At 70.2% G+C, this 54,913-nt stretch carries 56 protein-coding genes (2 of these 56 only partly in view); 28 read left to right on the plus strand and 28 right to left on the minus strand.

The window, feature by feature from the left end:
* Positions 1-1,110: the 3' portion of a class I SAM-dependent RNA methyltransferase gene (locus BLP73_RS08115; protein WP_090742338.1), read on the plus strand. 114 nt of this gene lie to the left of the window's left edge; only the last 1,110 of its 1,224 coding nucleotides appear in the window; its start codon lies beyond the left edge, outside the window; its stop codon occupies positions 1,108-1,110.
* A 60-nt stretch (positions 1,111-1,170) separates the two neighbouring features.
* Entirely contained in the window at positions 1,171-1,695 is a 525-nt protein-coding gene (locus BLP73_RS08120) for a L,D-transpeptidase family protein (RefSeq protein WP_090742340.1), read from the plus strand.
* Between the two features lie 75 nt (positions 1,696-1,770).
* Here BLP73_RS08120 and dalA read toward each other — a convergent pair whose 3' ends face one another.
* Complete coding sequence (gene dalA / locus BLP73_RS08125) at positions 1,771-2,307, minus strand: divisome-associated lipoprotein DalA (RefSeq protein WP_245686600.1); 537 nt, start codon at positions 2,305-2,307, stop codon at positions 1,771-1,773.
* 217 nt (positions 2,308-2,524) lie between these two features.
* Here dalA and BLP73_RS08130 point away from each other — a divergent pair, with 217 nt between their 5' ends.
* Positions 2,525-3,136, plus strand: a complete 612-nt coding sequence (locus tag BLP73_RS08130; RefSeq protein WP_090742343.1) for a L,D-transpeptidase — start codon at positions 2,525-2,527, stop codon at positions 3,134-3,136.
* 71 nt (positions 3,137-3,207) lie between these two features.
* Here BLP73_RS08130 and hemH read toward each other — a convergent pair whose 3' ends face one another.
* Complete coding sequence (gene hemH / locus BLP73_RS08135) at positions 3,208-4,239, minus strand: ferrochelatase (RefSeq protein ID WP_090742346.1); 1,032 nt, start codon at positions 4,237-4,239, stop codon at positions 3,208-3,210.
* A complete protein-coding gene (locus BLP73_RS08140) occupies positions 4,236-5,069 on the minus strand; it encodes a methyltransferase domain-containing protein (RefSeq protein ID WP_090742349.1) in 834 nt (277 codons plus the stop codon). Before BLP73_RS08140 ends, hemH begins: the two co-directional genes overlap by 4 nt.
* A 43-nt stretch (positions 5,070-5,112) precedes the next feature.
* Here BLP73_RS08140 and BLP73_RS08145 point away from each other — a divergent pair, with 43 nt between their 5' ends.
* The 4 genes from BLP73_RS08145 to BLP73_RS08160 are packed head-to-tail and all read left to right on the plus strand — an operon-like array spanning position 5,113 to position 7,452.
* Positions 5,113-5,829, plus strand: coding sequence for a double zinc ribbon domain-containing protein (locus BLP73_RS08145; protein WP_090742352.1), 717 nt, complete (start codon positions 5,113-5,115; stop codon positions 5,827-5,829).
* Between the two features lie 33 nt (positions 5,830-5,862).
* Positions 5,863-6,126, plus strand: coding sequence for a glutaredoxin 3 (grxC, locus tag BLP73_RS08150; protein ID WP_090742355.1), 264 nt, complete (start codon positions 5,863-5,865; stop codon positions 6,124-6,126).
* Between the two features lie 11 nt (positions 6,127-6,137).
* Positions 6,138-7,007, plus strand: coding sequence for a carbon-nitrogen hydrolase family protein (locus tag BLP73_RS08155; protein ID WP_090743058.1), 870 nt, complete (start codon positions 6,138-6,140; stop codon positions 7,005-7,007).
* Positions 6,982-7,452: a MarR family winged helix-turn-helix transcriptional regulator gene (locus tag BLP73_RS08160; RefSeq protein ID WP_090742358.1), complete on the plus strand. Its 471-nt coding sequence runs from the start codon at positions 6,982-6,984 to the stop codon at positions 7,450-7,452. The genes BLP73_RS08155 and BLP73_RS08160 overlap by 26 nt, the downstream gene beginning before the upstream one ends.
* 27 nt (positions 7,453-7,479) lie before the next feature.
* Here BLP73_RS08160 and ubiG read toward each other — a convergent pair whose 3' ends face one another.
* Positions 7,480-8,220 (minus strand): bifunctional 2-polyprenyl-6-hydroxyphenol methylase/3-demethylubiquinol 3-O-methyltransferase UbiG, encoded by a 741-nt coding sequence (gene ubiG / locus BLP73_RS08165; protein WP_090742361.1) that lies wholly within the window; start codon positions 8,218-8,220, stop codon positions 7,480-7,482.
* 50 nt (positions 8,221-8,270) lie between these two features.
* Here ubiG and pip point away from each other — a divergent pair, with 50 nt between their 5' ends.
* The 6 genes from pip (at position 8,271) to infB (ending at position 15,371) form a co-directional block, all read left to right on the plus strand.
* The gene (pip, locus tag BLP73_RS08170) at positions 8,271-9,260 is read left to right on the plus strand and encodes a prolyl aminopeptidase (protein WP_090742364.1); all 990 of its coding nucleotides are present in this window, start codon (positions 8,271-8,273) and stop codon (positions 9,258-9,260) included.
* The gene (gene tspO / locus BLP73_RS08175) at positions 9,260-9,718 is read left to right on the plus strand and encodes a tryptophan-rich sensory protein TspO (protein ID WP_090742367.1); all 459 of its coding nucleotides are present in this window, start codon (positions 9,260-9,262) and stop codon (positions 9,716-9,718) included. The genes pip and tspO overlap by 1 nt, the downstream gene beginning before the upstream one ends.
* Positions 9,719-9,851: 133 nt before the next feature.
* Positions 9,852-10,469, plus strand: a complete 618-nt coding sequence (gene rimP / locus BLP73_RS08180; RefSeq protein WP_090742370.1) for a ribosome maturation factor RimP — start codon at positions 9,852-9,854, stop codon at positions 10,467-10,469.
* A 6-nt stretch (positions 10,470-10,475) separates the two neighbouring features.
* On the plus strand, positions 10,476-12,161 hold the full coding sequence (nusA, locus tag BLP73_RS08185) for a transcription termination factor NusA (RefSeq protein ID WP_090742372.1): 1,686 nt from the start codon (positions 10,476-10,478) through the stop codon (positions 12,159-12,161).
* A gap of 22 nt (positions 12,162-12,183) precedes the next feature.
* On the plus strand, positions 12,184-12,804 hold the full coding sequence (locus BLP73_RS08190; protein WP_090742376.1) for an RNA-binding protein: 621 nt from the start codon (positions 12,184-12,186) through the stop codon (positions 12,802-12,804).
* 8 nt (positions 12,805-12,812) lie between these two features.
* The gene (gene infB / locus BLP73_RS08195) at positions 12,813-15,371 is read left to right on the plus strand and encodes a translation initiation factor IF-2 (protein ID WP_090742379.1); all 2,559 of its coding nucleotides are present in this window, start codon (positions 12,813-12,815) and stop codon (positions 15,369-15,371) included.
* A 403-nt stretch (positions 15,372-15,774) separates the two neighbouring features.
* On the opposite strand, the gene BLP73_RS19920 is transcribed toward infB, so the two are convergent.
* From BLP73_RS19920 to BLP73_RS08215, 4 genes are all read right to left on the minus strand, one after another.
* A complete protein-coding gene (locus tag BLP73_RS19920) occupies positions 15,775-15,903 on the minus strand; it encodes a hypothetical protein (RefSeq protein WP_090742382.1) in 129 nt (42 codons plus the stop codon).
* A gap of 121 nt (positions 15,904-16,024) precedes the next feature.
* A complete protein-coding gene (locus BLP73_RS08205; RefSeq protein ID WP_090742385.1) occupies positions 16,025-16,423 on the minus strand; it encodes a (deoxy)nucleoside triphosphate pyrophosphohydrolase in 399 nt (132 codons plus the stop codon).
* Positions 16,420-17,673, minus strand: a complete 1,254-nt coding sequence (argJ, locus tag BLP73_RS08210) for a bifunctional glutamate N-acetyltransferase/amino-acid acetyltransferase ArgJ (protein ID WP_090742388.1) — start codon at positions 17,671-17,673, stop codon at positions 16,420-16,422. Before argJ ends, BLP73_RS08205 begins: the two co-directional genes overlap by 4 nt.
* A complete protein-coding gene (locus tag BLP73_RS08215; protein ID WP_090742391.1) occupies positions 17,673-18,515 on the minus strand; it encodes a peptidylprolyl isomerase in 843 nt (280 codons plus the stop codon). The genes argJ and BLP73_RS08215 overlap by 1 nt, the downstream gene beginning before the upstream one ends.
* A 210-nt stretch (positions 18,516-18,725) precedes the next feature.
* Between BLP73_RS08215 and secA the strand changes: the two genes are divergently transcribed.
* Positions 18,726-21,443, plus strand: a complete 2,718-nt coding sequence (gene secA / locus BLP73_RS08220; protein ID WP_090742394.1) for a preprotein translocase subunit SecA — start codon at positions 18,726-18,728, stop codon at positions 21,441-21,443.
* A 184-nt stretch (positions 21,444-21,627) separates the two neighbouring features.
* Here secA and fmt read toward each other — a convergent pair whose 3' ends face one another.
* The 4 genes from fmt to def (BLP73_RS08240) all read right to left on the minus strand — a co-directional run bounded on the left by fmt (position 21,628) and on the right by def (BLP73_RS08240) (position 24,105).
* Entirely contained in the window at positions 21,628-22,521 is an 894-nt protein-coding gene (gene fmt, locus BLP73_RS08225) for a methionyl-tRNA formyltransferase (protein ID WP_090742397.1), read from the minus strand.
* An 82-nt stretch (positions 22,522-22,603) separates the two neighbouring features.
* A complete protein-coding gene (gene def, locus BLP73_RS08230) occupies positions 22,604-23,104 on the minus strand; it encodes a peptide deformylase (RefSeq protein ID WP_090742400.1) in 501 nt (166 codons plus the stop codon).
* 1 nt (position 23,105) lies between these two features.
* A complete protein-coding gene (locus tag BLP73_RS08235) occupies positions 23,106-23,543 on the minus strand; it encodes a peptide deformylase (protein ID WP_175453282.1) in 438 nt (145 codons plus the stop codon).
* 40 nt (positions 23,544-23,583) lie between these two features.
* Positions 23,584-24,105, minus strand: a complete 522-nt coding sequence (gene def, locus BLP73_RS08240; RefSeq protein WP_090742406.1) for a peptide deformylase — start codon at positions 24,103-24,105, stop codon at positions 23,584-23,586.
* Positions 24,106-24,177: 72 nt separating this feature from the next.
* On the opposite strand from def (BLP73_RS08240), the gene BLP73_RS08245 reads away from it, so the two are divergent.
* From BLP73_RS08245 to BLP73_RS08260, 3 genes are all read left to right on the plus strand, one after another.
* The gene (locus BLP73_RS08245; protein ID WP_090742408.1) at positions 24,178-25,359 is read left to right on the plus strand and encodes a MalY/PatB family protein; all 1,182 of its coding nucleotides are present in this window, start codon (positions 24,178-24,180) and stop codon (positions 25,357-25,359) included.
* Positions 25,360-25,534: 175 nt separating this feature from the next.
* On the plus strand, positions 25,535-26,497 hold the full coding sequence (locus tag BLP73_RS08250; RefSeq protein WP_090742411.1) for an acetyl-CoA carboxylase carboxyltransferase subunit alpha: 963 nt from the start codon (positions 25,535-25,537) through the stop codon (positions 26,495-26,497).
* A gap of 358 nt (positions 26,498-26,855) precedes the next feature.
* Positions 26,856-27,086: a hypothetical protein gene (locus tag BLP73_RS08260; protein ID WP_139165918.1), complete on the plus strand. Its 231-nt coding sequence runs from the start codon at positions 26,856-26,858 to the stop codon at positions 27,084-27,086.
* A gap of 76 nt (positions 27,087-27,162) precedes the next feature.
* Here BLP73_RS08260 and BLP73_RS08265 read toward each other — a convergent pair whose 3' ends face one another.
* The 3 genes from BLP73_RS08265 to BLP73_RS08275 are packed head-to-tail and all read right to left on the minus strand — an operon-like array spanning position 27,163 to position 29,554.
* On the minus strand, positions 27,163-27,957 hold the full coding sequence (locus BLP73_RS08265) for a lysophospholipid acyltransferase family protein (RefSeq protein ID WP_090742420.1): 795 nt from the start codon (positions 27,955-27,957) through the stop codon (positions 27,163-27,165).
* Positions 27,954-28,835: a cell division protein FtsX gene (locus BLP73_RS08270; protein ID WP_175453294.1), complete on the minus strand. Its 882-nt coding sequence runs from the start codon at positions 28,833-28,835 to the stop codon at positions 27,954-27,956. Before BLP73_RS08270 ends, BLP73_RS08265 begins: the two co-directional genes overlap by 4 nt.
* A gap of 44 nt (positions 28,836-28,879) precedes the next feature.
* Positions 28,880-29,554, minus strand: coding sequence for a cell division ATP-binding protein FtsE (locus BLP73_RS08275; protein WP_090742423.1), 675 nt, complete (start codon positions 29,552-29,554; stop codon positions 28,880-28,882).
* Between the two features lie 108 nt (positions 29,555-29,662).
* Here BLP73_RS08275 and BLP73_RS08280 point away from each other — a divergent pair, with 108 nt between their 5' ends.
* Entirely contained in the window at positions 29,663-30,508 is an 846-nt protein-coding gene (locus BLP73_RS08280) for a zinc-ribbon domain-containing protein (RefSeq protein WP_090742426.1), read from the plus strand.
* A 4-nt stretch (positions 30,509-30,512) separates the two neighbouring features.
* Here the strand turns inward: BLP73_RS08280 and BLP73_RS08285 are convergent, their stop codons facing one another.
* From BLP73_RS08285 to argH, 4 genes are all read right to left on the minus strand, one after another.
* Positions 30,513-32,975, minus strand: a complete 2,463-nt coding sequence (locus BLP73_RS08285) for a DUF4175 domain-containing protein (protein WP_245686601.1) — start codon at positions 32,973-32,975, stop codon at positions 30,513-30,515.
* A gap of 77 nt (positions 32,976-33,052) precedes the next feature.
* The gene (gene lysA / locus BLP73_RS08290) at positions 33,053-34,318 is read right to left on the minus strand and encodes a diaminopimelate decarboxylase (RefSeq protein ID WP_090742432.1); all 1,266 of its coding nucleotides are present in this window, start codon (positions 34,316-34,318) and stop codon (positions 33,053-33,055) included.
* Positions 34,318-34,473 carry a hypothetical protein gene (locus BLP73_RS19355; RefSeq protein WP_175453279.1) on the minus strand — a complete coding sequence of 52 codons (156 nt, stop codon included), beginning with the start codon at positions 34,471-34,473 and terminating at the stop codon, positions 34,318-34,320. Before BLP73_RS19355 ends, lysA begins: the two co-directional genes overlap by 1 nt.
* On the minus strand, positions 34,470-35,870 hold the full coding sequence (gene argH, locus BLP73_RS08295) for an argininosuccinate lyase (RefSeq protein WP_090742436.1): 1,401 nt from the start codon (positions 35,868-35,870) through the stop codon (positions 34,470-34,472). Before argH ends, BLP73_RS19355 begins: the two co-directional genes overlap by 4 nt.
* A gap of 24 nt (positions 35,871-35,894) precedes the next feature.
* Between argH and BLP73_RS08300 the strand changes: the two genes are divergently transcribed.
* Positions 35,895-36,449, plus strand: a complete 555-nt coding sequence (locus BLP73_RS08300; protein WP_090742439.1) for a TlpA disulfide reductase family protein — start codon at positions 35,895-35,897, stop codon at positions 36,447-36,449.
* Positions 36,450-36,540: 91 nt separating this feature from the next.
* On the opposite strand, the gene BLP73_RS08305 is transcribed toward BLP73_RS08300, so the two are convergent.
* Positions 36,541-38,829: a transglycosylase domain-containing protein gene (locus BLP73_RS08305; RefSeq protein WP_090742443.1), complete on the minus strand. Its 2,289-nt coding sequence runs from the start codon at positions 38,827-38,829 to the stop codon at positions 36,541-36,543.
* 267 nt (positions 38,830-39,096) lie between these two features.
* Between BLP73_RS08305 and BLP73_RS08310 the strand changes: the two genes are divergently transcribed.
* Positions 39,097-40,446 carry an ammonium transporter gene (locus BLP73_RS08310; RefSeq protein WP_090742445.1) on the plus strand — a complete coding sequence of 450 codons (1,350 nt, stop codon included), beginning with the start codon at positions 39,097-39,099 and terminating at the stop codon, positions 40,444-40,446.
* 117 nt (positions 40,447-40,563) lie between these two features.
* Here the strand turns inward: BLP73_RS08310 and BLP73_RS08315 are convergent, their stop codons facing one another.
* Positions 40,564-41,565, minus strand: coding sequence for a polyprenyl synthetase family protein (locus BLP73_RS08315; RefSeq protein WP_090742448.1), 1,002 nt, complete (start codon positions 41,563-41,565; stop codon positions 40,564-40,566).
* Between the two features lie 75 nt (positions 41,566-41,640).
* On the opposite strand from BLP73_RS08315, the gene BLP73_RS08320 reads away from it, so the two are divergent.
* From BLP73_RS08320 to BLP73_RS08330, 3 genes are read left to right on the plus strand one after another with little or no spacing between them, the layout of a single operon-like run.
* Positions 41,641-41,850, plus strand: a complete 210-nt coding sequence (locus tag BLP73_RS08320) for a putative signal transducing protein (protein ID WP_090743063.1) — start codon at positions 41,641-41,643, stop codon at positions 41,848-41,850.
* Positions 41,840-42,601 (plus strand): tRNA1(Val) (adenine(37)-N6)-methyltransferase, encoded by a 762-nt coding sequence (locus tag BLP73_RS08325; RefSeq protein ID WP_245686602.1) that lies wholly within the window; start codon positions 41,840-41,842, stop codon positions 42,599-42,601. Before BLP73_RS08320 ends, BLP73_RS08325 begins: the two co-directional genes overlap by 11 nt.
* 60 nt (positions 42,602-42,661) lie before the next feature.
* A complete protein-coding gene (locus BLP73_RS08330; RefSeq protein WP_090742451.1) occupies positions 42,662-42,826 on the plus strand; it encodes a YdcH family protein in 165 nt (54 codons plus the stop codon).
* A gap of 70 nt (positions 42,827-42,896) precedes the next feature.
* Here the strand turns inward: BLP73_RS08330 and BLP73_RS08335 are convergent, their stop codons facing one another.
* Entirely contained in the window at positions 42,897-44,069 is a 1,173-nt protein-coding gene (locus BLP73_RS08335; RefSeq protein WP_090742453.1) for an aspartate aminotransferase family protein, read from the minus strand.
* A gap of 197 nt (positions 44,070-44,266) precedes the next feature.
* Here BLP73_RS08335 and BLP73_RS08340 point away from each other — a divergent pair, with 197 nt between their 5' ends.
* Complete coding sequence (locus BLP73_RS08340) at positions 44,267-45,169, plus strand: DMT family transporter (protein WP_090742456.1); 903 nt, start codon at positions 44,267-44,269, stop codon at positions 45,167-45,169.
* A 9-nt stretch (positions 45,170-45,178) separates the two neighbouring features.
* Here the strand turns inward: BLP73_RS08340 and BLP73_RS08345 are convergent, their stop codons facing one another.
* Entirely contained in the window at positions 45,179-46,024 is an 846-nt protein-coding gene (locus BLP73_RS08345) for an ABC transporter permease (RefSeq protein WP_245686603.1), read from the minus strand.
* Positions 46,025-46,157: 133 nt separating this feature from the next.
* Here BLP73_RS08345 and BLP73_RS08350 point away from each other — a divergent pair, with 133 nt between their 5' ends.
* On the plus strand, positions 46,158-46,766 hold the full coding sequence (locus tag BLP73_RS08350) for a GcrA family cell cycle regulator (protein WP_090742459.1): 609 nt from the start codon (positions 46,158-46,160) through the stop codon (positions 46,764-46,766).
* A gap of 44 nt (positions 46,767-46,810) precedes the next feature.
* Here BLP73_RS08350 and BLP73_RS08355 read toward each other — a convergent pair whose 3' ends face one another.
* The 4 genes from BLP73_RS08355 to BLP73_RS08370 form a co-directional block, all read right to left on the minus strand.
* Entirely contained in the window at positions 46,811-47,251 is a 441-nt protein-coding gene (locus BLP73_RS08355; RefSeq protein ID WP_090742461.1) for a BLUF domain-containing protein, read from the minus strand.
* Between the two features lie 83 nt (positions 47,252-47,334).
* Positions 47,335-48,150 (minus strand): EAL domain-containing protein, encoded by an 816-nt coding sequence (locus tag BLP73_RS08360; protein WP_090742465.1) that lies wholly within the window; start codon positions 48,148-48,150, stop codon positions 47,335-47,337.
* Positions 48,151-48,253: 103 nt separating this feature from the next.
* Positions 48,254-48,901: an MlaC/ttg2D family ABC transporter substrate-binding protein gene (locus tag BLP73_RS08365; protein WP_090742468.1), complete on the minus strand. Its 648-nt coding sequence runs from the start codon at positions 48,899-48,901 to the stop codon at positions 48,254-48,256.
* A complete protein-coding gene (locus BLP73_RS08370) occupies positions 48,846-49,622 on the minus strand; it encodes an MlaA family lipoprotein (protein WP_245686605.1) in 777 nt (258 codons plus the stop codon). Before BLP73_RS08370 ends, BLP73_RS08365 begins: the two co-directional genes overlap by 56 nt.
* Before the next feature lie 147 nt (positions 49,623-49,769).
* On the opposite strand from BLP73_RS08370, the gene BLP73_RS08375 reads away from it, so the two are divergent.
* The 3 genes from BLP73_RS08375 to BLP73_RS08385 all read left to right on the plus strand — a co-directional run bounded on the left by BLP73_RS08375 (position 49,770) and on the right by BLP73_RS08385 (position 54,283).
* Positions 49,770-51,527, plus strand: a complete 1,758-nt coding sequence (locus BLP73_RS08375) for a type I secretion system permease/ATPase (RefSeq protein WP_425415687.1) — start codon at positions 49,770-49,772, stop codon at positions 51,525-51,527.
* Entirely contained in the window at positions 51,524-52,894 is a 1,371-nt protein-coding gene (locus BLP73_RS08380) for an HlyD family type I secretion periplasmic adaptor subunit (RefSeq protein WP_090742472.1), read from the plus strand. The genes BLP73_RS08375 and BLP73_RS08380 overlap by 4 nt, the downstream gene beginning before the upstream one ends.
* A 78-nt stretch (positions 52,895-52,972) precedes the next feature.
* Positions 52,973-54,283, plus strand: coding sequence for a short-chain fatty acid transporter (locus BLP73_RS08385; protein ID WP_090742475.1), 1,311 nt, complete (start codon positions 52,973-52,975; stop codon positions 54,281-54,283).
* 111 nt (positions 54,284-54,394) lie between these two features.
* Here BLP73_RS08385 and rnr read toward each other — a convergent pair whose 3' ends face one another.
* Positions 54,395-54,913, minus strand: partial view of a ribonuclease R gene (rnr, locus tag BLP73_RS08390; RefSeq protein ID WP_090742478.1) — the 3' end only. 1,728 nt of this gene lie beyond the right edge of the window; only the last 519 of its 2,247 coding nucleotides appear in the window; its start codon lies beyond the right edge, outside the window; its stop codon occupies positions 54,395-54,397.

Raw genomic sequence — 54,913 nt, forward strand, 5'->3', positions numbered from 1 at the left:
GCGGCGGACGGCCGCGTTCCCGCCCCGCGCATCGTCACGCCTTCGCCCGATCGGGTGCAGGCCCCCTGCCCGCATTACCGCGCCTGCGGCGGCTGCACGCTGATGCACGCGTCGGAGAGCTTCACCGCAGGGTGGAAGCGGCAGGTGGTGATGACGGCGCTGGCGGCGCAGGGCGTGGCCGCGCCCGAGGCGCGGCTGCATGTCTCGCCGCTGAACTCGCGCCGCCGCGCGGTGCTGTCGGGGCGGCGCACGAAGAAGGGCGCGCTGCTGGGGTTTCACGCGCGCGCCTCGGACGTGGTGATCGACGTGACAGCCTGCCTGGTGCTGCGCCCGCAGATCCTTGCCGCCCTGCCGCTGCTGCGGCGCGTGGTGATCGCCGGCGCCTCGCGCAGCGCGGAGCTGTCGCTGACGGTGATCCACGGTCCCTCCGGCCTCGATGTGGCGGTGCGGGGCGGCAAGCCGATGACGCCCGATCTGTTCGCCGCCTTGGCCGCGCTGGCGGATGAGGGCGATCTCGCCCGGCTGGACTGGGACGGCGAGGCGATCACGCGCCGCCCGCCTTTGCTGCCGATGGGCCGCGCCCGGCTGATCCCGCCGCCCGGCGCCTTCCTGCAGGCCACGTCCGAAGGCGAGGCCGCGCTGCTGGCGGCCGTGCGCGAGGGCACGCGGGGGGCGGGCCGGGTGCTGGACCTCTTCGCCGGCGCCGGCACCTTCACGCTGCCTCTGGCCGAGACCTCTGCCGTCCACGCGGTCGAGGGGCTGGCCGCGCCGCTCAGGGCGCTTGATTCGGCATGGCGGCAGACAGGCGGGCTTCAGCAGGTGACGACCGAGGTCCGCGACCTGTCGGCCCGCCCGCTCCTGCCGCCCGAACTGAATGATTATGACGCGATCGTGATCGATCCGCCACGCAGCGGGGCGGCGGCGCAGATGGCCGAGATCGCCCGATCCGCAGCACACCGCGTCGTCTCGATCGCCTGCGATCCGGTCACTTTCTCAAGGGATGCGCGGATTCTGGCCGATGCCGGTTTCGGGATCGCGCGGCTCGAGGTGGTGGACCAGTTCCGCTTCTCGCCACATGTGGAAGTTGTGGCTGCGTTCATACGTCGCTAGCAACTGCCGTGGTAGCTGTGGTATTCCGAGGCCATAACAAAAAACGCGTCAGAGGCAGTGATGAGCGCTACCACCCGTCGGACATTCACGTTTTCGATGCTGGCGATGCTGGCCGCCTGCGGCGCGCCGCAGCAGCAGCCGAGCAAGTTCCAGCGCTACTCCGGTCCCCCCGTGACCCAAGTCTCGATCAACAAGGGCCAGCGGCGGATGCACCTGCTGAGCGGCAAGACGGTCGTGCGGTCCTATGACGTCAGCCTCGGCAACCAGCCGCTCGGGCACAAGCAGTTCGAAGGGGACGGCAAGACGCCCGAGGGCATCTATTTCGTCGACCGCTTCAACCCCCGCAGCCGCTACCACCTCTCGGTCGGCGTCTCCTACCCGAACCCGCAGGACAAGGCCTTCGCCGAGGCGCATGGCCGCAAGCCTGGCGGCGACATCTTCATCCACGGCCGCGGCCCCGAGGGCAACAACCTCTTCCCGCGCCAGCGCGACTGGACGGCCGGCTGCATCGCCGTCACCGACGAGGAGATCGAGGAGATCTACGCGATGCTCCAGCCCGGCACGCCCATCGTCATCTATCCCTGATCCCCGCGGCGCGTCGCCCTTTGGAAAAGCCCCGACCGCAGCGGGGCTTTTGCATTTTCGCGCGCGGGCGGCGCCTCAGCTGCCGGTCAGCAGCGTCCACCAGATCTTGCCCGACGGCTCCTGATACCAGGCAAAGCCCAGCTGCGTCGCCGCCGGGTCCATGATGACGTCGCGCGTCGCCCGCGTGCTCATCCAGGCTGCCAGCGTCTGCATGTCGTTCTCGTAGGATTCCGAGATGTTCTCGCCCATCAGCGCGCCGGTGAAGCCCTGCCGCCGCGCGCGGTCCACCGGCGAGGAGCCGTCCGAACCCCAGTGCCAGGCCCGGTTCTGCGCGGACATGTCGCGCGAATGGGCCATGGCCGCCGCCGAGAGCTGCGCGTTCAGCATCAGCGGCGGCTGCGAGAGGTTGCCGCGCAGGGTGTTGATCTGCTGCAACACCCTTTGCGGAATCGCGGCGGCCTCCATCTCGGTGATCTGGCCCGGATTGGCCGGCTCGGCCGCGACGGGGGCGATCGGCGCGGCCTGCATGGGCAGGCTGCGCGGCGCGCAGGCGGTCAGCGCCAGAGTCGCAGCCAGCGCAAGCGCCCGGCCAAGCACCTTGTAATTGGGCATTTTTCTGCGTCCCTCATGCTCGTTTTGCCAAAGATGTATCGGCTTCGGGGGCTGGCTACAAATCCAACTCTGCGTGAGGCGGCCCGATTGCCGCGACCGGCGGCTTTGACGGCGGCGTGAGTTGTCGCGCGGCCCGCGGCTCGGTATCCTCGGCGCGTTCCGAGATTGCAGGAATCGGCAACCCGCCGGCAGAGCGGGCCGAACGAAGGACATGAGCATGAGCAAGCACACCCACTTGAACCGCCGCGCCTTCCTTGGCTCGGCCGCCGCGCTCGGCGCCGCGGGCCTGGCCGCGCCGGCGCTGGCGCAATTCGTCGATCCCGCCGCCCAGGCGATGCCAGCGGCGGCCCCGGTCAACAGCGGGCCGCAGCACAACATCTCGAGCTTCCGGATGCAGGACTGGCGGCCGCATTTCGAGAACCTGACGAACGGCGCGATCCTGTGCGACCTGACCTCGCGCGCGGTGCATTACTGGTCCGAGGACCAGTCGGTCTATCGGCTCTACCCGTCCTCGATCCCGGTCAGCGAGGACCTGACCCGCAAGGGCCGGACCGAGATCATCCGCAAGGTCGAGGGTCCGTCCTGGGCGCCGACGCCCGAGATGAAGCAGCGCAACCCGGAATGGCCGGACTTCGTGCCGCCCGGGCCGGACAATCCGCTCGGCACCCACGCGCTGTGGCTGAGCTGGCAGTATTACCGCATCCACGGCACCCACGACACGCGCAAGATCGGGCGCATGTCCTCGAACGGCTGCATCGGGCTCTACAACGAGCACATCGCCGAGCTGTTCGGCCTGGCCAAGATCGGCACGCAGGTGCTGCTGATCTGAGACAGCCGGGGGGCTTTGCGCCCCCCGGACCCCCCGCAGGATATTTTCGTGAAGAAGAATGGCGTGCGCAGTCAGCGCACCCAGCCCGCGATGTTGTCGCGCACGACGTTCAGCATCACCTCGATATGCGCCGGGTCCTCGTTGAGACAGGGGATGTAGGTGAACTCGTGCCCGCCGGCCTCCTCGAAGCTTTCGCGGATCTCGCCGTTGATCTCCTCCAGCGTCTCGATGCAGTCCGAGGCGAAGGCGGGCGAGATGACGGCGATCTCGGTATGGCCCTGCCTGGCCAGTTCGGCCACATGCTCGACCGTGTAGGGGCGCAGCCATTCCTCGCGGCCGAAGACCGACTGGAACGTCGTGTCGATGATCCCGTCAGGCCAGCCCAGCTCCTCCTTCAGGAGGCGCGAGGTCTTCTGGCACTGGCAGTGATAGGGATCGCCCTGCATCAGGTAGCGCTTGGGCATCCCGTGATATGATGCGACCAGCTTCTTGGGCACCTCGCCGTTCAGCGCCCGCCGGACGCTTCCCGCGAGCGCCTTGATGTAGTCCGGGCGGTTCACGTAGGGCTCGACCGTGCGGACCGCGGGCTGCCAGGTCTGCTTCATCAGCGCGCGGAACAGCTCGTCATTGGCCGTGGCCGAGGTCGCGCCGGCATATTGCGGGTAAAGCGGCAGGAACACGATGCGCCGGCAGCCCGCTGCCACCATCCGCTCCAGCACCTCCTGCGTCGAGGGGTTGCCGTAGCGCATGCAGAACTCGACCATGACCTGATCGCCCCATTCGGCATGGGCGCGGGCGCGCAGCGCCTCGGTCTGGGCCTTGGTGATGGTCAGCAGCGGGCTCTCGTTCAGCTCCTCGTTCCAGATCAGCTTGTAGTTCTTGCCCGAGCTGAAGGGCCGCTTGGTCAGGATGATCCCCTGAAGCAACGGCTGCCACTTCCAGTTCGGGATGTCGATCACGCGCTTGTCGGACAGGAACTGGTTCAGGTAGCGCCGCATCGACCAGTAGTCATAGCCGTCCGGCGTGCCGAGATTGGCGATGAGGATGCCGGTTTTGGCCGGCGGGATGCTGGGATGGCCGGCAGGCGCGTGTGTCGGTGTCATTCTTCTTGTTTCCTGGCTGCGTTCAGTGCATCGGCCAGCCGCGCCTGCGCCGAACCGGGGCGCAGCGGCTTCGGCTGGCTGTCGGACGGGGCCCATCCGGTGAGAAAGACCAGATCGAAGCCGACCGAGATACGGGACGGATCGTCGCGGTCGGGGCAGTCTTGCGCGAGGAGGGCGCCGGCGCGGGCCAGCACCGCGCGCCGCGTCGGCTGGCGCAGGCGGGCGGCCATGGCGTTTCCCTCGCCCATCGCGCGCAGGTCGCGGGCAAGGTGGAAGATGTCCCTGTAGCTCGCGCGCTGGCTCAGCAGATCGGCGACGGGCAGCGCGAGGCCCGCGCGCGCCAGAAGCCCGCCGAGGTCGCGGATCTCGCCCATCGGCAGGACGCGCGGCGAGAGGCCGCCGGTCACCTCGGCCTCGGCCCGCGCCAGCGCGGCGCGCAGCTCGGACAGCGTCTGGCCGCCGAAGAGGACGCCGATGAAGAGGCCGTCCTCGCGCAGCGCCCGCGCCGCCTGGACGATCTGGCCGACCGGGTCCTCGGCCCAGTGCAGCGCGAGGGCGTGGATCACCAGGTCATGCGCGCCGGGGCGCAGCGCCACGATCTCGTCGTCCGGGACCACGGTGGCGCCGGGAAACCGGGCTGACCAGAGGTCCGGGAAGCCCGTGACGACGGCTGGGGCCGTAAACGTCCTGTTAACCTCGGCGAGCCTATCCGCGATCTCGTCCGCGGCGATCTGGTGGAAAAGGTCCGCATGTCCCTGCCGCAGGGCGCGGGCGCGCTGGCGCAGCAGCGCGGGGCGGTCGATCAGCTGCGGACGGGGGGCGTGGCTCATGGGGCTGGAACATAGGGTGCTTTCGGGGGCGGTGAAAGCCGCCTTGGCGCTGATCTATCCGCCGCAATGCCTCGCCTGCGGCGAGGCGGTGGCGGGGGGCGAGGGCGTGGTGTCGCTCTGCCCCGCCTGCTGGCCGGATGCGGCCTTCGCCGGCGCGTCCTGCTGCGGCAGCTGCGGCGTCCCGCTGCCGGCCGGGCTGGACGGTGAGGACGGGCTGATCTGCGACGACTGCCTGGGGCAGCCGCGGCCATGGGCGCAGGCGCGGGCGGCGCTGGTCTATGCGGGCACGGGCAAGAAGCTGGTGCTGGCGCTGAAACACGCCGACCGCCCGGACCTGGCGCCGGCGCTCGGTGCCTGGCTCGCGCGCGCGGCCGGACCGCTGGTGACGCCGGAGACGGTGGTGGTGCCGGTGCCGCTGCACCTGCGGCGGCTCATGCGGCGCAAGTACAACCAGGCCGAGCTGCTGGCGGGCCATGTCGCCAAGGCGCACGGCCTGACGCTGGCGCCGCGCCTTCTGCGCCGGGTGCGGCATACCGAGGGACAGGACCATCGCGGCGTCCTCGACCGCGTCGCCAATGTGGCGGGGGCGCTGGCGGTGGACGCGGCGCGGGCGGCGCCCCTCGCGAGGCGGCCGGTGCTGCTGGTGGACGACGTCATGGCCTCGGGCGCGACCATGGCCGAGGCGGCGGGGGCGCTGGCGGCGGCGGGTCTCGGCCCGATCCACGTCGCGGTGCTGGCGAGGGCGGTGAAGGATGCCTAGATAGGGCTCAGCAACCATCACGGACAGGACAATATGACCCAGCCCCGGATCGAGATCTACACCACCCGCAGCTGCCCCTTCTGCCACCGCGCCAAGGCGCTGCTGGGCGAGAAGGGCGTCTCGTACGAGGAGACCGACGTTGCCGACCCTGACCTCCGCGCCGCGATGACGCAGCGTGCGGGCAAGCGCTCGGTGCCGCAGATCTTCATCGGCGGCACCCATGTCGGCGGCTGCGACGACCTCTATGCGCTGGACCGGGCCGGCAAGCTGGACCCGATGCTTCAGGGCGCGGCATGAGTCCCGCGTCGCTGACGGTCGCGCTGGTGCAGCTGACCGTCGGCGACGATCCGGCGGCGAACCTGCCGCGGACGCTGGACCTTGTCCGGCAGGCGGCGGCGGGCGGCGCGCGGCTGGTGCTGACGCCCGAGGCGACGAACCTCCTCTCGCCCGACCGCGACCACCAGCGCCGCGTCCTGCGCCCCGAGGGCGAGGACCCGACGCTGGCCGCGCTTCGGGCCGAGGCCGAGGCGCTTGGCATCTGGCTGCTGGTCGGCTCGCTGGCCTTCGCGACGGACGATCCGGACGGGCGCTTCGCCAATCGCAGCCTGCTGATCGACCCGCAGGGGCGCATCACGGCGCGCTACGACAAGATGCACATGTTCGACGTCACGATCAGCGAGACCGAGAGCTTTCGTGAAAGCGCCGCCTACCGCCCGGGCGACAGGGCCGTGCTGGCCGGGGTGGACGGCATCCCGCTTGGCCTGACGATCTGCTACGACCTCCGCTTCCCGCAGCTCTATCGCCGGCTGGCGCAGGCGGGGGCGCGGATCCTGACGGTGCCCTCGGCCTTTCACCCGACCACCGGCAAGGCGCATTGGGAGGTGCTGCTGCGCGCCCGCGCGATCGAGACCGGCTGCTTCGTCCTAGCTCCGGCGCAATGCGGCACGCATCCCGCCTCCGCCAGTCCGGGCAAGCCGCCCCGGCGCAGCCACGGGCACAGCCTCGCGGTCGCGCCCTGGGGCGAGGTGCTGGCCGACGCGGGGTCACAACCGGGGATAACGTTGGTTTCACTTGACCTTGAGGCCGTGGAAAGGGCACGCTCGCGCATTCCCTCGCTGACCCATGACCGCCCGTTCTCGGGCCCGGACCCTGATGACCAAGCACGCCCCGCCCACTGATCCGCAGCAAGCGACCGACGCCCTGGCGGCCGGCCTCTTTGCCGAGCTGCTGATCGCCGAGCAGCTCTCGCGCGAGCTGATCGGCAAGGCGCTGCCGCGCGGCATGCAGATCTCGCATTTCTCCGTGCTGAACCTCCTGGCTCATGTGAACGAGGAACGCACGCCCGCCCAGCTGGCCGAGGCGTTCCACGTCACGCGCGGGGCGATGACCAACACGCTGTCGCGGCTGGAATGGGCGGGCCATGTCCACATCCGCCCCGATTGGGACGATGCCCGGCGCAAGTTCGTCTCGATCAGCCCGGCGGGGCGCGCGGCGCGGGACGCGGCGCTTGCCGCCTTCATGCCGGTGATCGGCAGCGTCGTGCGCGACATCGGCGGCGAGCGCGTGCGCGGCATCCTGCCGGTCCTGCGCGAGCTGCGCCGGCGCCTCGCGCGCGAGGCCTGAGGCAGAAGAAGCCTGGGGCGGCCGGGCCTAGCGCCTCGCCGCCAGCAGGTAGTTCACCGACAGGTCCCGGTCCGACAGGCGCCAGGCGAAGGTCACCGGGTTGAAGACCATCCCCTTGCGGTCGATGACCGACATGCCGCCACCCTTCACCAGCCCCGCCAGCTCGTCCGGGGTGATGAATCGGCGCCAGTCATGGGTGCCGCGCGGCAGCCAGCGCAGCACCCACTCGGCCCCGACGATGGCCGCGGCGAAGCTGCGGGCGGTGCGGTTCAGCGTGGACAGGATCAGCAGCCCGCCCGGCTTCAGCAGCTGCCGGCAGGTGGCGACGAAGGCGGCCGGTCCCTCGACATGCTCGACGATCTCGAGCGCGAGGACCACGTCGTATAGCTCGCCCTGCTTTGCCAGCGCCTCGGCCGTGCTCGCGCGGTAGTCGATGGCAAGCCCCTGCGCCTCGGCATGGACCTTCGCCACCGCGATGTTGCCGGCGGCCGCGTCCGCGCCGGTGACCGCCGCGCCAAGCCGCGCCATCGGCTCGGCCACGAGGCCGCCGCCGCAGCCGATGTCGAGGATGCGCAGCCCCTCCAGCGGCCGGCGCGCGCTGCGGTCGCGGCCGAACTCGGCGGCAATCTGCGCCGTGATGTAGTCCAGCCGCAGCGGGTTCATCAGGTGCAGCGGGCGGAACTTGCCGTTCGGGTCCCACCATTCGGCGGCCATCGCCTCGAACTTCGCGATCTCGGCCGGGTCGATGCTGGTGGCGCTGTCGGTCATGCGGCGGTCCTTGGCTGGCGGGCGGTTGCGTCTGCGCTTATAGTGGCAGCATGGACCGATTGGCAGGACAAATCTCCGCGGCACATGGCCGCCTGCATCCGGCGACCGACCCCTTCGCCCGGCACATGCTGGACGTGGGCGACGGCCACCGGATCTATGTCGAGCAGTGCGGCAACCCGAAGGGCCGGCCGGTCCTGGTTCTGCACGGCGGCCCCGGCGGCGGGTGCAGCCCGTTCATGCGGCGCTTCTTCGACCCGGCGCATTACCACGTCATCCTGTTCGACCAGCGCGGCTGCGGCCGCTCGACGCCCTCGGCCTCGGTCACGGCGAACACGACGCAGCACCTCATCGCCGACATCGCGCTGATCCGCGAGAGGATGGGCATCGGGCGTTGGCTTCTCTTCGGCGGCAGCTGGGGCGCGACCCTGGCGATGGCCTATGCCGAGGCTCATCCCGACCACGTCACCGGGCTGATCCTGCGCGGCGTCTTCCTGGGCACCACGGCCGAGCTGGACTGGTTCTATGGCGGCGGCGCGGCGCGCTTTTTCCCAGAGCTGTGGGCGCAGTTCCAGGAGCCGATCCCGACCGCCGAGCGCGACGACATGATCGCGGCCTATCACCGCCGCCTCTTTGACGCCGATCTTGGCCGGCAGGGCCGCTTCGCCCTGCCCTGGCTCATGTGGGAGAACGCGCTGGCTGGGCTGCAATCGGCGCCGGTCAGCCACGCCCCCGCCGATTACGCCCGCGCCTTCGCCCGGCTCGAGAACCACTATTTCCTCAACCGCTGCTTTCTGGACGAGGGCCAGCTGCTGCGCGACCGCGCCCGGATCGAGCATCTGCCGGTCGTCATCGTGCAGGGCCGCTACGACATGGTCTGTCCGCCCGCAACGGCCGCCGCGCTGGCGCAGGGCTGGCCGGGCGCGGACCTGCGGATCGTGCCGGCCTCGGGCCATGCCCTCAGCGAGCCGCGTATCTCGGCCGAACTGGTGCGCGTGATGGACACGATCCGTGACGAGGACCGCGAGGCGAAGGGCGCGTGATGACGGCGCAGCTGTTCCTGATCTTCCTTCTGGCCAATGCCGCGGCGGCCACCACCGGCATCGTCTTCCGCCCCGGCGCCTGGTATGCGGGGCTGCGCAAGCCCGGCTTCACGCCGCCGAACTGGGCCTTCCCCGTCGCCTGGAGCCTGATCTACCTGCTTTCGGCCTGGGCGGCGGCGCGGGTGGCGATGCTGCCCGGCGCGGGCCTTCCGCTGGCGCTCTGGGCGGCGCAGGTGGCGCTGAACACGCTCTGGACGCCGCTCTTCTTCGGGGCGCGGCAAATGGGGCTGGCGCTGGTGGCGATCCTGGTGCTGCTGGTGACGGTCGGGGTGGCCACCGTGCAGTTCTGGCGGCTGGACACGGCGGCCGGGCTGATGCTGCTGCCCTATCTCGCCTGGCTCTGCGTCGCGCTGGCGCTCAACTGGCGCATCTGGCGCGACAACCCCGCCGCAGGTTGAGCGCGGGCTTGCATCGGCGGGCACATGAGGCTATATGGCCTTCAACAGCGGTGCAGGGGTCCAAACCCTGCCCACCGGAACTTCCGCTTGGGGCCTCCGCTGAAGGCCCCTTTTTCTTGTCCGAAAGGATCCCATGTCGAACGACCTCATCGCCAAGACCGCCATCGACCGGCGCCTGGCCGAGATCATCATTCCGGTGATCGAGGATCTGGGCTTCGAGCTGGTGCGCGTCCGGCTGCAGGGCGGCAAGACCGCCACGCTGCAGATCATGGCCGACCGGCCCGAGGGCGGCATCAACGTGGACGACTGCGCCGACATCTCGACCGCGGTCAGCGCGACGCTGGATGTCGAGGACCCTATCGCGGACAACTACTACCTGGAAGTCAGCAGCCCCGGCATCGACCGGCCGCTGACCCGGATGAAGGACTTCGCGAACTTCGAGGGCTACGAGGCGCGGCTGGACACGAACCAGCCCATCGACGGGCGCAAGCGCTGGAAGGGCGTCCTGGCCGGGACCGAGGGCGACGAGGTGCTGCTGAACATCACCGAGAACGGCGAAACCACCACAATCGGCCTGCATTTCGACCTGCTGGCCGACGCGAAGCTGGTCCTGACGGACGAGCTGATCCGAGAAATGCTGCGTCAGAAGAAGGAAGCCGGGGTCGAGATCGACAATCTCGACGAATCGGCCTTCGACGCGATCGAAACAGATGACACCGACGGCGCCGAACCCGCCGAACCCAAGGAGTAAGTGGCGATGGCGATCACCTCTGCCAACCAGCTGGAACTGCTTCAGACGGCCGAGGCCGTCGCCCGCGAGAAGATGATCGAGCCCGAGCTGGTCATCGAGGCGATGGAGGACAGCCTCGCCCGCGCCGCCAAGTCTCGCTACGGCTCCGAGATGGACATCCGCGTCCGCATCGACCGCAAGACGGGCAACGCCACCTTTACCCGCGCCCGCACCGTGGTCGAGGAGGAGGCGCTGGAGAACTACCAGGCCGAATTCACCGCCGCGCAGGCGAAGACCTACTTCGAGCCCTCCAAGGACGGCCGCTCGATCTGGCTGCGCGATGGCCAGGTGGTCAGCGACTTCGCCGGCGGCCCGCAGGTCGGCGACGTCTTCCAAGAGCAGGTGCCGCCGGTCGATCTGGGCCGCATCGCCGCGCAGTCGGCCAAGCAGGTCATCCTGCAGCGCGTCCGCGAGGCCGAGCGCGACCGCCAGTACGAAGAGTTCCGCGACCGCGCCGGCACGATCATCAACGGCGTCGTCAAGCGCGAGGAATACGGCAACATCATCGTGGACGTGGGCCGCGGCGAGGCGATCCTGCGCCGCAACGAGAAGATCGGCCGCGAGAGCTATCGCCCGAACGACCGCATTCGCGCCTATGTCAAGGACGTGCGCCGCGAGAACCGCGGCCCGCAGATCTTCCTGTCGCGCACCGACCCGCAGTTCATGGCCGAGCTTTTCAAGATGGAGGTGCCGGAAATCTATGACGGCGTCATCGAGATCAAGGCCGTGGCCCGCGATCCGGGCAGCCGCGCCAAGATCGCCGTGATCAGCTACGACAACTCGATCGACCCGGTCGGCGCCTGCGTCGGCATGCGCGGCAGCCGCGTGCAGGCCGTCGTGGGCGAACTGCAGGGCGAGAAGATCGACATCATCCCGTGGAACGAGGATCACGCAACCTTCCTCGTGAACGCGCTGCAGCCGGCCGAGGTCAGCAAGGTGGTTTTCGACGAGGAGGCGAACAAGATCGAGGTGGTCGTCCCCGACGAGCAGCTCAGCCTCGCCATCGGCCGCCGCGGGCAGAACGTGCGCCTGGCCAGCCAGCTGACCGGCCTCGACATCGACATCCTGACCGAGGAAGAGGAATCCAAGCGCCGCCAGGCCGAGTTCAACAGCCGCACCGCCCTCTTCATGGAGGCGCTGGATCTGGACGAGTTCTTCGCCCAGCTGCTGGTCGCGGAAGGCTTCACGAACCTCGAGGAAGTGGCCTATGTCGACCAGGACGAGCTGCTCAGCATCGACGGCGTCGACGAGGGCACCGCGGCCGAACTGCAGGCCCGCGCCCGCGACGTGCTGGAGGCCAAGACCCGTGCCGCGCTGGAAAGCGCCCGCGCCTTGGGCGCCGAGGACAGCCTCATTGAATTCGAGGGGCTGACGCCCCAGATGGTGGAGGCGCTGGCCAAGGACGGCATCAAGACGCTGGAAGATTTCGCGACCTGCGCGGACTGGGAGCTGGCCGGCGGCTGGACCACGGTCAACGGCCAGCGCCAGAAAGACGAGGGTCTCCTCGAGCCCTTCGAGGTCTCGCTGGAAGAGGCGCAGACGCTGGTCATGACCGCGCGCGTGATGCTGGGCTGGGTCGATCCGGCCGAGCTTGGTGGCGCGACCGAAGACGAGGCCGAGACGGACGGCGACGACGAGGAGGCCGGGGCCTGATCGCCCGCGGAGGACCACGATCTTGAGCCGAGGTGGACGCGAGAAGGACCGGGACGACCCCGAACGGCGCTGCATCGCCACCGGAGAGGTTCAGCCCAAGCGCGGGCTGATCCGCTTCGTCGTCGGACCCGAGGGCGAGGTCTTCCCAGATCTCGCCGAGAAGCTGCCGGGGCGCGGGATCTGGGTCGCGGCCGACCGGGCCGCGCTTCGGAAGGCGGCGGGCAAGGGACTCTTTGCCCGCGCCGCAAAGGCGCCGGTGAAGGTGCCGGACGGGCTGGAAGATTTGGTCGAGGCCGGACTGGCGCGACGGGTGGTCGATCTGGTATCATTGGCGCGTAAATCGGGCCGCGCGGTCGCCGGCTTCGAGAAGGTCAAGGGCTGGCTGGCCGAGGGTCGCGCGAAGGTGCTGCTGCAGGCGTCGGACGGCTCGGACCGCGGCAAGGGGAAGCTCTGGACGCCGACCGGCGGACGCTGGTTCGGCTGCCTGACCGCATCAGAATTGGGTTTGTCCTTCGGGCGTGATCATGTCATACACGGCGCGCTTGCGAAGGGTGGCTTGACGGACAAGGTAATCGTGGAAGCTGCCAGACTAACGGGTCTGCGCGGGCATGACGACGGCAATGCGGCCGTCGGGAAGGAATGAAGACTCAGATGAGCGACAACGACAGCAAGAAGACTTTGGGACTCGGTGGCGCCGGCCGCTCGGGCCAGGTCAAGCAGAGCTTCAGCCACGGCCGCACCAAGAGTGTTGTCGTCGAGACCAAGCGCAAGCGGGTCGTGGTGCCGAAGGCCGGCGCCACGACGATGACGGATGCCCAGAAGGAAAAGAACCCGCTGACCGCCCGGATGGCCGGCGATCCCTCCAAGCGCCCCGCCGGCATCTCGGATGCCGAGATGGAGCGCCGCCTGAAGGCGCTGGCCGCCGCCAAGGCCCGCGAGGCCGAGGATGCCGCCCGCCGCGCCGCCGAGGAGAAGGCCCGCGAGGAAGAGCGCGAGCGTCGCCGCGCCGAGATCGAGGCCAAGGCCCAGGAAGAGCGCGACCGCGAGGAAGCCAAGAAGGCCAAGGCCGAGGAAGAGGCCCGCCTCGCGCGCGAGGCCGAGGAAGAGGCCCGTCGCAAGGAAGAGCCGAAGCCCGCGGCCCGCGCCAAGCCCGGCGCCCCGGCGGCTCGTCCCGCCGCGCCCGACCAGGCCGCCATCGAGGCCGCCGCCGCGCGTGCCGAGACCAAGGGTGTCGCCGCTGGCGTGGCCCGCAAGCCCGAGCGCCGCGAGACGGCCGACCGCGACAAGGCGGCCAAGACCGCGCGCGACGATGCCCGCCGCGGCGGCAAGCTGTCGCTGAACCAGGCGCTGAACGGCGAGGCCGGCCGGCCCCGCAGCATGGCGGCGATGAAGCGCAAGCAGGAGCGCACGCGGCAGAAGGCCATGGGCCAGACCCCGCGCCCCGAGAAGCAGTTCCGCGAGGTGCGCCTGCCCGAGACCATCGTCGTGCAGGAGCTGGCCAACCGCATGGCCGAGCGCGCCGCCGACGTGGTCAAGTCGCTGATGAAGATGGGCATGATGGTCACCATCAACCAGCCCATCGACGCCGACACGGCCGAGCTGGTGATCGAGGAATTCGGCCACAAGGTGGTCCGCGTCAGCGACCGCGACGTGGAGCAGGTGATCGACTCGGTCGATGACCGCGACGAGGACCTGATGACCCGCCCGCCGATCATCACGATCATGGGCCATGTCGACCACGGCAAGACCTCGCTTCTGGACGCGATCCGCAAGGCCAACGTCGTCTCGGGCGAGGCTGGCGGGATCACCCAGCATATCGGCGCCTATCAGGTGACCACCGATTCGGGGGCCGTGCTGTCCTTCCTCGACACGCCGGGCCACGCGGCCTTCACCTCGATGCGCGCCCGGGGCGCGCAGGTGACGGACATCGTGGTGCTGGTCGTGGCGGCGGACGACGCGGTGATGCCGCAGACGGTCGAGGCGATCAACCACGCCAAGGCCGCGGGCGTCCCGATGATCGTGGCGATCAACAAGATCGACAAGCCGTCCGCCGACGTGAACAAGGTCCGCACCTCGCTTCTGCAGCACGAGGTCGTCGTCGAGGCGATGTCGGGCGACGTGCAGGACGTGGAGGTCTCGGCCAAGACCGGCCAGGGTCTCGACAACCTGCTGGAGGCCATCGCGCTTCAGGCCGAGATCCTCGAGCTGCGCGCTAACCCGCACCGCGCCGCCCAGGGCGCCGTGATCGAGGCGCAGCTGGACGTGGGCCGCGGCCCGGTCGCGACGGTCCTCGTGCAGCACGGCACGCTGAAGCGCGGCGACATCTTCGTCGTGGGCGAGCAGTGGGGCAAGGTCCGCGCGCTCATCAACGACAAGGGCGAACGCGTCGACGAGGCCGGCCCCTCGGTGCCGGTCGAGGTTCTCGGCCTCAACGGCACGCCCGAGGCGGGCGACGTTCTGAACGTCGTCGAGACCGAGGCGCAGGCCCGCGAGATCGCCGAGTTCCGCATCGCGCAGGCGAAGGACAAGCGCGCCGCCGCAGGTGCCGCCACCACGCTGGAACAGCTGATGGCGAAAGCCAAGGCCGACGTGAACGTGGCCGAGCTGGCGGTGGTCGTGAAGGCCGACGTGCAGGGTTCGGCCGAGGCCATCGTGCAGGCGCTCGAGAAGGTCGGCAACGACGAGGTCCGCGTCCGGGTGCTGCATTACGGCGTCGGCGCGATCACCGAGTCTGACATCGGCCTGGCCGAGGCATCGGGCGCGCCGGTCATCGGCTTCAACGTCCGCGCCAACGCGCCGGCCCGCAATGCCGCCAACCAGAAGGGGGTCGAGATCCGCTACTACTCGATCATCTACGACCTGGTGGACGACATCAAGGCGGCTGCCTCGGGCATGCTCTCGAACGAGATCCGCGAGAACTTCATCGGCTACGCGTCGATCAAGGAGGTCTTCAAGGTCACCGGCGTCGGCAAGGTCGCGGGCTGTCTCGTCACCGAGGGTGTCGCGCGTCGTTCGGCCGGGGTTCGCCTGCTGCGCGACAACGTGGTGATCCACGAGGGCACGCTGAAGACGCTCAAGCGCTTCAAGGACGAGGTCAAGGAAGTCCAGTCCGGCCAGGAATGCGGGATGGCGTTCGAGAACTACGACGACGTGCGCCCCGGCGATGTCATCGAGATCTTCGAGCGCGAAGAGGTCGAACGCTCGCTTTGAGCCGAGGCCATCAGGATTGACAGAAGGGCGGCTGCGGCCGCCCTTTTTCATGCGCCAGGGCAGGAGCAGGGAACGCATGCCCCCGCTACGGAAGTCATCCGCGGCTCTGGCGGTCGAACTGGAGCAGGGGAAAAGCTTCGGATGCCTTCAAGCGGCGACGCGACGCACAACTCGCGGCGACTGTCAGGTGCACATGTCTTGAAACTGGCATCCCGCGCGGCTGTCACGCCTGCGGATGGGGGATGACGATGCCGAGACGGCACGCCGAAGCGGCATCGTCGTTCGTTGTTCTGGACGATCCTGACCTTTTAGGGATGTCCCGCCCCTCACGTCACGATCGCATTGCCATCGGCCCCGGCGTCGAAGCGCCGTTCTCGCTTATGGCCGGCCGCCGACCAGCCGCTCAGCGGCCGATGGGCTTGCCTTCGTAGGTGCGGCTGCCCACGCGCACCAAGATGTTGCCGTTTGCGGCCAGGCCTTCGAAAAAGCCCTGTATCGAGATGTAGCTTCCGATCGAGATCGTGCGGATCATGTCAACCCTCCTTCGCGCCTGTTCCCGAGGCTGTCACGAGATGATTAAAAAATCACTTCGTCAGCCATGAAATAGTTCCGAAAGAGGCAACCTGCCAAGAGCTATCGCCAAAAGTGCGACCTTATAGCCACATTTGCAGGACAGGAATGAGTGGAAGGTCCGCCGGCGGCATCGGGTAGCGTCGCAAATCCGTCGCACGGACCCAAGCCAGGCGCTGCCCCTCGCGCGGGGTGACGATTCCCTGCCACTTGCGGCAGGCGAAGAGCGGCATCAGCAGGTGGAAGCTCTCATAGGCATGGCTGGCGAAGGACAGGGGCGCGAGGCAGCTGTTCCAGGTCTGGATGCCCAGCTCCTCGTGCAGCTCGCGGATGAGCGCGGCCTCGGGCGTCTCGCCCGGCTCGACCTTGCCGCCCGGAAACTCCCACAGGCCGGCCATCGACTTGCCCTCGGGGCGCTCGGCCAGCAGGACGCGTCCATCGGGGTCGATGAGCGCGACTGCAGACACGAGGACGATCTTCACGAACGATAGTCCGCGTTGATGTCGATGTAGCCGTGGGTCAGATCGCAGGTCCAGACCGTGCGGGCGCCCGTCCCGAGGCCCAGATCGACGGCGATCCGCAGCTCGGGGTTCTTCATGTAGGCGCTGGCGGCGGCCTCGTCATAGCCGGGGGCGCGCCAGCCGTTCTCGGCCACGACCAGATCGCCGAAGGCGATCCGTAGCCGGTCGCGATCCGCCGCGGCCCCGGACTTGCCGACGGCGGCGACGATGCGGCCCCAGTTGGCGTCCTCGCCGGCGATGGCCGTCTTGACCAGCGGCGAGTTCGCGATGGACATGGCCACCCGCTGTGCGTCCTCGGTCGAGGCTGCGCCCGTCACCGCGATCTCGACGAACTTGCTCGCCCCCTCGCCGTCGCGGACGACCTGATGGGCCAGATCGCGCATGACGCCGTGCAGGGCCGCCACGAAGGCCTGCCCCGCCGCACCGTCCAGATCGGTGATCGGCGCGGCCGGGCTCTGCCCCGTCGCCGCCAGGATCAGCGCGTCCGAGGTCGAGGTGTCGCTGTCCACCGTGATGGCGTTGAAGGTCGTGTCGAGCCCCGAGGCGAGCGCCTGCTGGAGCAGGGGCGCCGGGATGGCGGCGTCGGTGAACAGGTAGACCAGCATCGTCGCCATGTCGGGCGCGATCATGCCCGAGCCCTTGGCGATGCCGGCGATGCGGATCTCGCCGCCCTCGCCCGCGACGCGCGCGGCCGCGCCCTTGGGGAAGGTGTCGGTCGTCATGATCGCCCGGGCGGCATCCGCCGCGCCCGCCGCGTCCAGCCGCCCCGCCAGATCGTCCACGACGGCTAGGATGCGCTCATGCGGCAGGGGCTCGCCGATGACGCCGGTGGAGGAGGAGAAGACCCGCCGGCGCGGCAGGCCAAGCGCCTCGGCCACGGCCCCGGTCACGGCATCGACGGATGCCTGCCCGCGCGCGCCGGTGAAGGCGTTCGCGTTGCCCGAGTTGATGATGATCGCCGCGCCCTCCGGCGCATCCCCGCCCTCGGCCAGCTTGGCCTGGTTGTCGAGGATGTTGGCCGCGCGGGTCGAGGATCGGGTGAAGGCGCCGGCCAGCGTGCTGCCCGCCGCGATGCGGATCAGCGTCACGTCGGTGCGGCCCTGGTACTTGATCCCCGCCGCCGCGCTGGAGAAGGTCACGCCCTCGATCACCGGCAGCGCCGGAAAGGCGGCCGGCGCGAGGGGCGAGACGGGAAGCCCCGACTTGCCCATCACTCGGCCTCCAGCAGGTCCACGGCGTTCATCCGCGCAGGATCGACACCCTCGGTCTTCTGGATGTCGGCGCCAGTCACGAGGCGCTCGATCTCGCCCTCGACGCGCTCGCGCAGCACCATCTGCGAGATCTGCTCGCGCACCTCCTCGAGGCCGGGCGCCTCGCGCAGGCGCGTCTCGTTCAGGCGGATGACGTGCCAGCCGAACTGCGTCTGCACCGGCTCGGAGATGCCGCCCGGCTCCAGTCCCGTCACGGCCGCGGCGAAGGGCTCGACCATCTGGTCGGGCGTGAACCAGCCCAGGTCGCCGCGATTGGGCCCCGACGGCCCGGTGGAGAGCTGCTCGGCCACGTCGCCAAATTCCTCGCCCGCGTCCAGACGCTCCTTGGCCGAGGTCGCCTGCTCCTCGGTCTCGACGAGGATATGGGCGGCGTTGTACTCGGTCACCGGCTCGGTCGTGGCGAACATGCGGTCATAGGTGGCGCGGATCTCCTCGTCGGTCGGCTCGGCCTCGGCCATCTGCGTGACGGCGGCGCTGGCCAGCGTGTTGCGGCGCTGAAGCTCCAGCTGGGCGCGCACGCCCGCGTTCTCCTCGCCGGCGGCGGCGACGGCGGTCTGGCGGATCAGCTGGTCCAGCATCATGTCCCAGAGCGCGCGGTCGGGCAGGTTCGCCATGTTCGGATCGGCCATCGACTGGCGCATCACGATCATCTGCCCAAGTGTGATCGGCTGGCCGTTCACCGTCGCGACGACGCTGTCGGCCTCGCTGTCCTGCGCGAGAACCGGCGCGGAGAGGAGCGGCACCGCGATCACGGCGGTGACCAGAAGGAACGGTCGAAGCATCAGGGAACCCCTTGCAGATCAGGGCCGGGACGCCACGTGGGTCCGGGCCAACATTGACAGTCAGGCAGCTGGGGCCTACATCCCGATCCAGCTCCGTGGAAGGCGCCGCCGCCGCGTTCGTTCAGGCCCCTGATACGGCAATGCGGTCGGTGCGGGCAAGTGGCCCGCGGCAGATGCGCCTTTCCCAACAACGTGAATGCGAAGGGTGACATGCTCGGCATCGGAAATCTGGCGAAGATGGTCTTTGGCACGCCCAACGACCGCAAGGTGAAGGCAACGCGCCCGCTGGTCGCGCGCATCAACGCGCTGGAGGACCAGTTCCGGGCGCTGCCCGACCAGGGCCTGATCGACAAGACCGCCGAGCTGAAGGCCCGCGTGGCCGGCGGCGAGAACCTGGACGCGATCCTGCCCGAGGCCTTCGCCAACTGCCGCGAGGGCGCGCGCCGCGCGCTTGGCCTGCGCGCCTTCGACGTGCAGCTGATGGGCGGCATCTTCATGCACGAGGGCAACATCGCCGAGATGAAGACCGGCGAGGGCAAGACGCTGGTCGCCACTTTCCCCGCCTACCTGAACGCGCTGTCGGGCAAGGGCGTCCATGTGGTGACGGTCAACGACTACCTCGCCAAGCGCGATGCGGACTGGATGAGCAAGGTCTATCGCCAGCTCGGCATGTCCTGCGGCGTCGTCTATCCCTTCCAGCCCGAGGCCGAGAAGCGCGAAGCCTATGCCTGCGACGTGACCTACGCCACGAACAACGAGCTGGGCTTCGACTACCTGCGCGACAACATGAAGGGCTCGGTGGCCGAGATGGTCCAGCGCGGCCACAACTTCGCGATCGTGGACGAGGTCGACTCGATCCTGATCGACGAGGCGCGCACGCCGCTGATCATCTCGGGCCCGTCGCAGGACCGCTCCGAGCTGTACAAGGTGCTGGACAAGTACATCCCGCAGCTGGGCGAAGAGCATTTCAAGCTGGACGAGAAGGCCCGCAACGCGACCTTCACCGAGGAAGGCAACGAATATCTCGAGCAGCGCCTGACCGCGGATGGCGTCCTGCCCGAGGGCCAGACCCTCTATGACCCGGAATCGACGACCATCGTCCACCACGCGAGCCAGGCCCTGCGCGCCCACAAGCTGTTCCTGAAGGACCAGCACTACATGGTGCGCGACGGCGAGGTGATGCTGATCGACGAGTTCACCGGCCGGATGATGAAGGGCCGCCGCCTGTCGGACGGCCTGCACCAGGCGATCGAGGCGAAGGAGGGCGTAGACATCCAGCCCGAGAACGTGACGCTGGCCAGCGTGACCTTCCAGAACTACTTCCGCCTGTATGAGAAGCTGGCCGGCATGACCGGCACCGCCTCGACCGAGGCCGAGGAATTTGCCGAGATCTACAAGCTGGGCGTAGTCGAGGTGCCCACCAACCGCGGCATCGCCCGGATCGACGAGCATGACCGCGTCTACCGCACCGCGCAGGAAAAATACGCGGCCGTGGTCGAGGCGATCAAGGAGGCTCATGCGAAAGGCCAGCCGACCCTCGTCGGCACGACCAGCATCGAGAAGTCCGAGATGCTGTCCGCGATGCTCAAGGCCGACGGCATCCCGCACAACGTCCTCAATGCCCGCCAGCACGAGGCCGAGGCGCAGATCGTCGCCGATGCCGGCAAGCCCGGCACCGTGACCATCGCCACCAACATGGCCGGCCGCGGCACCGACATCCAGCTGGGCGGCAATGTCGAGATGAAGGTGATGGAGGCGCTGAAGGCCGAGGAAGGCGCCCATCCCGACGAGATCCGCGCCCGGATCGAGGCCGAGCACGCCGCCGACAAGCAAAAGGTGCTAGACGCGGGCGGTCTCTTCGTCCTCGGCACCGAGCGGCACGAGAGCCGCCGCATCGACAACCAGCTGCGCGGCCGCTCGGGCCGTCAGGGCGATCCCGGCCGTTCGCTGTTCTTCCTGTCGCTGGAGGACGACCTGATGCGGATCTTCGGGTCCGACCGGCTGGACAAGGTGCTGTCCACGCTCGGGATGAAAGAAGGCGAGGCGATCGTCCACCCGTGGGTGAACAAGTCGCTGGAGCGCGCGCAGGCCAAGGTCGAGGGCCGCAACTTCGACATCCGCAAGCAGCTTCTCAAGTTCGACGACGTGATGAACGACCAACGCAAGGCCATCTTCGGCCAGCGCCGCGAGATCATGGACAGCGAGGAGGTCGGCGAGATCACGGCCGACATGCGCCACCAGGTGATCGACGACCTGGTCGAGGACCACATGCCGGCGAAGTCCTATGCGGACCAGTGGGACGCGGACGGGCTCAAGGCGGCGGTGCGCGAGCGGCTGAACATGAACCTGCCGATCCCGGACTGGGCGGCCGAGGAAGGCGTCGACCAGGAGGCGATGCGCGAGCGTATCACGCAGGCGGTCGACACCTACATGGCCGAGAAGGCCGCCGCCTTCGGTCCCGAGACGATGGCCAATATCGAAAAGCAGGTCCTTTTGCAGATGATCGACCAGAAATGGCGCGACCACCTGCTGACGCTGGAGCATCTGCGCTCGGTCGTGGGCTTCCGCGGCTATGCGCAGCGCGACCCGCTGGCCGAATACAAGACCGAGGGCTTCCAGCTGTTCGAAACGCTGCTGGACGGGCTGCGCTTCGACGTGACGCAGCGCCTGGCGCAGATCCGGCCGCTGACCGAGGCCGAGCGCGAGGAGATGCTGCGCCAGATGGCCGAGCAGCAGAAGGCCGCGCAGCAGAACCTGACGGCCGAGCACGGCGGCGAGGCGCAGGCCGAGGGCGAGGCGGACCGCCCGGTCCCGCTGAACCCGGCCTTCGACGAGAACGATCCCTCGAGCTGGGGCACTCCCTCGCGCAACGACCCCTGCCCCTGCGGCTCGGGCAAGAAGTTCAAGCACTGCCACGGCGCGATCTGACGCGCCGCGGGTTTGCGTCCCGCGCCGGCTCGCGCGCGCCGGGCGGGGGCGAGCCCCGCCACGGCCGCGCGCGACGAGCCGCTCTTCGCGCGCCTCGGCTCGCCCCAAGCGCGGCCGTCTGCCTGACAACACATTGGTGAAGACGCCAGAGCCACTATTGTCAGTGGTGACCTGAACCCCTGCCTCAGCCGAGTTGCGCCGGCAGGGTCCAGCCGCGCAGCAGCTCTTCGGCGGCCATCGGCCGCTTCCCAGCCCGCTGCGCCTCCAGCACCTCCACCGCGCCACTGCCGCAAGCGATGCGGAAGCCGCCAAGGACCGCGCCCGGCGCGCCCGATCCCGCGGCAAGACGCGTGCGCAGCAACTTCACGCGCTCGCCCTCGATCTCGCACCAGGCGCCGGGAAAGGGCGAGAGGCCGCGCACCAGCCGGTCCACCTGCTCCGCCGGACGGCGCCAGTCGATCCGCGCCTCGGCCTTGTCGATCTTGGCCGCATAGGTCACGCCCACCTCGGGCTGCGGCACCGCCGGCAGCGGAAGCCGTTCCAGCACGTCGCGGATCAGCGCCGCCCCCATCCCTGCCAGCCGGTCCAGCAGATCGCCCGTCACCTCATCACGCCCGATGGCCGTGCGCGCCTCGGCCAGCACCGGACCCGTGTCCAGCCCCGCCTCCATCTGCATGATCGCCACGCCCGTCTCCTCGTCCCCCGCCATGATGGCCCGATGAATGGGCGCCGCCCCGCGCCAGCGCGGCAGGATCGAGGCATGGATGTTCAGGCAGCCAAACCGCGGCGCCTCCAGCACCGGCACCGGCAGGATCAGCCCGTAAGCCACCACCACCGCCACATCCGCCCCAAGCGCGGCAAAGGCCTCCTGCGCGCCCGCATCCTTCAGCGACACCGGATGCCGCACCTCCAGCCCCAGCTCCTCGGCCGCCGCATGGACCGGCGAGAGCCGCGCCTTCTGCCCCCGCCCTGCCGCCCGCGGCGGCTGCGTGTAGACGCAGACAACCTCATGCGCCGCCGCCACCGCCCGCAGCGCCGGCACCGAGAACTCGGGCGTTCCCATGAAGATCACGCGCATCGCGACATCCTTTCACCTGTGCACAAATATCCCGCGGGGGAATCCTCCGCAGGAGGATGGGGGCGCGAAGCCCCCGCCGCCCTCACCGCCGCGCCAGCTTGGCCGCCTTAGCGACCAGCATCTTGCGCCGAAGCGGCGTCAGGTGGTCGACATAGAGCGTCCCGTCCAGATGGTCGATCTGGTGCTGCACGCTCGTCGCCCAGAGGCCGACGAAGTCCCGCTCCTCGATCTCGCCGCCCGCGTTCAGGAACCGCACCGTGACCGCGCGCGGCCGCTCGATCCGGGCGGAGACGCCGGGCAGGTTCGGGCTCGCCTCCTCATGGGCGCGCAGCTGGACGCTGGCGTGAAGCACCTCGGGATTGGCCATGCGGACCGCCTGTCCCCGGCCGGGCGAGGCGTCGACGACGGCAAGCCGCATCATGATCCCGATCTGCGGCGCCGCCAGCCCTACGCCGGGCATCGCCTCCATCGTGTCGATCATGTCGTCCCAGATCATCTCGACGGCCGGCGTCACCGCCTCGATCGGGGTCGCCACGCGGTGCAGACGCGGGTCGGCATATGGCAGGAACGGCCGCACGGCCATGTCAGAACCCTCCGATGAAGCGGCCGCCCAGGATGTCGATCTGCTGCTGGACCAGCCGCGCCTGTGCCCCGGCCATGTCGCGCCGGCAATGGATCCCCGCCGCGTCGTACCAGCCGATCGAGACGTCCTCGACCCGCACGGGCGCGGCCTCGCCGCCCGGCCAGCAGAGGCACTGCTCGGCCCGTGCGACCGGCGCGCCGCGCACCGCCAGAAGCTCGGGGTCGCACAGGACCAGCGGACCTTCCTCGCCCGCCTCCAGCAGCAGGACCAGCCGCCGCGGCACGCCGATCTGCGGCGCCGAGATGGCCAGGCCTCCTGCCGCCAGCAGCGTCGCCAGCAGGTCCGCCGCCAACGCCCGCAGCGCATCCGGGCCCAGATAGCCGGCCGGCTCGCAGATGCGGCGCAAGACGGGGTCGGGACAGATTAGAAGCGGACGCACCGTCCCGCGCCCGAGGGGCGCGCGGGACGCAGGGTCTGTCTCAGGCGCGGGCATTTTCCCGCTTCAGCTTGACCATCCGCCGCGTGATCATCTGCCGCTTGATGGCCGACAGGTGGTCGATGAACAGCACCCCGTTCAGATGGTCCAGCTCGTGCTGCGCGCAGGTCGCCCAGAGCCCGTCGAAATCCCGCTCATGCGTCCTGCCGTCGAGGCCGAGCCAGCGCAGCCGAACCTCGGACGGGCGCGTGACCTCGCCATATTGCTCGGGGATCGACAGGCACCCCTCCTCGTAGCTGCTCAGCGCCTCCGAGACCGACACGACCTCGGGATTGACCAGCACATGCGGCTCGGGCTCGGCATCCGGCTCGCGGTTCGCGTCCATCACGAAGACCCGGGACAGGACGCCGATCTGCGGCGCGGCAAGGCCGATGCCCGGCGCGTCGTACATCGTCGCCAGCATGTCGGCGGCCAGCGTCTCGATCTCGGGCGTGATGCGCGCCACGGGCGCGGCGACCTTCTTCAGGCGCGGGTCGGGATGGATCAGGATGCGTCGCAGGCTCATGCAGCGCGATTTAGGGCAAGCCTTCACCATAAGCAACAAGCCGCATATGAAGAGCCAGGCACAGGAGGCTCAATGACCCAGGATTTCGACGAGATCATCGACCGCCGCGGCACGCGCTGCAGCAAATGGGACGACATGGAGGCCGCCTATGGCGTCTGCGCCGATGACGGGCTGGCGATGTGGGTGGCGGACATGGACTTCCGCCCGCCGCAGGCCGTCCAGAAGGTCGTCGAGGCCGCCGCCGCCCACGGTGTCTACGGCTATCCCGGCGCGAACCGACCCTATCTGGACGCGATCGCCTGGTGGATGCAGACCCGCCACGGCTGGACCATCCAGCCCGACTGGATCCTCAGCTGCGCCGGGCTTGTCAATGCCGTCGGCATGGCGATCGCCGCCTACACGGCGCCGGGCGAGGGCGTCATCGTGATGAGCCCCGTCTATCACGCCTTCGCCCGCACCATCCGCGCCGCCGGCCGCGAGCTGCGCGAGCTGCCCCTGAGGATCGAGGACGGGCTCTACCGCATGGACTGGCCGGACTGGGAGGGGATGCTGAGCGGGAACGAGCGGATGCTGATCCTCTGCTCGCCGCACAACCCGGGCGGCCGCGTCTGGTCCGAGGCCGAGCTGCGCGAGGTCGCCGACTTCTGCACCCGCCATGACCTGATCCTCGTCTCGGACGACATCCATGGCGACCTCGTCCTGCCGGGCAGCCCGCGCCACCGGATGATCGCCGACCTCATCCCGGGCCTCGCCCCGCGCCTCGTCACCCTGACGGCCGCCACCAAGACCTTCAACATCGCCGGCGCCCATATCGGCAACGCGATCATCGCCGACCCGGAGCTGCGCGCCCGCTTCCGCACGGCCCTCAGCGCCGCCGGCGTCTCGCCCGGCTTTCTCGGTGCCGACATGGTCGCCGCCGCCTACTCGCCCGAGGGCGCGGCCTGGGTCGATGCGCTGACGCGCTATCTCGACGGCAACCGCCAGATCTTCGACGCCGCCATTGCCGCCATCCCCGGCCTCGCCTCGATGCCCTTGCAGGCGACCTACCTCTCCTGGGTGGACTTCTCCGGCACCGGCATGGACGAGGCCGAGATCATTCGCCGCGTCCAGTCGGGTGCCCGCATCGCCGCCAATCACGGCGCCAGCTTCGGCCGCGGCGGAGACAGCTTCCTGCGCTTCAACCTCGCCACCCCCCGGTCCCGGGTCATCGAGGCCGCGGACCGCCTGGCGCAGGCCTTCAGCGACCTGCAGTGACCCATCTTCTGTGCCGAAATATCCACGGGGGGTGAATTGGCCGCAGGCCAAGAGGGGGGCAGGCAGCCCCCCTTCCGCCGCCCGCGGCCCTGGCCGCGAGCCGCGTCCCCGCGTTGCACAGCCGCGCGGCGCGGCCTATATAGCGCCAACCCGCCCCCTGCCGAAGGCATGCCGCATGGTCTATCTGGATTTCGAAAAACCGCTCGCCGACATCGAGGGCAAGGCCGAGGAACTTCGCGCCATGGCCCGCAAGGGCGAGGGGGCCGTCGATGTCGAGAAAGAGGCCGAGGCGCTGGACCGCAAGGGCCGCGAGCTGCTGGACGAGCTCTACCGGACGCTCGACCCCTGGCGGAAGACGCAAGTCGCCCGCCATCCCGACCGGCCGCATTGCCGCGACTATATCGAGGCGCTTTTTACCGAATACACGCCCCTGGCGGGCGATCGCGCCTTTGGCGACGACCATGCGGTGATGGGGGGGCTGGCGCGGTTCAACAACGCGCCCTGCGTCGTGATCGGGCATGAGAAGGGCAACGACACCCGCTCGCGCATCCACCACAATTTCGGCATGGCCCGCCCCGAGGGCTATCGCAAGGCGATCCGCCTGATGGACATGGCGCACCGCTTCAAGCTGCCGGTCGTCACGCTGGTCGACACGCCCGGCGCCTATCCCGGCAAGGGCGCCGAAGAGCGCGGGCAGTCCGAAGCCATCGCCCGCTGCACGATGAAATGCCTCGAGATCGGGGTGCCGCTGGTCAGCGTCATCATCGGCGAGGGCGGCTCGGGCGGGGCCGTGGCCTTTGCCAGCGCCAACCGCATCGCGATGCTGGAGCATTCGATCTACTCGGTGATCTCGCCCGAGGGCTGCGCCTCGATCCTGTGGAAGGACGCCGACCGGATGCGCGACGCGGCCGAGGCGCTGCGCCTGACGGCGCAGGACCTGCACAAGCTGGGCGTCGTGGATCGCATCGTGGACGAGCCCGTCGGCGGCGCGCAGCGCGAGCCGGCCGCCGCCATCGCGGCCGTCGGCGAAGAGATCGCCGCCATGCTGGACGAGCTGGCCTCGATGTCGCCGGCCGAACTGGTCCGCGACCGCCGGCAGAAGTTCCTCGCGATGGGCGCGCATTCGCTGGCGGCCTGAGGCCGTCCCGCCGCAATCGATGACCCTCACCTGTGGCCCGCCGGCCACAGGGCGCCTCGCTCTGCGACGCGATGTCGCAGGACGGCTTGCGGATCTCGCCGCGGCTCGTCCATCATCCCGCCTGCCCGACACGTCTTCGCGAAAGGAGGGGCCGCATGAACAGCATGAACGCCACCTTCGCCTCGCGACGCGATCAGCGACGCCGCGCCAATCAGACGCCGCAGACCGCCTGACGGGCAAATCCGACCGATGACATGACAAGGACCACCGCCACCGGCGGGTGATCCCTCGTGCCGTCATTTTCCTGAAAGCCAGTATCCGACCGCTCGGGCGATGCCCGGCCGTCATGGAGAGCACGATGATCGCACATGCGCATCCGCGGGCCAGAGAGCCGCGCCCGGACATCCACCGCCTGATCCTGCGTCATGGACGGGCCTCGGTCACATGGGCCCTGATCCGGGCGCTGCTGCTGCCACGGCGGCGGCGGCCGAGGCCGCCCGATCCCTACCATCTCAGCCCGCACATGCGGCGCGACATCGGCCTTCCGCCCGCGCCGCCGCATGTGCCGCGCTACTACGAGCTGCGCTGATCTTGCGTCCCGCGGCCGCGGGGGGACGTCGCGTCCCCCCGCACCCCCCTGCGGGATATTTGCGGACCAAAGCAGGTCAGGCCATGGCGCTGTCCGGCCGCGGCAGCATCAGGCCGGCCTCGGCCATGAGGCGGTCGCTCTCGGTCTCGATCTCGGCCTCGAGGCGGGGCATGAAGGCCTCGGCCGGCAGGTCCGGCCCGATGGGCGGCAGGAACTCGACCACCGCGCGGCCGGGGCGGATTCCCCAGCCCTTCTTCGGCCAGAACATGCCCGCGTTGACCGCGACCGGGACCACCGACAGGCCGGTGGCCGCGCGGATCGTCGCGACGCCGTGCTTGTAGGGGCGGCGCTGGCCCGGCAGGGTCCGCGTGCCCTCGGGGTAGATGATGAGCTGGCCGAGCCCGTCCGTGGCGAGGCGCTGGTTGATCTCGGCGCTCATGACGGCGAGGGCGTCGCGGCCCCTGCCCCGGTCGATCGGGATGCAGCCGACCTTGCGCGCGTACCAGCCCATGATCGGCACGCGCATCACCTCGCGCTTCATGATGAAGGCGCGGCGGGGGACGGCATGGGCGATCACCAGGATGTCCCAGAAGCTCTGGTGCTTGGCGGCCACGATGCAGTCGCCGGTCGGCGGCGTGCCGCGCACCTCGCAGGTGATGCCCAGGTGCAGCCGCGCGGCCCAGATCATGTAGCCGATCCAGCGCGTCGCGACCCGGTTGGCTCCGGCCCGCCCGTGGCGGATGACCAAGGGAATGCCGCCGAGGCCCATCACCAGCGTCGCCAGCGCGACATGGATGTAGAAGAGCGCGTTCTGCACATATTGCCACGGCCCGAGCGCGCCCGGCCGCGGGCTCTGCGACGCCCGGCTCATCTGACCGCGCCCAGCATCTTCAGCGCCGCCCATCGCGTGGCGACGAAGCCGACACCCGCGGCGATGAACGGGATCAGCAGCGGCAGCAGCCAGCCCCAGCCCTGGAAGCCGAGGCCGGTCAGGAAGCCGCCGGCGGCGGTTGCGTCCGGCAGGAGCGCGATGCCCGCCATGCCGGCCAGCGTCCCGATGGTCGAGCCGATGGCGGCGCGGCGCGTGAAGCGGCGCACGAAGGCCGTGGCGATGGTGATGTCGCGCGCCCCGATCAGGCGCAGCACTCGAATGACCTGCCCGTTCGCCGCCAGCGCCGCCTTGGCCGCAAGCGTGATCATCGCCGCCGAGGCGGCCCCGATCAGCAGCAGCGAGACGATCCCGAGAAAGCGCAGCCGCTGCGCTGCCGAGACCAGCGGCCGTCGCCAGGCGCTGTGATCGTCCAGCACCGCGCCGGGGGCCTCGGTCTCCAGCCTGAGGCGCAGGCCCTCGGTGTCGAAGTCGCGCCCCGTGACCGGCAGCTCGATCAGCGCGGGCACCGGCAGCGCGTCGACCGGCATGTCCGGCCCGAACCACGGCTCGAGAAGGGCCGCCACCTCGTCCTGCGGCAGCCGGCGGGGCGCGCCGGCGCCCGGCGTCTGATCGAGCACGCTCAGCGCCGATTGCACCCGCGCCTCCTGCTCGGCCGCGGCGGCGCTGACGCGCACGGTGACGCTGCCGGCCAGCTCCTGCGACCAGCGGTCCGCCAGCCGTCCCGTCGCCAGCGCCAGCGCCAGCGCGAAGACCGCGAGGAATGCCATCGCCGCCGCCGAGAACAGCGTCAGTTGCGCCGTGAAGCCGGTAGGCGGCACGATCCGGTCGCCCTTGCCGCCCTCGCCCCCATTCACCAGCCCGCGCCAGAGCGCGCGGAGGTTCAGCCCCTTCAGATCCCGCCTCACAGGTCCGCCCCCGCCAGATGCAGCGTGCCGCCCGAGATCCGCAGCACGCGCGCCGAGACCTGCGCCTTGGTCGCGCGGATCAGGTTCAGGTCATGGGTCGCGACCAGTACGGTCTTGCCCGATTTGTTCAGCTCGATCAGCAGCTGCATGAGCCGCATCGACATCTCCCAGTCCAGATTGCCCGTCGGCTCGTCCGCCAGGACAAGGTCCGGCGACAGGATCACCGCCCGCGCCAGCGCCGCCCGCTGCCGCTCGCCGCCCGAAAGCGAGGGCGGCAGGGCGCGCGCATGGCCGGCCAGCTGCACCCAGCCCAGAAGGTCGCGCAGCGCGTCCATGTCCACCGGCTCGCCCGCCACGCTGAGCGGCAGGGCCACGTTCTCGGCCAGAGGCAGGTGGTCGAGGAATTGCGGGTCCTGGTGGACGACGCCGATCCGCCGCCTGAGCGCGGCGATCCCGTCCCGGTCCAGCCCGCGCAGGTCCTGCCCGAAGGCGCCCATCTGCCCGCTGGTGGGGATAAGGTCGGCATAGCACAGGCGCAGAAGCGTCGTCTTGCCCGAGCCCGAGGGACCCGTCAGGAAATGGAACATCCCCGGCTGAAGGCTGAGCGTCATGTTCGACAGCAGCGGGGCCCCGCCCTGATAGCCGAACCCGACATCCCGCATCTCGATCACGCGCCACCTCATTCTCTGGGGCCATTCTGCCGCGGCCCGCCCGCCGGACATCTTGGAAGCCGGCCCCGCGCTTGATAGAACAGCCGGGAGGCGATTACGAGGGTCGGCATGGCTGAAATTAGGTTGATCTGTCCCGGCTGCGCCGCGGAATACCGCCTGCCATCCGACGCCATCCCCCCGACCGGCCGCGAGGTCGAGTGCAGCGCCTGCGGGCATCTGTGGCAGGCCCGCCCGCCGCAGCCGGCGCCGCTGGACCTGGGTGATTTCGCCGCACCCCGCGCCGAACCGGCGAGGGACGGCGCGCGCGAGCAGCTGCGCCCGATCCCGCCCGCCGCGGCGCGCCTGCCCAGCAGCGTTCTCGACATCCTGCGCGGCGAGGTCGAGCACGAGCGCCGCCTCCGCGCGGCCGAGGCCGAGGCGCAGGGCCGGCAGCCACCGGTCGCCGCCCCGGCCGCCGAGGCCGAGAGCGGCGCCGCGGCCGAAGCCGAGCCGGACTGGCCGGCGACCACCGTCACGATGCCCGCCGGCGGCACGCGCGAGCTGATCACCGGCCCGCAGCACGCAAACCCTCAGCCCGCGACGCGCGCCCGTCCCGCGCCGCGCCCGGAGCAAGCCCTTGAGGCGGCGCCGCCCGCCCCTCCGGCCGCGGCGCCGGTGATCCGGCACGCCGCGCCGCCCGTCAGCGTCGCGGCCGAGGCGCCTCGCAGCCCTGCCTATGGAGGTCCAGCCAATGCTGGTCCTGCCGAGCCGCGGCCGCGCGCGCGGCCGGATGCGCAGCGCACCGGCTTCGGACTTGCGGTGATGCTGGGCGCTGCGGCGCTGGCGCTGTATCTGCTGGCCCCGAACCTCGCGCAGAACGGAGGCCCGATCGGCCAGCGCCTGATGGAGCTGCGGCACGAGGTCGATCGCGGACGGCTGTGGCTTCAGGACCAGACGGGCGCGCGGCCCGGCTGAGCGCCTAGAACCGGTCGAGCAGCCGGCCGAGGTAATCCCGCTCGGCCCGCGGCCGCTCCTGCTGGCCGCTGCGGCGCCGGATCTCGTCCAGAAGGTCGCGCGCGCGCTGCGCGGGGTCCAGTCCCTCGGCCAGCGGGTCGCCCCCGGTGATCATGTTGCCGTTGCCCGGACGCTGCCGGCCCAAAGGATCCAACATCGAGCGGCCGTCGAAGGCCGTCTCGCCGCCGCCCGGCCCGCCCTGCCCCGGCTGCTCGCCCGGCTGCTGGCCATCCTGCCCCTCGCCCTCGCCCGCCTGCTGCTGGCCCTCGCCCTCGCCGGACAGCATCTCGCCGAGCGCGCGCATCCCCTCGCGCATGGACTGGATCGCGTCGGCCTGCCGCTGCAGCGCCTCGCTGCCGTCGCCCCGGCGCAGCGCGTCCTCGGCGTCCTGCATGGCGCGGCCCGCCTCGTCCAGCTGGCGCCGCGCGCGATCGCCCTGCTCCGAGCCCTGCCCCGGCAACAGGCCCTGCTGGCGCCCCAGATCCTCGCGCAGCTCGCGCTGCCGCTCGGCCAGCTCCTCGCCCGAGGGCGCATCGCCCGACTCGCCGCCCTGACCGCCCTCGCCGAATTGGCGCTGCATGTCGCGGAAGGCCTCGTCCGACAGGCGCTGCTGCTCGCGCAGCGTGTCGGCCAGGCGGTTCATCGGCTGGCTGCCCTGCCCGCTGCCCTCGCCGCCCTCGCCCTGCTGGACCTGAAGGTTCTCCATCATCCGGTTGAACTGCTCCAGCAGGGCCTGCGCCTCGGCCATGCGGCCCTCGTTCATCAGGCGCTGGATCTCGTCCATCATCTGCTGGATCTGATCGCCCGTGATCTGCTGGCCCTGCTGACCGCCACGGTCGGGCTGGTCGGTGCCGTCCCGCTGCTCGGCCTGCTCGGCCAGCATCTGCGTGTAGGCGTCGGTCGCCTCGCGCAGCTCGTCCATCAGGCGCTGGATCTCGTCGGGGCTGGCGCCGTTGCGGATCGCCTCGGACAGCTTCTCCTGCGCCTCGCGCATCCGCGCCAGCGCGTCGGCGAGGCCGCCATCCTCCAGCTGCACCGCCGCCTCCCACAGCGCCGCGGCCAGCCGGTCCCGCGCCTCGGGGCTGAAGGCGTCCCCCTCCAGCACGCCCACCGCGCCGCGCAGATCGGCATAGAGATCGTCCGCGACGAAGCCCTCGGGCTGCCAAGTCAGCGCGCGCAGGATCTCGGCGCTGCGGCCGGCATTGCCGCGCGACCACAGAAGATCGCGCCGCATCTCGATCAGCGCCGAGGCAAGCGGGTTGAAGAAGCGCCGCCCCGGCAGCTCGAGCCGCATGGGCGCGACCTCGCCGACCTGCTCGATCCCGTCGACCGCGCGCAAGGTCAGGGTGACCGGCAGGTTGGCCCAGGGGTGCTGGGCGAGGTCCTCGACCAACTGGCCCTGTACCTCGCGCCGGTCGCCGCGCGGCATGGGCAGCGCCAGCTCGATCGCCTCGCGCGGCTCGGGGCTGGTCGCAAGGCCGTTGCGGCGATCCACCGCCGCCAAGTCCAGCGCGATCACCGCATCGGCATGGCTGACGCCGAAATCGTCGGTGGCACTGAAATCCTGCATCATCCGGCCGTCGGCCCGCCGCGTCGGCGCCGCCCCCGCGCGGATCGCCGGCGGCAGGTCGGCCAGCACGGTCACGTCGAAGCGCCGGCCGGTGACCTCGATGAGCCCGTCCACCTCCGCCCGGAAGCGCGGCGCCAGCGCGTCCTCCGACTGCGCGGGCCCGATGTCCTGCGAAACCTCGCCGCCGCCATAAAGGCGGAAGGACACGACCGTTCCCTTGGGAAGCACCAGCGCCTCGCCCTCGGGCCAGGCGTTGAGATAGATCGTCGGCCGCCGGGTATAGGCGGGCGGCTCGGCCCAGCCCTCCCAGCTCGGCCCCGAGGGCAGCGCCACGCCCCCGCCCGGAGGCGCCACCGTCGCCGCGATGGCCTGGATGCCCTGCCCCATCTGCCCCGGCCCGCCGAAGATCAGCGCCATGACCAGCGCCACCATCCCGGCCAGCCGCAGCGCATAGGGATCGCGCGGCGCCAGATCGGCCCGTCCCGGCACCGCGCGCGCCGCCTCGGCCGCCCGCGCCATCTGCGCCAGATGCGCCTGCCACAGCGCCCCCTCGCCGCCGATCGCCGCGCGATCCGCCAGCGCGGTCAGGGGCCGGCCCGGCAGCGTCCGGTCCAGGCGCAGCACGACCTCCGCGGCCCGCACCCGCCGGAAGCGCCAGCCGCCCCAGCCCGCGGCAAGCACCACGGCCAGCAGCCACAACCCCGCCGCCCAAGGCAGCGCCGCCGGCGGCAGCGCCGCCGCAAGCCCCAGCCACAGCACGGCGAATCCCGCGCAGAGCAGCGTCGCCAGCGGCCAGAAGGCCCGTGCCCCCCGCTCCCACAGCAGCCCCCACCGCGTCAGCCGCAGCGCCCGTGCCACTCTCTCCTGTGGAAAAATATCCTCGGGGGTCCGGGGGCCCGAGGCCCCCGGTCCTGCCGTCGCATCGCGCGCTGCGGTCACAACCATGCGGGGATGCTATCGCGCCCCAGCATTTCCTCAAATGTCGGGCGTGCACGGATGACGGCGAAGTGATCGCCCTCGACCAGCACCTCGGGCACCAATGGCCGCGAATTGTACTCCGAGGCCATCACCGCGCCATAGGCCCCGGCCGAGCGGAAGGCGATGAGGTCGCCTGCCGCCATTCCGGGCAGCTCGGCGCCCTTCTGGAAGGTGTCACCCGATTCGCAGACCGGCCCGACCACGTCGTAGGGCTGCACCGCCGCCCCGGGAGCCGCCTCGACCAGCGGGACGATGTCGTGGTGCGCGCCGTACATCGCCGGGCGCAGCAGGTCGTTCATCGCCGCGTCCACGATCAGGAAGTCCCGGTCCTCGCCGCGCTTGACGTAGATCACCTCGGAGACCAGCACCCCGGCATTGCCGACGATGTTGCGCCCCGGCTCGATCTCGATCTCGCAGCCGAGGTGCCCGACCGTCTCGCGGATCACCGCGCCATATTCGATCGGCAGCGGAGGGGCGTTGTTGTCGCGCCGGTAGGGGATGCCGAGGCCGCCCCCAAGATCCAGCCGGGTGATCGCATGCCCCTTGGCGCGCAGCACGCCGGTCAGCTCGGCGACCTTGGCATAGGCCGCGCGGAAGGGCGCGAGGTCGGTCAGCTGGCTGCCGATATGCACGTCGATCCCGACCACCTTCAGCCCCGGCAGGCGTGCGGCCTCGGCATAGACCTCCACCGCGCGCGAGATCGGGATGCCGAACTTGTTCTCGGCCTTGCCCGTGGCGATCTTCTCGTGGGTCTTGGCATCCACATCCGGGTTCACCCGGATCGCCACCGGCACCTCGGCACCCATCGAGGCGGCCAGTGCCGACAGGGCCCGCATCTCGGGCTCGCTCTCGATGTTGAACTGCCGGATGCCGCCTTCGATGGCTAGCCGCATCTCGGCCACCGTCTTGCCGACGCCCGAGAAGACGATCCGCTCGCCCGGCACCCCGGCCGCCTTGGCGCGCCGGTATTCCCCGCCCGAGACGACATCCATCCCCGCGCCCAGATCGCCCATCAGCTTCAGCACCGCGAGATTGCTGTTCGACTTCACGGCGAAGCAGACCAGATGCTCGGTCCAGTCCAGCGCCTGCCGGAAGAGGCCGAAATGCCGCCTCAGGGTCGCCGCCGAATAGACATAGACGGGCGAGCCGACCTGCCGCGCGATGCAGGAAAGCGGTACGTCCTCGGCGAAAAGCTCGCCGTCTTGGTAGAGGAAATGATCCATCAGAGCCCGGTCTGCACGCCGACGACGGCATGTCCGCTGAGGCTGAGCCCGGCCGCGGGGGCGCCGGGCCGCTCGGGCGCGCCGTCCACGCCGCAGCCGTTCAGCAGCAGCACCACGACGACAAGGACGACCACCAGAACCGCGACATTCCTCATGCCAGCTTCTCCTTCCAGCGCGCGATCTGCGCGCGCACCTGCACGGGGGCCGTGCCGCCATAGCTCTGCCGCGAGGCGACCGAGTTGTGAACGCCCAGCACCCCGAACACATCCTCGGTGATGCCGGCGTGAACGCCCTGCATGTCCGCAAGGCTCAGGTCCGGCAGATCGACTCCCCGCCCCTCGGCCAGCGCCACGAGGCTGCCGGTGACATGGTGGGCGTCGCGGAACGGCAGGCCCAGCTCGCGCACCAGCCAGTCGGCAAGATCCGTCGCGGTGGAAAAGCCCGCCGAGGCCGCCGCCTCCAGCTTCTCGCGGTTGGCGGTCAGGTCGGACAGCATCCCGGCCATCGCGGCCAGCGCCAGCATCAGGCTGTCGGCGGCGTCAAAGACCTGCTCCTTGTCCTCCTGCATGTCCTTCGAATAGGCGAGCGGCAGTCCCTTCATCACCGTGAACAGGGCCACGGTCGCGCCCAGGATGCGCCCGATCTTGGCGCGGATCAGCTCGGCCGCATCCGGATTGCGCTTCTGCGGCATGATCGAGGAGCCGGTCGACCACTTGTCGGACATCGAAACAAAGCGGAACTGCGCCGAGGACCAGATCACCAGCTCCTCGGCCAGCCGCGACAGGTGGACCGCGCAGATGCTGGCGGCCGACAGGAACTCCAGCGCGAAGTCCCGGTCGCTGACCGCATCGAGGCTGTTCGCCATCGGCCGCTCGAACCCCAGCTCGCGCGCCGTCATCTCGCGGTCGATCGGATAGCCCGTCCCCGCCAGCGCCGCCGCGCCCAGAGGCGATTCGTTCATCCGCTTGCGCGCGTCCTGAAACCGCGACAGATCGCGCCCGAACATCTCGACATAGGCCATCATGTGATGGCCCCAGGTTACCGGCTGCGCGGTCTGCAGGTGGGTGAAGCCAGGCATGACCCAATCCGCCCCTGCCTCGGCCTGGCCGAGCGCCGCCCGGATCAGCGCGCCCAGCGCCTCGACGGCCGCGTCGCACTGGTCGCGCACCCATAGCCGGAAATCCGTCGCCACCTGGTCATTGCGCGACCGGCCCGTATGCAGCCGCCCCGCCGGCTCGCCGATGATCTCCTTCAGGCGGGCCTCCACGTTCATGTGGATGTCCTCCAGATCGCTGCGGAACGGGAAATCCCCGGCCTCGATCTCTGACAAGACGGTGAGCAGGCCTTCCCCGATGGCCGCCGCATCGCTATCGCTGATGATGCCCGCGCTCGCCAGCATGGCGGCATGGGCCCGGCTGCCCCGGATGTCCTGGGCGTAGAGCCGCCGGTCGAAGCCGATCGAGGCGTTGATCGCCTCCATGATGGCATCCGGCCCGGCGGCGAAGCGCCCGCCCCACATGCTGTTGGCAGAGGTCTGGGGCCGGTCGGTCATGGAAAAAGTCCTTCGGAGGTCTCGATGCTGCGTTCCGCCCTGCTTTATACGGCCCTCGTTATCGGTGCAAACACCGCCGCAGCGGCCGAACCCGACTGGCAGGCGGCGCGGGCGGGCGGGCTCGACAAGCTGGTCGTCGCCGAGACCCCGGCCCCCGTTAGCGCCGTCATCTTCACCGACCGCGACGGCGCCGAGCACAGCCTTGCCGACTGGCGCGGCAAGATCGTGCTGCTGAACTTCTGGGCCACCTGGTGCGCCCCCTGCCGCGAGGAGATGCCGGCCCTCGACAACCTCCAAGCCGAACTCGGCGGCGAGGATTTCGAGGTCGTCACCATCGCCACCGGCCGCAACGCGGTTGAGCGCATCGACGACTTCTTCGCCGAGACCGGCGTCGCGCACCTGCCCGTCCTCCTCGACCCGCGCCAGCAGCTCGCCCGCGACATGGCCGTGGTGGGCCTACCCGTCACCGTCCTCATCGACCGCGAGGGGAACGAGCTTGCCCGCTACATGGGCGACGCCGAATGGGACTCGGAGGCCTCGATGACCCTCATGCGCGAGCTCATCGGCCCGGACGCCTGAGGGCGCCGCCCGAAAGCCGCGCCCTTCATCTTCTGTGTGGAAATATCCCGGGGGGTCCGGGGGGCTGGCCCCCCGGCGTCCGGCGGGAACGTCAGTTCCCGCCCAGGATCCCCTGCAACGCCCGGCTGAGGGCGTCGTCCGAATCCGCCCCCACCGACGCGCCCGGCGTCTGCGGCGCCCCGCCGGTGATCTCGGTCGGCGCGACGATCTGCCGCCCGGTCCGCTCCGCCTCGATCGTGTTCATTACGCCGGCCAGCGCCGCCGCCAGCGGATCGTCGGCCGAACCCGAGGTCACCACGCGCGGCGTCGAATCGCCCTGCGACATGATGATCCCGCTGCCATCGGGAGAGACGGTGGACAGCGGCAGCTCGGGCAGCCCGTCATGGATCTCGGACATGACCGCCTGCCAGATCTCGGCCGGAAGTCCGCCGCCGGTCACACCGGAGAGGGGCGTGTTGTCGTCATAGCCCATCCACACGCCGGTCACGTACTGCTCGGTGAAGCCTACGAACCAGGCGTCGCGATAGCTGCTGGTCGTGCCGGTCTTGCCCGCCACCGGCCGGTCGCCCAGCCTTGCCCGCGTGCCCGTGCCCGACTGGATCACCTGCTGCATCATGTAGATCAGCTGCCCGGCCGCGCGCTGGCTGATGACGCGCTGGCCAAGCCCGCCCGTCTGGCCCATCAGCGGGCGCTCGTCCCCGCGCATGTTCAGCTGCACGACGCCGTAGGGCGCGACCGAGGTGCCGCCGTTGCGGATGCCGGCATAGGCGCCCGTCAGCTCCAGCAGCGTCGCCTCGGAGGCGCCGAGCCCGAGCGAGGGGCTGGTGGTCAGGTTGCTGACGATCCCGAAGCCCTGCGCCACCCGGATCACCTGGTCGCGGCCCACGACCTCCTGCAGGCGGATGGTCGAGGTGTTCAGCGACTGCGCCAGCGATGTCGTCAGCGTCACCGCGCCGCGATAGTTGCGGGTGTAGTTCTGCGGCGACCAGCTGCGCCCGCCGGGAATGCGGATCGTCAGCGGCGCGTCCTGCACCGTGTCCGACGGCGAATAGCCCGCATCCAGCGCCGCGGCGTAGACGAAGGGCTTGAAGCTGGACCCGGTCTGCCGCTTGGCCTGCGTGGCGCGGTTGAACGTGCCCTGCGCGCGGTTGTCGAGCCCGCCGATCATCGCCCGGACGGCGCCGTCCGCGGACATGATCACGACCGCGGCCTGCGCCGTCGAGCCGTCCTTGACCTTCTCGTCATAGATCCGCTGCAGCGCCCGCTCGGCCGCGCGCTGGATGCGCTGGTCGAAGGTGGTGGTGATCGTCACGTCCTCGGTCGTCTCCGAGGTCAGGAAGCCCGGCCCCGATTCCATCACCCAGTCCGCGAAATAGCCGCCCGCCCGCGCCGCGGCGGCCTGCGACAGCGTCGCCGGCGCGGCCCGCGCCTGCGCGACCTCCTGGTCGGACAGGTAGCCCTCCTCGCCCATCAGGCCGAGGATGACGTTCGCCCGCTCCTGGCTGCGCTGGAGGTTGGCAGTGGGCGCATAGTAGCTGGGCGCCCGCAGCAGCCCGGCCAGCATCGCCGATTCCGAGGCGTTCACCTGGCTGGCCGGCTTGTTGAAGTAGCGCTGGCTGGCGGCCTCGAAGCCGCGCGCGCCGCCGCCCAGATACGAGCGGTTCATGTAGATGTTGAGGATGTCGTCCTTGCTGTACTTCGCCTCCATCGCGAAGGCGTAGGGGACTTCCTTGATCTTGCGCCAGATCCCGCCCGAGCGGCAGTCGGCCTCGAACTCGGCCTCGTTGGCGAAGCGCGTCGGATCGAAGGTCTCGCCGAGGCAGAGAAGCTTGGCCACCTGCTGCGTGATGGTCGAGCCGCCATGCCCTTCCAGCGGGCTGCGGCCGGCGGCCATGTTGATGCTAATGGCGCTGGCGATGCCGCGCGGGCTGATGCCGAAATGGCGGTAGAAGCGCCGGTCCTCGGTCGCGATCACGGCCTCTTTCAGGACGGGCGCGATCTGGTCGGCGGTGACGGCGCCGAAGGTCTCGCCGCGCCAGGCGAAGACGCGGCCGTCGCGGTCCAGCATCGTGACCGAGCCGCGGGCGCGGCCGTCGAACAGCGCCTCGGCCTCGGGCAGGGTGGCGTAGAAATAGGCGCTGGCCGAGCCGATGATCAGCGCGACCACCATCGCCAGCCGCCAGATCGAGCCCCAGACGATGCGCCAGATCAGCACGATGAAGCCGACGATCCAGCCGAGGATGCCGCCGCGCCGGGGGGGGCGGGCGGTGTGGCGCTTGACCTTCCGGGGCTTGGCCTCCGTCTCGGCCTCGCGGAAGCTGCGTTTGTCCGCGATGGGGCTTGCGCCCGTGCGCCTTGGGGTGCCGGTGGGTTTCTTCATGCCTGCTTTCCTGCCCGGCCGTGTGGTCCGGCCATAGTTGCGGCAGAGCATACAGGAAGAATTCCTGCGATGGAATTGCGCTGACCAATCCGTGAATTGCCGCCGCGGCAGGCAGACAACCCCAGGATTGCCCGAAGCGCGGGCAGATCAGGTTTCCACCCGAAGCGGCACCGCCCGTCGCTTGTGCAGTGGCCGGGCTTTTGCGGATGAAAGCAGCGATGGCGGCCAGATCCCGCGGCCGCACGACCAGAAGACAGGTGAAGACTGATGAAACAGATGATTCCCGGCCTGGTCGCGGCGCTGACGCTTCTGGCGTTGCCCGCAGCCGCGCAAGAGGCCGCCCTGCCCGTCGACCCCGAGACAACCACCGCCGCCGCCTCGGCGGTCGGGGCCGAGACCGCCTATATCTTCGACACGCTGCTCTTCCTGATCGGCGGCATCCTGGTCTTCTGGATGGCGGCGGGCTTCGCCATGCTGGAAGCCGGCCTCGTGCGCTCGAAGAACGTGACGGTGCAGCTGACCAAGAACATCGCGCTCTTCGCCATCGCGGGCCTGATGTACTGGATCATGGGCTACAACCTCATGTATCCGGCCGACTGGTCGATCAACCTGTGGCTGGGCGAGATCTTCAGCTTCGCCACCCTCGATCCGGTCGGCAGCGCCGATCTGGAGAACAGCTATTCGGTCGGCTCGGACTTCTTCTTCCAGCTGATGTTCTGCGCCACCACGGCCTCGATCGTCTCGGGCACCCTGGCCGAGCGCGTCAAGCTGTGGCCCTTCCTGCTGTTCACCTTCGTGCTGACCGGCTTCATCTACCCGATCGAGGCCAGCTGGCAGTGGGGCGGCGGCTGGCTGTCCGAGATGGGCTTTTCCGACTTCGCCGGCTCGACCCTGGTCCATGCGGCGGGCGGCTTCGCGGCCCTGGCGGGCGCCATCGTGCTGGGCCCGCGGCTTGGCAAGTATCGCAATGATGGGCGGATGCAGCCGATGCCGGGCAGCAACCTGGCGCTGGCGACGCTCGGCACCTTCATCCTGTGGATGGGCTGGTTCGGCTTCAACGGCGCCTCGCAGCTGGCGATGGGCACCATCGACGACGTGGCCGATGTCAGCCGCATCTTCGTGAACACCAACATGGCCGCCTCGGCCGGTGCTGTGGTCGCGCTGATCCTGAGCCAGGTGATGTACAGCAAGGTCGACCTGACCATGGTGCTGAACGGCGCGCTGGCGGGCCTCGTGTCGATCACTGCCGAGCCGCTGACCCCCTCGATCTTCGCCTCGGTGCTGATCGGCGGCGTGGGCGGGGCCATCGTGATCTTCGCCGTCCCGCTGCTGGACCGGCTGAAGATCGACGACGTGGTCGGCGCCATCCCGGTCCACCTGGCTGCCGGCATCTGGGGCACGCTGATCGTGCCGGCGACCAACCCGGACACCAGCTATGTCAACCAGCTCATCGGCATCGTCGCCATCGGCGCCTTCGTCTTCGTGCTCAGCTTCATCGTCTGGTCGATTCTGAAGGCCACCATGGGCATCCGCGCCAGCGACGAGGCGCAGATCAGCGGCCTCGACATCAGCGAACTGGGCATGGAGGCCTATCCCGACTTCGTGCAGGCCAAGTAAGCCGCACAGCACAGTCTCTTCCCGGAGAGGGGGCGGGCCGGAAACGGTCCGCCCCTTCTGCCTGATCGGCGCATGAAAAAGGCGCCCGAAGGCGCCCATGTCCGGCAGATGCTCGCCTCAGGCGACGCGGCTGACCACGAACTCGGCGAGATCGCGCAGCATGTCGCGGATCGGGTGGGGCGGCAGCGCCTCCAGCGCGGTGCGGGCGCGGGCGGCATGGGCCAGCGCGTCCTTACGGGCGGCCTCCATCGCGCCGTGGCGGGAGAGCAGGCGCAGCGCCTCCTCCAGATCGCCCTCGCGCTGGTCGCCGGCCTCGATCACCCGCGACCAGAAGGCGCGCTCGGCCCCGTCGGCCTTGGCGACCGCCTTGATGACCGGCAGCGTCAGCTTCCGCTCGCGGAAGTCGTCGCCTACGTTCTTGCCGATCGCCTCGCTCGCCCCGCCATAGTCCAGCAGGTCGTCGACGATCTGGAACGCGATCCCGAGCGCGTCGCCATAATCGAACAGCGCCCGCACCTGCGGCTCGGGCGCGCCCGCGATGACCCCGCCGACCTCGGTCGCGGCCGAAAACAGCGCCGCCGTCTTGCCGCGCACGACCTGCAGGTAGATCCGCTCGTCCGTCGCCAGATCCTGCGCGGCGGTCAGTTGCAGCACCTCGCCCTCGGCGATGGTGGCGCTGGCATTGGACAGGATCTCCAGCGTCCGCAGGTTGCCCGGCGCGACCATCAGCTGGAAGCTGCGCGCGAAGAGGTAATCGCCCACCAGCACGCTGGACTTGTTGTCCCAGAGCAGGTTCGCCGTCGGCCGACCGCGCCGCTGGCGGCTTTCGTCCACCACGTCGTCATGCAAGAGCGTCGCCGTGTGGATGAACTCGACCGTGGCGGCCAGGTGGATGTGCCACGGACCCGGGTAGTCCAGCATCTTCGCCGCGGCGAGCGTCAGCATCGGGCGCAGGCGCTTGCCGCCGGCCTCGATCAGATGGGCGGTGACCTCGGGGATGCGGGGGGCGTGCTCGCTGGCCATCTTCTCGCGGATCAGCGCGTTCACCGCCTCCATCTCGTCCGCCAGCGCGTCCGAGAGCCTGTCCAGCGGCTTGCGGGGGTGATCCTGCACGGTCATGCCCAATCCCTTTCGATCAGGACCTCGCATTGCCACGGCATCGACAAATCTGCAACCGCCGCATACCTTTTCCCCATGAAAGAGCTTTTCCGCAGCAATGACCCCGTCCGCATCTCGGCCGCCCTCAGCCTGCTGGAGGCCGAGGGGATCGTCCCCTTCCAGATGGACCAGCACATGAGCGTGCTGGAGGGCTCCATCGGCATCCTGCCGCGCAGGGTGATGGTCGCGGATCGCGACCTGTTCATGGCCCGGGCGCTGCTGCGGGACGCGGGACTTGACGACTGAGCTGACCTGCGACGACTTCCTCGGCGGCCGGCTCAGGATCTTCCAGCCCGCGCGCGGCTACCGCGCCGGGGCCGATGCCGTGATGCTGGCGGCCGCCTGCCCCGCCGCAGCCGGCGAGACGGTGCTCGAGCTTGGCTGCGGCGCCGGCGTCGCCAGCCTCTGCCTCGCGCGACGGGTGGCGGGCCTGCGACTGACCGGGCTCGAGCGGCAGACGGACTACGCCGCCCTCGCCCGCCGGAACGCCGAGGCGAATGCCCTGCCGCTGACCGTGATCGAGGGCGACCTTGCCGCTGCCCCGCCCCTGCTGAAGGGGGCCAGCTTCGATCATGTCCTGATGAACCCGCCCTTCTTTCTCGGCGGCACCGCCGCGCCCGACGGCGGCCGCGCCACCGCCCGCAGCGAGGAGACGCCGCTGGCCGCCTGGCTGGACGCCGCCCTGCGCCGGCTGAAGCCGAAGGGCTGGCTGACGGTGATCCAGCGCGCGGACCGGCTGGACGGGCTGATCCACGGCCTTCACGGCCGCGCAGGGGCGCTGACGATCCTGCCGCTGGCCGCGCGGGAGGGGCGCGAGGCCGGCCGGGTGATCCTCTGGGCGCGCAAGGGCGCGCGCGCGCCGCTGCGGCTTCTGGCGCCTTTCGTCATCCACGCGGGGGGTCGGCACGAGGCAGATGGCGAGGACCTGACGCCGGATGCGGCAGCCGTGCTGCGCGAAGCTGCGCCAATTCGCCCTGTGATTGCGAAACTTCCGTGACAGAATCGGAAGACTGTGATGGGATTCAGATGTTCAATCCAATCCGCAAGGAGGACGCGAATGTCGGTTGCCAATCATGTCGAGGAACTTCGCCGCAAGCATCAGGTCCTGTCCGATGCCGTTGAAAGGGCTCAGAGAAGCCCTGGCACGAACGACCTGGAACTGGTCGCCATGAAGCGCCAGAAACTCCGCCTCAAGGAGGAAATCAGCCGCCTCGGCCATTAGCACCGCGACAGGCGCGTGACATCCACCCGCGTGCCGGACGGCCCGCCCCACGCCGGGGCGGGCCGTTTCGTCAGGCGGGCAGGCTGTCCGCGGCCCGGTCAAGCCGCGCCACGGCCTCGGCGATCTCGTCGTCGGTGATGTTCAGCGGCGGCAGCAGGCGCAGCGTGTTGTCGGCCGCCGGCACGGTCAGGATGTGCTGGGCATAGCCAGCCTTGACCAGATCCGCCGGCGCCGCCTTGCATTTCAGCCCCAGCATCAGGCCCTGCCCGCGCACGCCCTCGAACACCTCGGGATGGGCCGCGACCAGCGCCTCGAGCTTCTGGCGCATGAGGCCCGCCTTGCGGTTCACCTCGGCCAGGAAGGCGTCGTCCGCCACGATCTCCATCACCTTCGTTCCCACCGCGCAGGCCAGCGGGTTGCCGCCGTAGGTCGAGCCATGCGTGCCCGCGACCATGCCCGCCGCCGCCGCCTCGGTGGCCAGCACGGCGCCCAGCGGGAAGCCCCCGCCGATGCCCTTGGCGACCATCATGATGTCGGGCGCGATCCCGGCATGTTCATGCGCGAAGAGCCGCCCGGTCCGGCCCATGCCGCATTGCACCTCGTCCAGGACCAGCAGCGCGCCGGTCCGGTCGCAGGCCTCGCGCAGCCCCTTGAGGCAGACGTCGGGCAGCGCCCGGATGCCGCCCTCGCCCTGCACCGGCTCGATCATGATCGCCGCCGTGCGGTCCGTGACCGAGGCCTTCAGCGCCTCGTGATCGCCGAAGGGCACCTGCTTGAAGCCCGGCATCAGCGGGCCGAAGCCCTTGACCATCTTCTCGGACCCCGCCGCCGCGATGGCCCCGGTCGAGCGGCCGTGGAACGCGCCCTCGACCGTCACGATCTCGATGCGGTCCGGGTCGCCCGCATGGTCCCAGTACTTGCGGACCATCTTGATCGCCAGCTCGGCCGCCTCGGTGCCCGAATTGGTGAAGAAGACCGTGTCGGCGAAGGTCTTGTCCACCAGCAGGTCGGCCAGCCGCTCCTGCTCGGGGATCTGGTAGAGGTTCGAGACATGCCAGATCCGCCCCGCCTGCGCCGTCAGCGCCGCGACCAGGTCGGGATTGGCATGGCCGAGCACATTGACCGCGATCCCCGCGCCGAGGTCGAGGTATCGCGTCCCGTCCGCCGTGATGGCCCAGGTACCCTCGCCCCGCTCGAAAGCCAGCGGGGCACGGTTATAGGTCGGCAGGACATGCGGGATCATGGGCAGGGCCTTTGCAGCGATGTGACGGGGGACAGGCAGGCAGGGATGCAGGGCCGGACGGCCGTGCATCAACGTCGGATCGAGGGGGCGCGCCTGGTGCTCATGGCGCGGACCATGCGCAAGAAGGACCGCTCGCGCAAGAGAAAATGCAGCCGCTGCGGCTGGACAGGCACGGGCGTGCGTCCTAGACCCCGGCCATGAAAACGAACCAAGAACAGCGGGACGCGCGGGTGACGGCCGGGCTGATGGTGGCGGCGACCAGCCTCTTTGCCGCGACCTCGGTTCTGGCCAAGGGCCTCGGGGTCGGGGCGTTCGGGCCGGCGCTGCCGCCGCTGATGGTCAGCTTCGGCCGCTTCGCCTTCGCGCTGGCCGGGATCGCGGCGGTGGCCGCGCTGATGCGCCCGCGCCTGACGCGCCCGGCCTGGGGCACGCATGCGGCGCGCACGCTCTGCGGATGGGGCGGGGTCACGCTGATGTTCGCGGCCGTGGCGCGGATGCCGCTGCCCGACGCCACCGCGATCAGCTTCCTTTCGCCCGTCTTCACCATGATCCTCGCCATCCCGCTGCTGGGCGAGCGTGTCGGCCCCGTCCGCTGGAGCGCCGCCGCCATCGCCCTGATCGGCGCCGCGATCCTGCTGCGACCCGGAGATGCCGTGCAGCTGGCCGCCTTCATCGCCCTCGGCGCCGCCGCCGCGATGGGGCTGGAGGCGATCTTCATCAAGCGCCTCACCCGCCGCGAATCGCCGCTGCAGATCCTGCTGGTGAACAACGCGATGGGCGCCGCCATCGCCGCCACGGTCGCGCTGGCCGTTTGGACCACCCCGAGCCCGCCGCAATGGGCCGCGCTGGCCGCGATCGGCCTGCTCATGGCCTGCGGGCAGGCGCTGAACCTGCTGGCCATGCGCCGGGCGGATGCCAGCTTCGTCGCGCCCTTCTTCTACCTGACCCTGATCTGGGCGGCCGGCTTCGACCTGTTCCTCTTCGGCGTTTTGCCCGACGGGATCAGCCTGATCGGCGCGGCGGTGCTGGTCTCGGGCGCCGCCCTCCTCGTCTGGCGCGACCGCCAGAGGGGCGGCGCGGCCCGCCCGCCCGGCGCCTGAACGGCGCGCCTAAGGCTTCATCCGGTAGCCCGATTTCAGCCAGCGCCATGCCAGCCACAGGACCAGACCGACGACCACGGCGCAGATCAACAGCCCCCGCTCGGGCGGGGCGTCGCTGACCCCGGTGACGCCGTAACGCGCCCCGTCGATCAGGTAGAAGACCGGGTTCCAGTGCGAGATGGTGTTGAACGGCTCGGGCAGCGCCTGGACCGAGTAGAAGGTCCCCGACAGGAAGCTCAGCGGCGTGATAATGAAGTTGGTGATCGCCGCCATCTGGTCGAACTTCTGCGCCAGAACCCCTGCGAGGATGCCGAGCCCCCCCAGCATCAGCGCCGCCAGCAAGACGAAGGCCAGCGTCCAGAGCGGATGGGCGATCCCCCGCCCCGTCACCAGCACCATCCCGGTCCCGATCACCACCGCCACAAGCCCCGCCCGCGCGACCGAACCGGCCAGATAGCCCGCCAGCAGCTCGCCCGCCGAGAGGGGCGGCATCAAGGTGTCCACGATGTTGCCCTGCACCTTCGCCGCCGTGATTGAGCTGGAGGTGTTGGCAAAAGCGTTTTGGATCACCGTCATCATCAGGATGCCCGGACCCAGGAAGACCAGATAGGGCAGGCCCATCACCTCGCCCCGCCCCTGCCCCAGGGCCAGTGCAAAGATCAGGACGAACAGCCCCGCCGTCATCAGCGGCGCGAAGATCGTCTGCTGCCAGACCGCCATGAAGCGCATCACCTCGCGCCGGGCCAGCGTGGCCAGGCCCAGCCAGTTGACGCGGCCGAAGCGGCGCACGCCCATGGCGTGATCGCCCATGACTTTGGCACCCGAGGGCTTCAGGCGGGTGGTCTGGCTGGGCATCGGGGCGGTCCTTCGATTCGGGCGCCTTGAATTTCGGCGCGTCGGCAGCTAAATCTCGGCATCCCGTTTCTGACGGGACCAATCGCAGGTTTCAAGATGGACGGCGGGCCGGGGCCTGCCCGGAAAGGCAGCCATGTCGTGGACGGATGAACGCGTCGAGACGCTGAAGCGCATGTGGGGCGAGGGTCAGTCGGCCAGCGCCATCGCGAAGGAGCTGGGCGGCGTGACGCGCAACGCGGTGATCGGCAAGGTCCATCGCCTTGGCCTGTCGAATCGCGTGGAAGAGGTCGAGCCCGCCATCGAAGCCCCCGCAGTCGCCGCGCCCGAGCGTCCCGTTCCCGCCGCCGCGGCCAGCCGTCCCGCCGCCGCCCCGGTCGAACCGGAGCCGGTGGGCGAGGCGCCGCTCGAGGCCGAGCCTGTCGCCGAGGCGCCTGCCCGCCCGGCCTTCAACCCGGTGCCGCGCCGCCCGATCGTGCCGGCGGGCCAGCCGCTGCCGCCGCAGCCCTCGGCCAACGAGATCAGCCCCGAGGCGCTGGCCTCGGTGCGCGAGGTCGAGAAGCGCGCCCGCAAGCTGACCCTGATGGAGCTGACCGAGCGGACCTGCAAATGGCCCATCGGCGATCCCGCGACCGACAAGTTCTGGTTCTGCGGCTTGCCCTCCAAGCCGGGCAAGCCCTATTGCGAGGCCCATGTGGGCGTCGCCTTCCAGCCGATGAGCTCGCGCCGCGACCGGCGCCGCTGAGGCGTGCCAAGAGGCGGGCAGCCGCCCGCCCCTTGGCCCCCACGTTACTCCTGATCCGCGATGGCCTTCAGGAAGGCGTTGACCCGCTCTACATAGGCGTCGTCCCCCGCTTCGGGCCGGTTCGCCCAGTCCGCCAGCCAGGCGAAGAGCGAGGCGGCCTCGGGGTCGGACTGGCGCATCTGCCAGCCTTCGAAGAGACGGCGCTCCAGCATGCCCTGGTCCAGGACCGTCACTTCGAAATGGCGCGTGTCCTCGCGCAAGAGGTCCAGAAGCCGGAAGATCTCGCGCCACGGCCCCTCGAGCCACTGGAAGAAGACGCCGTTCTCGTAGTGCAGACAGCCCGTCAGTCCCCGTTCCGCGTTGCGGCGGCGGGAATGGCTGACGATGGCCTCCACGTCCTCGGACGTGGTGCCGGGGCGCGCGATACTGCGGTAGAGACAGTAGCTCAGCGCGTCCTCTGTGGCGGGACGGAAGACGTAGTTCATGGGCAGAAAGGCTCCGGTCTGGGCGAGTGTGCCCCCGTCCTAGCACCCGAGGTCTTAATAGACCGTCAACAGGACCACGTGTCTCAGCGGCTGGCCACCGAGGGCGGGGTCTTCCACGGCGGCGCGATGGTCGGGGCGCCGAAATAGTAACCCTGCAGGCAATCGACGCCGGCCTCGATCAGGAAGCTGGCATCCTCGGCCGTCTCGACCGACTCGGCCACGGTGAACATGTCGAAATGGCGGGCGATGGCCAGCAGCGCCTGCATCAGCACCTGGTTGTCGCGGTGGCTCGAGATGCTGCGGATGAACTGGCCGTCGATCTTCACGAGGTCGAAGCAGAAGTCGCGCAGGTATCGGAACGAGGTGTAGCCGGCGCCGAAATCGTCCAGCGCCAGGCTGATGCCGTAGCCCTGAACCTCGCTCATGAAGCCCATGACCTCGTCGGGCATGCCCATGGCCGAGCTTTCCGTGATCTCGAGGATCAGCCGCTCGGCCACGGTGGGATCGTCGCTCATCTCGCGGCGCAGCGTGTCGATCCAGCCCGGATAGCTGATCGAGCGCGCCGACATGTTAATCGACAGGCGCAGCGAGGGATCGCGCCGCAGCGTGTCCAGCCCGAGCGACAGCGACAGGCAGTCGATCTGGCGCCCCAGTTCCGACACCTCGGCCTGCGGCATGAAATCCTTCAGCGGCACCAGGCGCCCGCCATCGTCGATGATGCGGATCAGCCCCTCGTAGAAGGCGGGCCGGTTGGGCTGGCTGGCCTGGACGATCGGCTGGAAAGCCAGCACGCCGCTGCCGCGCTCGACGGCGGCCCGCACGGTCGAGATCGTCAGCCGTTCCTGCTGACGGATCGCGCTGTCCAGCGGCGAGCCGGATTCGGGGGACATGTCGCTCATCTCGGACCTCAAGCCGTCATCACCTCTAACCGGGGCGATCATGGCGCAGCTTGGCGGGATTCGAGAGCGCTTTCTACCTTTTGGGTTAACGGCTTGCCGAGGCTCAACCGGCCTGCCGCAGGTCCGCCGTCAGCGCCGCCACGCTGCCGCGCCGTTGCGCCAGCATCGCCGCGATCTCGGCCCGCTCCGAGGCAATCATGTTGATCCCCTCGATGATCAGGTTGAAGAAGCGCACGTCGCCTGAGCGGTCCGAGACATGCCACTCAACATCGATCGGCGACCGGCCCTGCAGCTGGGCGACCGAGGTGACGGCATAGAAGCTCTTCAGCGGCCGCGCGCCGGTGACGGTGACCCGCGAGCCGACGAATTCGCGGAACCGGCGCCCGTATTTCCGGCCGATATAGCCCTGCAGCGCCTGCGTGTAGCTGGCCAGTTCGGCCGCGGGGGTCTGCCGCGCCGCCGGCCCAAGGACTGTCCGCGCGATCACGTCCATGTCGGCATAGCGCGCCAGGATCGCCTCGAACTGCTGGTAGATCTGCGCCGACTGGTTGCCCGAGTTGATGACGGCATAGACCTCGTCCACCGCGCGCTGGATATGCGCCGTCGCCTGGTCGGCGGTCAGCGCGAAAGCCGGGGCGGGGGGCAGCAAGGCCGCCAGGGCCGCGCCGCCCGCGAGTGCCAGGAAGGCGCGCCGGTCAATCCTCGTAGGGGTCGATGACCTCAGGCTCGTCCTCGTAGGGGTCGAATACATCGCGCTCTTCTCCCAGCTCATGGCGGCGGTTCATCAGCCAGATCAGGCGAACCTGCGCGTAACTATCCGCACTTTGCTGCAGGACGCCATCCACGCTGCCGGCCAAACGCGCCCGATCACCGGCTTTTGAGGCGATCCGCAGCCCCCAGGCCGCCGCCAGATCGCGCCCCGACAAGACGTGGTTGACCGGGTCGATCAGCAGGTCCACGACCCGCCCCGCCGCGTCGCGCTGCGTCGACGGGCCGATCAGCGGCAGCTCCAGATATGCGCCCTCGGGAGCGCCCCAGACCGCCAGCGTCTCGCCGAAATCGGTGTCGCGCTCGGTGACGCCGAAGCTGTCCGCGGCCGGATCGAAAAGCCCGCCCAGCCCCACGGTGGAGTTGATCGCGAAGCGGCCGAGGTTCTGCGCGGCCCGTCCCGGCCGCCCCTGCAAAAGCCCGTTCACCGCCTTGCCGGGCAGCGACAGGTTGCGCCCCGCATTGATCAGCATCTGCCCCGGCCCGATCGGCTCGCCCGGCGCGGCGGCGGCCGGCGGCGCCGCCTCCGCCTCGTCCGAGGGGCCGGAGAGGCGCGCGGCCAGCGCCTTGTTGAAGGCATGCACGCGCCGGTTCTGCGCCTCATAGGGATCGTTGATGGCGATGCCGTCCTGCATCACCGGCCGTGATGCGCAGCCGGCCAAAGCGGTGGAGGCGATGAGGGCCGACAGAAGCAGAGCGCGCAAAGGATTTCCTTACTTTTCTGTGCCACAGCTTCAAGCGGACGGGCGTCCTGCCGCCGGGCTCAGCCTGTTTCTAAGGGTGCGGCCGCCGGGCGGCAAGGCGCGCCAGGCCACGGATTCGTCGGCTCGTGCCGGACAGGAGGGACTGCAATGACGGCATCGGCGGCCATGACCGCGACGCGCCCCGGCCGGCACGAGCTGCGCCTGGCGCAGTCCGCCGGCCTGCCGGTCGCCGCAGCCGTCGCCGCCTTCTCGGCGGCGGTGAACCTGCTGATGCTGACCGGGCCGATCTTCATGCTGCAGGTCTATGACCGCGTGCTGGCCTCGCGATCGGTCGAGACGCTGGCGGCGCTCACGCTGTTGATGACCTTCCTCTTCCTGGCGATGGGGCTCATCGACGTGGCGCGCGGCCGCATCGTCCAGCGGATCGCCGCGCGGTTCCAGTCTCGGCTGGAGGCGCGTGTCTTCGCCGCGACGCTGCGGGACGAGCAGCTGCGCGGCCCGGGTGCAGCCGTCGCCATGGGACCGCGCGATCTGGAGGCGGTCAGCCGATTCGTCGGCTCGCCGACGATGCTGGCGATCTTCGATCTTCCCTGGACGCCCCTCTTCGCGGCGGCGATCTTCGTCTTCCACCCGCTGCTGGGCGCCATCGCCCTTGGTGGCGGGGTGCTTCTGGTGCTCATCACCCTGGCGACGCGCGCCCTGACGCGCGGCCCGCTGCAGATCTCGGCCGAGGCCGGGGGCATCGCGCAGCGCATGGCGGATCTCTTCGGCGACCAGGGCGAGACGCTCGGCGCGCTCGGGATGCGCGGCACGGCCTTCGCCCGCTGGCACGGCGCCCGCGCCGCCTCGCAGGACCAGGCCGTGCGGGCCGCGGATCTTGCGGGCGGGCTGACCGCCCTCTCGCGCGGGTTCCGGCTGTTCCTTCAGAGCCTGCTGCTGGCGGCGGGCGCCTGGCTGGTGCTGCGCAACCAGCTGACGCCCGGCGCGATGATCGCCAGCTCGATCATGATGGGCCGCGCTCTGGCCCCGGTGGACCAGCTGGTCGCGGGTTGGGCCGGGCTCCAGGCGGCGCAGGACGGCTGGCAGCGCCTCGGCCACCTGCTGACGCGCCACCCGCCCGAGCCGCCCCGCACCCCGCTGCCGCGCCCGCAGGCCCAGCTGGACCTGCGCAACCTCACCGTCGCCCCGCCGGGCGCCGCCAGCCCGACCCTGCGCGGCGTGAACCTCGCGCTGCGGCCGGGCCAGGCCATCGGCGTCATCGGCGCCTCGGGCGCCGGCAAGTCGACCCTCGCCCGCGCGCTGACCGGCGCCTGGACGCCTCTGTCTGGAACGGTGCGGCTCGGCGGGGCGACGCTGGACCAGTACGATCCCGACGTGCTGGGCGGCCTGATCGGCTACCTGCCGCAGCAGGTGACGCTGTTCGACGGCACCATCGCCGAGAACATCGCCCGCCTCGCCGCCAGTCCCGATCCCGCCCGCGTGGTCGAGGCCGCGCGCGCCGCCGATGCCCACCGGATGATCCTCGACCTGCCGCAGGGCTACGACACGCGCATCTCGCAGACCGGCGGCCGCCTGTCCGGCGGGCAGATCCAGCGGATCGGCCTTGCCCGCGCGCTCTATCCCGACCCGGTGATCCTGGTTCTGGACGAGCCGAACTCGAATCTCGACCATGCCGGCTCCGAGGCGCTGAACGCCGCGATCCGCCGGATCAAGGCCCGCGGCGGCGGCGTGATCATCATGGCCCACCGGCCCGCCGCCATCACCGAATGCGAGTATCTGCTGGTGCTGGAGCATGGCGTCCGGCGCAGCTTCGGGCCCCGCGACAAGGTGCTGCGCGAGGTGACCGAGAACGCGGCGCAAATCGCCGAGGCGCGGCAGGCCGCAACGAAGGGCGGCGCCGCATGACCGTCGTCTTCGACCGAGGCCGGCAGGCCGCGCCCGTGCCCGCCGGCCCGCAGCAGCCCGCCGCGCCAACCATTCCCGCCCGCGCCTGGCCGATCCGCGGCGCGATGATTTTTGGCCTTGCCGTGACGCTGGCGGTGCTGGCCGGGCTGATCCTCTGGGGCGCCGGCGCCCGCATCAGCGGCGCCGTCGTGGTGCCCGGCATCGTCGAGGTCCAGCAGCACCGGCAGGTCGTCCAGCACCCCGACGGCGGCGTCGTCGCGCGCATCGCGGTCGCCGACGGCGCAAGCGTCGCCGCCGGCGATCTGCTGCTCAGCCTCGACGGCAGCCTTCTCGAGAGCGAGCTGGCCATCGTCGAGGCGCAGTATCTGGAAACCCTCGCCCGCCGCGGCCGGCTCGAGGCCGAGCGCGCCGATCTGGACCGCATCACCTTCCCCGCCGCGCTTCTGGCCGCCGGCCCGGCAGGCCCCGGCCCGCAGCTGGCCGCAGGCCAGCAGCAGCTCTTTACCGCCCGCCGCGCCACCCTGTCGCAATCGCTCGAGCAGCTGGACACCCAGGCCCGCCAGGTCGAGGACGAGATCGCCGGCATCGACGCGCAGATCGCGGCCGCGCGCCGCCAGGCCGCGCTGATCGGCGCGGACCTCGCCGACCAGCAGAGCCTTCTCGACCGCGGGCTCTCGCAGCGCAGCCGCGTGACGGCGCTTGGGCGCGAGGCCGCGCAGATGGACGGGGATCTGGGCGCGATGCAGGCCCGCCGCGCCGCGGCCCGCACGCGCCTCAGCGAGCTGGAGGTGATGAAGCTGCGCCTGCGCGCCGAGCAGCGCGAACGGGCCGAGGCCGAGCTGCGCGAGCTGGGCCCGCGCGAGCTGGAGCTGGCCGAGCACCGCCGCGCCCTGCGCGAACGCGCGAGCCGCCTCGCCATCCGCGCGCCCGTCGCGGGCATCGTCCACAACATGCAGGTCACCACCCCCCGCGGCGTCATTCGCCCGGCCGAGCCGCTTCTGTGGCTGGTGCCGCAGGACCGGCCGCTGCTGGTCGCGGTCCGCGTGCCGCCGATGATGGTCGACGTCCTGACGCCGGGCCAGCAGGTCGCGCTGCGCGTCGCGGCCGTCTCGGCCCGCCACACGCCCGAGATCTCCGGCCGGCTCGAGCGCGTGGCCCCGGACGTGCTGGTCGACGAGATGACGCGCAGCCCCTATTTCCGCGCCGAGGTCTCGATTCCCCCGGCCGAGGTCGACCGCCTCGCCCCGCTGGCCTTGCTGCCCGGCATGGCGGTCGAGGCCTATATCCGCACCGGCGAGCGCACGCCGCTCGACTATCTCACGAAGCCGCTCACCGACTATTTCGCCCGCGCCTTCCGCGAGGACTGACGCCCGCGCCCGGCTCCCTCGCTTGAACTTGATCCCCGTCTGGACCACCCTTCCGGCATTCGCCGCAGGAGGAACCCGATGCTGAGACTGCTGTCCCGCCCCGCCACCCGCCTGATGGAGCGCTGGCTTCCCGACGCGTTCATCTTCGTCATCGTCCTGACGCTGATCGCCGCCCTCGCGGCCATCGTCACGCAGGGAACGGCGCCCGTAGACCTGATCCGGATGTGGGGCGACGGCTTCTGGGCGCTTCTGTCCTTCGCCATGCAGATGCTGCTGGTGCTGGTGACCGGCTTCATCCTCGCTTCTTCCCCGCCCGTGCGCCGCCTGCTGGGCCGCCTCGCGGGCCTCGCCCGCAGCCGCGGCGGCGCGATCGTCATGGTCAGCCTCGTCTCGCTGGCGGCCAGCTGGATCAACTGGGGCTTCGGCCTCGTCGTCGGCGCCATCTTCGCCAAGGAGCTCGCCCGCCAGGTCCGCGTCGACTACCGCCTGCTGGTCGCGGCCGCCTATTCCGGCTTCGTCATCTGGCATGGCGGCATTTCGGGCTCGATCCCGCTGACCGTCGCGACCCCGGCCCATTTCGCGGAGGACCAGATCGGCCTCATCCCGACCTCGGCCACGATCTTCTCCAGCTGGAACCTGATGATCACGCTGGCCGTCCTGATCGCGGTGCCGCTGGTGAACCGCGCCATGCTGCCCGACCCGCGCGAGGAGGTGCTGGTCGATCCCAGCCTCCTGCGCGAGCCCGAACCCGCCCCGCCCTCGGCCCGCCCCAGCCCCGCCCAATGGCTCGAGACGAGCCCCCTGCTGATGGTCCTGATCGGCGTTCCGGGCCTTGCCTGGCTCGCGCTGCACTTCGTCGGCGGCGGCGGGCTGAACCTCAACGTGGTGAACTTCCTCTTCCTCTTTCTCGGGGTCCTCCTCCACGGCACGCCCCGCAGCCTGCTCGCCAGCCTCGACGAGGCCGTGCGCGGCGGCGCCGGCATCGTGATCCAGTTCCCCTTCTATGCCGGCATCATGGCGATCATGACCGACAGCGGCCTCGCCGCCAGCCTCTCGGGCTGGTTCGTCTCGATCTCGACGGCCCAGACCCTGCCCTTCTGGTCCTTCATCAGCGCCGGCATCGTGAACCTCTTCGTGCCCTCGGGCGGCGGCCAATGGGCGGTGCAGGCCCCCGTAGTCCTTCCCGCGGCCGAGGCGCTCGGCGCCGATGTCGCCAAGGTGGTGATGGGCGTGGCCTGGGGCGATGCCTGGACGAACCTGCTGCAACCCTTCTGGGCGCTGCCGATGCTGGGCATCGCGGGCCTGAAGCCGCGCGACATCATGGGCTTCTGCGTCGTCCACCTGCTGATCATAGGCGTGATCGTCGGCGGCATCCTCTGGCTCATCTAGGCAAAGGCCGGCCTGCTTTGGTCCGGAAATATCCCGCAGGGGGACCGGGGGACGCGAAGTCCCCCGGCAGGGGCGGGACGCAAGCGACCACGGCGCCGAAAGCACCCAGCCTCAGTCCCGCTTGCGCCGCCGTTTCGCCCCGCGCTTGATCTCGGCCAGCCGCGCCTTCACCGTCATCCGCCCCTGCACCCGGCCTCGCTTGCCCTTCTGCGGCCCGCGCGGCAGGGCCCTGCCCTCCAGCTCCAGCAGTTCCAGCACCAGCCCGCCGGTCATCGGCATCGCCTCGGTCAGCCGCACCGTCACCCGTTGGCCGATCCCGATCTCCAGCCCCGTGTCGCTGCCGACCAGCATCTGCGCGCCCGGATCATAGTGGAAATACTCCTGCCCGATCGAGCGGATCGGCAGCAGCCCGTCCGCCCCGCTCTCGTCCAGCCGCACGAAGGCGCCGAACTTCTGCACCCCGTTGATGCGGCCGGTCATCTCGGTCCCGACCCGCTCTGACAGGTAGGCCGCCAGATAGCGGTCCGTCGTGTCCCGCTCGGCCGCCATGGACCGGCGCTCGGTCTCGCTGATATGGGTGCCGGTCTCGGCCAGCCGCTCGACCTGCGCCTCGTCCAGCCCGTCCTTGCC

The organism is Paracoccus tibetensis, assembly GCF_900102505.1.
GTDB lineage: Bacteria > Pseudomonadota > Alphaproteobacteria > Rhodobacterales > Rhodobacteraceae > Paracoccus > Paracoccus tibetensis.

Excerpts from the sequence above, each read along its gene's own strand:
- BLP73_RS19355 (WP_175453279.1), bottom strand. The coding sequence starts at position 34,473 with ATGAGGAATGTCGCGGTTCTGGTGGTCGTCCTTGTCGTCGTGGTGCTG.
- argH (WP_090742436.1), bottom strand. The coding sequence starts at position 35,870 with ATGACCGACCGGCCCCAGACCTCTGCCAACAGCATGTGGGGCGGGCGC.
- BLP73_RS08250 (WP_090742411.1), top strand. The coding sequence starts at position 25,535 with ATGGTCTATCTGGATTTCGAAAAACCGCTCGCCGACATCGAGGGCAAG.
- BLP73_RS08315 (WP_090742448.1), bottom strand. The coding sequence starts at position 41,565 with ATGACCGTGCAGGATCACCCCCGCAAGCCGCTGGACAGGCTCTCGGAC.
- BLP73_RS08215 (WP_090742391.1), bottom strand. The coding sequence starts at position 18,515 with ATGCTTCGACCGTTCCTTCTGGTCACCGCCGTGATCGCGGTGCCGCTC.
- BLP73_RS08345 (WP_245686603.1), bottom strand. The coding sequence starts at position 46,024 with ATGCCCAGCCAGACCACCCGCCTGAAGCCCTCGGGTGCCAAAGTCATG.
- BLP73_RS08245 (WP_090742408.1), top strand. The coding sequence starts at position 24,178 with ATGACCCAGGATTTCGACGAGATCATCGACCGCCGCGGCACGCGCTGC.
- fmt (WP_090742397.1), bottom strand. The coding sequence starts at position 22,521 with ATGCGCGTGATCTTCATGGGAACGCCCGAGTTCTCGGTGCCGGCGCTG.
- rimP (WP_090742370.1), top strand. The coding sequence starts at position 9,852 with ATGTCGAACGACCTCATCGCCAAGACCGCCATCGACCGGCGCCTGGCC.
- def (WP_090742400.1), bottom strand. The coding sequence starts at position 23,104 with ATGGCCGTGCGGCCGTTCCTGCCATATGCCGACCCGCGTCTGCACCGC.
- BLP73_RS08280 (WP_090742426.1), top strand. The coding sequence starts at position 29,663 with ATGGCTGAAATTAGGTTGATCTGTCCCGGCTGCGCCGCGGAATACCGC.
- BLP73_RS08365 (WP_090742468.1), bottom strand. The coding sequence starts at position 48,901 with ATGTATTCGACCCCTACGAGGACGAGCCTGAGGTCATCGACCCCTACG.
- tspO (WP_090742367.1), top strand. The coding sequence starts at position 9,260 with ATGACGGCGCAGCTGTTCCTGATCTTCCTTCTGGCCAATGCCGCGGCG.
- BLP73_RS08130 (WP_090742343.1), top strand. The coding sequence starts at position 2,525 with ATGAGCAAGCACACCCACTTGAACCGCCGCGCCTTCCTTGGCTCGGCC.
- BLP73_RS08120 (WP_090742340.1), top strand. The coding sequence starts at position 1,171 with ATGAGCGCTACCACCCGTCGGACATTCACGTTTTCGATGCTGGCGATG.
- BLP73_RS08305 (WP_090742443.1), bottom strand. The coding sequence starts at position 38,829 with ATGAAGAAACCCACCGGCACCCCAAGGCGCACGGGCGCAAGCCCCATC.
- BLP73_RS08335 (WP_090742453.1), bottom strand. The coding sequence starts at position 44,069 with ATGATCCCGCATGTCCTGCCGACCTATAACCGTGCCCCGCTGGCTTTC.
- BLP73_RS08380 (WP_090742472.1), top strand. The coding sequence starts at position 51,524 with ATGACCGTCGTCTTCGACCGAGGCCGGCAGGCCGCGCCCGTGCCCGCC.
- secA (WP_090742394.1), top strand. The coding sequence starts at position 18,726 with ATGCTCGGCATCGGAAATCTGGCGAAGATGGTCTTTGGCACGCCCAAC.
- BLP73_RS08310 (WP_090742445.1), top strand. The coding sequence starts at position 39,097 with ATGAAACAGATGATTCCCGGCCTGGTCGCGGCGCTGACGCTTCTGGCG.
- BLP73_RS19920 (WP_090742382.1), bottom strand. The coding sequence starts at position 15,903 with ATGATCCGCACGATCTCGATCGGAAGCTACATCTCGATACAGGGCTTT.
- BLP73_RS08320 (WP_090743063.1), top strand. The coding sequence starts at position 41,641 with ATGAAAGAGCTTTTCCGCAGCAATGACCCCGTCCGCATCTCGGCCGCC.
- lysA (WP_090742432.1), bottom strand. The coding sequence starts at position 34,318 with ATGGATCATTTCCTCTACCAAGACGGCGAGCTTTTCGCCGAGGACGTA.
- BLP73_RS08140 (WP_090742349.1), bottom strand. The coding sequence starts at position 5,069 with ATGAGCCACGCCCCCCGTCCGCAGCTGATCGACCGCCCCGCGCTGCTG.
- BLP73_RS08160 (WP_090742358.1), top strand. The coding sequence starts at position 6,982 with ATGACCAAGCACGCCCCGCCCACTGATCCGCAGCAAGCGACCGACGCC.
- BLP73_RS08355 (WP_090742461.1), bottom strand. The coding sequence starts at position 47,251 with ATGAACTACGTCTTCCGTCCCGCCACAGAGGACGCGCTGAGCTACTGT.
- ubiG (WP_090742361.1), bottom strand. The coding sequence starts at position 8,220 with ATGACCGACAGCGCCACCAGCATCGACCCGGCCGAGATCGCGAAGTTC.
- BLP73_RS08300 (WP_090742439.1), top strand. The coding sequence starts at position 35,895 with ATGCTGCGTTCCGCCCTGCTTTATACGGCCCTCGTTATCGGTGCAAAC.
- BLP73_RS08350 (WP_090742459.1), top strand. The coding sequence starts at position 46,158 with ATGTCGTGGACGGATGAACGCGTCGAGACGCTGAAGCGCATGTGGGGC.
- BLP73_RS08265 (WP_090742420.1), bottom strand. The coding sequence starts at position 27,957 with ATGAGCCGGGCGTCGCAGAGCCCGCGGCCGGGCGCGCTCGGGCCGTGG.
- nusA (WP_090742372.1), top strand. The coding sequence starts at position 10,476 with ATGGCGATCACCTCTGCCAACCAGCTGGAACTGCTTCAGACGGCCGAG.
- BLP73_RS08340 (WP_090742456.1), top strand. The coding sequence starts at position 44,267 with ATGAAAACGAACCAAGAACAGCGGGACGCGCGGGTGACGGCCGGGCTG.
- hemH (WP_090742346.1), bottom strand. The coding sequence starts at position 4,239 with ATGACACCGACACACGCGCCTGCCGGCCATCCCAGCATCCCGCCGGCC.
- BLP73_RS08360 (WP_090742465.1), bottom strand. The coding sequence starts at position 48,150 with ATGAGCGACATGTCCCCCGAATCCGGCTCGCCGCTGGACAGCGCGATC.
- BLP73_RS08375 (WP_425415687.1), top strand. The coding sequence starts at position 49,770 with ATGACGGCATCGGCGGCCATGACCGCGACGCGCCCCGGCCGGCACGAG.
- argJ (WP_090742388.1), bottom strand. The coding sequence starts at position 17,673 with ATGGGCAAGTCGGGGCTTCCCGTCTCGCCCCTCGCGCCGGCCGCCTTT.
- BLP73_RS08330 (WP_090742451.1), top strand. The coding sequence starts at position 42,662 with ATGTCGGTTGCCAATCATGTCGAGGAACTTCGCCGCAAGCATCAGGTC.
- dalA (WP_245686600.1), bottom strand. The coding sequence starts at position 2,307 with ATGCCCAATTACAAGGTGCTTGGCCGGGCGCTTGCGCTGGCTGCGACT.
- pip (WP_090742364.1), top strand. The coding sequence starts at position 8,271 with ATGGACCGATTGGCAGGACAAATCTCCGCGGCACATGGCCGCCTGCAT.
- grxC (WP_090742355.1), top strand. The coding sequence starts at position 5,863 with ATGACCCAGCCCCGGATCGAGATCTACACCACCCGCAGCTGCCCCTTC.
- def (WP_090742406.1), bottom strand. The coding sequence starts at position 24,105 with ATGAGCCTGCGACGCATCCTGATCCATCCCGACCCGCGCCTGAAGAAG.
- infB (WP_090742379.1), top strand. The coding sequence starts at position 12,813 with ATGAGCGACAACGACAGCAAGAAGACTTTGGGACTCGGTGGCGCCGGC.
- BLP73_RS08385 (WP_090742475.1), top strand. The coding sequence starts at position 52,973 with ATGCTGAGACTGCTGTCCCGCCCCGCCACCCGCCTGATGGAGCGCTGG.
- BLP73_RS08260 (WP_139165918.1), top strand. The coding sequence starts at position 26,856 with ATGATCGCACATGCGCATCCGCGGGCCAGAGAGCCGCGCCCGGACATC.